We start from the raw sequence: 57,671 nt of genomic DNA, 5'->3' as shown, positions 1-57,671 counted from the left end.
GCAAACCGATTTTTTTATTTGAGCTGTCAAGGTAATAGCACCCTGATTTAATTGTTCTGATTTACTACGAATATCACTAATAACATCAGCTAAACCGACGATAAACCCACTTAGTTCATTTGCTACCTTGCCAAAATCATCATCAATTGCATCGGTTAAAGGGTCTGAAGGTGCTTGTTCAGTACTGACAACTAAAGCTAAGTAGTTTTGCAAATTAACAATACGAGCTGTCACTTGTTTTGAAAAAAAAGCAGCACTCACTGTAACTTGCGTTATAACAAGTATAATTATCATGGCTAATACGTTATATTTACTTAACGACTCGGGTAAAAATAAAATAACTAAAACAAAGAGCAACCCTACTATTGTCATAGGTAAGATAAGCTTTGTACTTAAATTTTTATTCATATATATATCCAGCCATACTTATTATTATGTTTTATTTAATAAGATAAGTTACCTGTTAAAAAGCTGTTTTACTATTACTATTTAACAATGGCATTTAACAATGGCGACTAGGATAAAATTCAACAAAGAGGTTTTATGTCATTATTTGGAATCGTTATAACGGTTATCGCATTAGGTTCAATAATAGGTAGCGTATATTTTATAAAAAAATCTGCTCAAAAATTTAACTTAACCCCAGAACAACTAGAAAAAATTAAGAAACGTAATGAAGAGCTAGACAAAGAAGAAGAAGAAGAGAAAAAGATAAATAGTTAATCTGTATCGACATAGTTAACATTGTAACTATGTCGAAGCTCGGTTTAATATTTCTTTCTCTAACAGTAGTTTTTCCTTACTTCATCGTTAAATTTACTTGCAATAGACTAGCTATTGACGCGAAATTGTCCTTGAATTAAGAAAAATTATCAAGTTAGAGTATAAAATATGGTTATATTATTAATAATTTCAATAAATTAAAAACATCTTAAACCGAGTTCAGGTTAACTAGGCAATTATATTCAGTTAATATTACCCCTCACTATTATTCTACTGGTAATACCATAAATATCTTTTACTCAATTAGTTATTACCATAAAATGCTAGCAACTTACCTTACATCAATATAAAACCACTATATGAGCACAATAAAACATTTATTTGAAAATAATAAACAATGGGCTGACAAAATCACAGCAGACAACCCTACTTTTTTCAAAAGTCTTTCTGAGCAACAATCACCACAATATTTATGGATAGGTTGTTCAGATTCTCGCGTGCCTGCAAATGAATTATTGGGCATGCTACCAGGAGAAGTATTTGTTCATCGTAATATTGCCAACCAAGTTGTTCATTCAGATCTTAATTGCTTATCGGTAATCCAATTTGCTGTAGAAATTTTAAAAGTAAAAGACATTATTGTTTGTGGTCATTATGGTTGTGGTGGTATTCATGCGGCTTATCATGATGAAAGCCATGGTTTAATTGATAATTGGTTACGCCATATACAAGATGTTTATCGCTTTAACCAAGAGAAATTAAATAATGTTAAAAGTGAAGCAGAGCGCATTGATTTACTTTGCGAGCTTAATGTTATTGAACAAGTTGCTAATATTTCAAATACAACCATATTACGTAGTGCTTGGCTTGCTAAACAAAATGTAACTGTACATGGTGTTGTTTATAATTTACGCGATGGTATATTAAAAGACTTAAATGTTTCTGTAAGTGGTAATAAATAAAACCTTTAACAGGATGATTAACTAATCTAAATCATCCTGTTAACAAAAAACTGCAAGGTTTATAACGTGCCTCGCTCCATTTGATTTAACTCAATAGATTTGAATAGGGTTGAAAAATTCCCTTCTCCAAAACCTTGATCATCAACTCGTTGGATCATTTCAATAAAAATAGGTCCAAACAAGTTTTTAGTAAATATTTGAAGTAAATAAGTATTTTCAGCTTGGCTATCAACCAATATTTGATGTGCTTTAATTTTTTCTTTATCTTCTTTAACCCAAGGAACACGATTGAATATTTCATCATAATACTCTGGCACAATATGCAATGTTTCAACGATATTACGATCTAACTTATCTAAAGAGCTTACTAAATCATCAGTGATAAAAGCTAGGTGCTGAACTCCTGGACCATTGTATTCATCCAAATATTCATCAATTTGATTATTATTATTCCCTTTGCCTTCATTAATAGGGATAGAAAATTTTCCACAAGGGGATTGCAGTGCGTAAGAAATAAGGGCACTTTTAATACCTTTAATATCAAAATAACGTACTTCAGTAAATCCAAAAATATCTTTATAAAAATCAGCCCATATATCCATAGTGCCTTGATAAACATTATTTGTTAAATGATCGACAGCTAAAAAGCCTTTTTCCTCTACTAAAACAGGTGAATCATGTGAATCAAAATCGACATCATATATATAACCTTTATTTTTACTATTATTGCGCTCTTCTTTGGCAAAATTATCTATAAAGTATATTAAGCTTTTTCCAATCCCAAAAATAGCCGGGTAAGGTAACTTACCTATTTCATTTTTAGCTGACTTAGCACTTCGCTTAAGTGCTTCTTGAAAAGCAAAGTCAGCATCATCAACACGCCACCCCATAGAACAAATAGCAGGTCCATGATTTTTAGCAAACTCGTTTGAAAAACCTTTTATTTCTTTATTAAGCAAAAAATGAATATCATGTTGATTAAAATAATCAATATCACGACCTTTAAATTTTTTAATCTTTGAAAAACCAAAACCATAGAAAACCTGCTCCATAAAATCAGAATCAGGACTGGCAAATTCAATAAATTCTATACCACATAGTTTTAACGGATTATGATTGATTAACGTTGTGCTATTCATTTTATCATCTCTTCATTTTTGAAATATTTACACCTTATAAGGTAAGGTGCTTATTGTTATAACTTCATTATCTAGAGGATTTAGCCTTTACGGAAGCCTATGATAAATAGCAAAAGCAAAGTGTACGTAAATGAATATTTACGTTAAATTTAATAGAAATAGTACAAATAGAAAGCAAACCTATATAGAGGCTTAATAGAGGATGTATTTAATTATTTACAGACAATAAAAAAGGCGCTTAAAAGCGCCTTTTGCTACGTAATAAATTACTACAAATTAGTTTTGACGTTGTGAACGTTCACTACGACGACGTGGTGCTTGTTGTCTTTCAACTTGTTCTTCTGAAGCTGTAATAGCTAATGGTTGACGACGTACACGTACACCTTTTAATTGTTTAAATAAATCATCTGGGATACCTTTAGGTAACTGTACGAAACTGTGCTTGTCATGCAAGTTTATAGCACCAATATAGCTGCTATCTAATGATATTTCATTCGCAATTGCGCCAACAATATCACCTGGACGAGCACCGTGCTCTTTACCAACTTCTAAGCGGTAAGTCTGCCAATCTACATCATTACGATCTACTTTTGCTTTACGCGGCTTTTCATCACGTGAACCACGTTGACCATTACGATCGCCTCGACTATCTGATCGTGCATCACGACGAGAATCTCTACCACGGTCATTTCTATCACGACCATTGCGATCACCACGACCTTCTGAGCGACTATCTGAACGAGCGTCACGGCGTGGTTTAGGATCTTCTTTCGGTTGGAATGGCTGCTTTAACTGCTTTTGATATATTAACGCTGCCGCTAGATCTGTCATAGACATATCAGATTCACTTGCCATTGCTTCAACAATTTCACGCATACTTGCTAATTCTGTTGACTCAATAATTTTAGCTATTTCATCACGAGCACGTTCAATACGTTTTTTACCTAACTCTTGTATGTTTGGTAACTCATACATATTCACTGTACCGGAAGTTAAACGCTCATAGTGACGTAATGAATACATTTCACGTGGACGAACAAAAGCAATAGACATGCCTTCACGACCCGCACGGCCTGTACGGCCAATACGATGAACATAAGCTTCATGATCACCAGGTAAATCATAGTTAATCACTAAAGAAATACGTGGAATATCTAATCCACGAGCAACAACATCAGTCGCTACCAATATTGACGACTTACCTGATTTCATTTGATCAATACAACGCTCACGTTGCGCTTGGTTAAGATCACCATTAAGGGCTAATGCTGGATAGCCAGCACGCTCTAATTTTTCAGCAACATCAACAGTATCATTACGTGTGCGTACAAAAATTATCATTGCATCGTAATCAACAATTTCAGCAATACGCTCTAAAGCAGTCATTTTAGTGATGCCACCTACTTTCCACGCATATTGTGTAATATTAGCTTTTGCTTTTTTAACCGCTGCAATTTTAATATGCTCAGGATCTTTTAAGAAGCGATTCGCTATTTTACGAATGGCCGGAGGCATAGTTGCAGAGAATAAACACATTTGTGTCGTTTTAGGTAAGTGATCTAAAATCCACTGAATGTCTTCTAAAAAGCCCATGTTTAACATTTCATCGGCTTCATCAAGTACGCATACTTTTAGATCATCTAATTTAAGGCTTTTACGACGTAAATGATCCATTAAACGGCCTGGTGTGCCAACAACAACTTGCGCACCACGCTCTAATTGTTGAAATTGTGGGCCATAAGACTGGCCGCCATATAATGTAGCAACACGTAAACCTTTCATATTTTTACCAAAAGATTCAATAGCTTCTGCTACTTGCATAGCCAATTCGCGTGTTGGTGCTAAAACCATTAATTGTGGTTTTTTAATTGAAGTGTCTACTTTAGCTAATGCAGGTAAACCAAACGCAGCCGTTTTACCAGTACCCGTTTGTGCTTCACCTAAAACATCTTTGCCTGCCAATAAAGGCGGAATAGTTTGTGCTTGAATACCAGTAGCAGAAGTGAAACCAATAGAAAGAACCGCTGTTAATAAGTCTTGCGGTAAACCTAAAGAATCAAAACTAACAGCAACTTTATCTAGTGCTACAGGAGATTGTTCATTATTTTTTTCTGTGTTTTTTTGTTCAGTCATTTTAAATATCATCATTTTAAGGCAGGTGTTTAGAGTATCTCTAAGACACTTATATAAAGACTTCTAATAAAGAAAAATTAGCAAAAAATAAAGAACAAAGAATAGATCACCTTCACACATAACATTGTTATGGAAAGTATACTGAATTGAATAAATTTTAAATTGCTAAGTCTTAACCTGCGTATATCATACGAGGAAACCACCAGGAAGACTTAAAGCGCATAGCGTAGGAACGCTATATTTCTGCTGAAAACGAAATGTTCAGCTGGGCAAGTCTATTGGGCGGAAAACCCCTACTCATATCGATGAGTTTATTAGTTTTATAAAATTCTTTCTTTAAGAATATTACCAATAAGCTAAACACTATTTTATAAATTAAGTGTTATCTATCATTTTGTCGACTTTACTGCGATATAAAAATATATAGTAATCAGTAGAATCAACATCCCTTCATCGAGGATGCGCATTATACACAAAGCATACCAGTTTACAAGTTATATTAATAAATCTATTAATATAACTTGAGATTATCTGATAGTAATCGCCTAATAACTGAAAGATTTATAACCTGATATGCTGTGTAAAGATAGGTAAATGCTCATCTTTTCGATGGCTCACTAATATTAAAGTACTATGTTTTTGTTGGACCAATATTTCTAAAAAGTTAAGTACTCGATGGCGATTAATTTCATCTAAACCTTGTGTCGGCTCATCTAATATTAATAAATAAGGTGATTTCACAAGCGCCCTAGCAATTAAAGCTAATCGCTGTTCACCATAACTTAACTCTTGAAACATAGCATGCTGACATGACAATAACCCCACCATATCCAGCCACTTTCGAGCTATATCAATCTGGTAGTTCTCCGGTTTTTGATATAAACCTACAGAATCAAAAAAACCGGATAAAACTACAGTTAAGAGCTCTCCTTTTACTCGATATTGCCGATGAAACTCTGAACTAACAATGCCCATATGTTCTTTTAGTTGCCAGATACTTTCACCTGAGCCACGTTTAAAGCCTAACACTTCAATATCATTGCTATAACACTGTGTACAATCACCCGTTATAAGCTGCATTAATGTTGATTTTCCGCTACCATTTTTACCTGTTATTAAAGTATGCTGTAAGGGCTTTATCGTAACGTCTAAGTTTTCAAATACATTAACGCCACCATAATGTACTTTACCATTAGTTAATTTAACTATGTATGGGTGTTCATAGTCAGACAATGACTTAATCGATGGTGGCCATTCAAGGTTATCAGGTTTCGGTGTAAGCAACGCATCTAATTGACGTTTTGTTTCTTCATTGTCAAATTCGCCTATAACATCAAGTTGTCCTCGTTCAATAAAAGCAACTTTCTGGCACCAAGTAGGAATGTCTTGACGATTACTTAAAATTAGTAATACATTAATATTTTGTTGTGGTAATAATGCTAATATTGTTGATAAAGCGTCACATGAAGCTTCATCTAAACTGTCAAATGGGTTATCACATACCAGTAAATCAACACCACTAAGTATTGCTTGTAAAATAAGTAACTTTCGCCCTTCCCCAGTACTAAGTTGTCGATAACCACTTTCTAATTTATGTTCTAAACCAAATTGAGCGATTAATGGGTCAGTTAAGTTGTCTTGAGGAAGAAAGTTTTTCGCTTGCGTACCAATATCATTACTATCATTAAAATCGGTCGCATCCATTTTTAATTCATTTTCATATATAACTTGTTGTGCTTCAAAAGAAACAATTCCAACTTTATTCGACTTAGGTAAGTGAAAATGATCGACTGAGTAATCAAATAATTCTCCAGTTAATAATTGATCAAGGTACTCTTTGCCAGAGCCATTTCTTCCCAATACACACCAAGTTTCATTCTCAGTCATTTTCCATTGTTTAATACTGAGGTTGTCATGCTTAAAGTTAGTTATTTCTATCATGGTAATGTTGAAACCTAAAGAGTCGATGGTTGAAATAAAAACTATTATAAATCATTAAAAGTAATGATTTAAGCGTTATCTATTGACTACCTGGTCAACTTTAATCATATTCTTACTGTTTTTTAACATTAATGTAACATTTAAGGTTCAAAATCAGGTTAGTTTTTAAAAATAATGATTACACACTTGGAGATATTAAATGATAACGAATAAGGTAAAAACAAGTCGACTTCTCGGCTCTGGTACAATAAATTTAAGCTTGATAGCCCTCTGCGTTGCATCAAGCTTTGTCACCCACAGTGCGTTAAGTGCTGAAACATTATGGGCAGAAGACTTTAATGACATAGCATTAGACACTAAAGGTGCCATTTTTGATACGCTTAATATGAATGATGTTACGCGCTGGTCAATCGATGTAAGTAATGCAGATTTAGCAGCCGATAGTGACTGGTTTAAAGTCACCAATAGCAAACTTGAGGCTAGAGATGTTGACGGGACCGTAGACTGGTTATCAGAGCCTATTAATATTGAAGGCAAACGTGACATAAATATATCCGTATTGGCTGAAGAAGATGGAACGCTAGAATCAGCAGACTTTTTTGACCTTTCATACTCATTAGATAATGCTCCCTTTGTCAAAATAGAAAATTGGCAAGGCAATGGCGATGATAATCATACATTAATTGACGACTTTACCTCAGCTGAAATTACACAAGTAATTCCTGAAGGCAGTACCCTACAATTAAAAGTATCTATGTCGAATAATTCTGCTGCTGAATACATCAGGTTAGATAATGTATTAGTTACCTCAGGGGTTGATGATGAAGCTAGCAACGATGACAACGATACTACTATCATTACGAACGCCTGCTTTAATTGTCCTGACTTAAGCAAAATAGAAAATGCTGCAGATTTTGATGCTGCTACTTATTATGCGCCAGTTATCAGCGCAATAAATTCAGAACAAAGTGTTGATATTATTAGAACGAACATCAATGAAGTAATTTCAACCAACCACAAACAACTCACTTATTCAGAAGCATGGACAGCGTTGACAGTAACGGATGAAGATCCGTTAAATGCTGATAATGTTATTTTATTTTATCGTGGCATTTCAAAAGCAAAACATTCAAATGGTAGTGGCTCACAATCTACAAACCCTGATAACTGGAATCGCGAACATGTTTGGGCAAAAAGTCATGGCTTCCCAAGCTCTAGTGCACTTGCCTATTCAGATATTCATCATTTAAGACCTACTGATATATCGGTTAACGCATCAAGAGGTAATTTAGATTTTGATAATAGTGACTCTGCTTTAGCTGAATCACCAGAAAACCGTGTTGATGATGATTCTTTTGAACCAAGGGATGCAGTAAAAGGTGATGTAGCTCGTATCGTTTTATATATGGATATGCGTTATGCAGGTTTAGACTCTATCACACCTGATTTACAAGTTAGCGAAACATTAACGACTACTGGTGAACCAAAGTTAGGTAAATTATGCACTCTTTTATCATGGAGTGATGCCGATCCTGTTGATGAATTTGAAATTAACCGAAATAACAAAATTTATGAATTTCAAGGAAATCGTAACCCGTTTATCGACAACCCAGAATGGATTTCAATCATTTATGGTACATCATGCTCAGATGTTGAGCCAGTAGACCCTGTTGACCCTATTGATCCAGTAGACCCAGTTGAGCCAACAGTGCCAACTAATAACCTCTTTTTCTCTGAATACGTAGAAGGCTCTAGCTTTAATAAAGCAGTTGAGATTTATAACCCAACTGATTCAACGATTTCGTTAACAGATTATCAATTCAAACTTTATTCAAATGGTAGTACAACAGCAACAAGTAGCTACACATTAACGGGTGAATTATTAGCAAAAGATGTAGTAGTACTGGGGTCTTCTCAAATCACTGATGATAGTGCTTTAGTACCTTACATTGATCATTTTGTTAGTGCTATTAATTTTAACGGTGACGACTACATCGAACTTGTTCATGGCAATAATATTATCGATACAGTTGGTATTTATGGTGTTAAAGAAAATTGGGGCAAAGATACTACCCTAGTACGCTCATCTTCTATAACATCTGGTGATACGGATCGCACAGATGAATTCGTAACAACGGCACAATGGGATGTACACGCTAAAGATACTTTTACAAATTTAGGCTCTCATTTATCTAATACTGGCCCAACAGATCCTACCGATCCGACAGATCCAACAGATCCAATTGAAGAACCTGTAATAGGAATGTGCGGAGATAACGCAGATCTCATTAGTAGCATTCAAGGAACGAGTAGTGAATCTCCATTTACTGGCCAAATAAAAACTATTGAAGGTACTGTTACTTCGGTATTACAAGACTCTTCAGGTTACTTTGTTCAAGAAGAAGCAAGCGACAACGATAATGATCCTATGACTTCTGAAGCTATTTTTGTTTACTTTAACGGCATTAGTAACTTCCCAACAGTAGGTAATAAAGTAAGAGTTAATGGCAGTGTCACTGAAAGCTATGACCGTACGCAATTAACTGCAACATCTGACTTTATTGATTGTGGCGTAGGTGAGCCTGTATTAACAACTTCAGTATCTTTACCAGTATCAGCCATTAGCTACTGGGAAACAGTAGAAGGCATGCTGGTTACCTTCCCTGAAACGCTAAAAGTAAGTGATACATATTATTTAGGTAGATACGGTCAATTAACTTTGTCTAATGGACGCTTAATTATTCCTACCAACATCTATGATGCAGGAAGTGAGCAAGCTATCAATTTAGCCGACAAGAATAGCCGAAATCGTATCACGTTAGATGATATCAATAATGCTCAAAACCCTGATAATGTACCATTTCCGGCACCTGGATTAACCTATCAAAATACTTTACGTTTAGGTGATTCAGTTTCTGATTTAACCGGTATTATTGATTATAGTTTCAGTGAGTATCGTGTTTTACCTACAATTACACCACAGTTTATTAATAGTAATGCTAGAACATCACAACCTGAAATTGCAAATACTGGTACTTTAAAAGTAGCAAGTTTTAACGTGTTAAATTACTTTAATGGCGACGGTACTGGTGAGGGTTTCCCTACAGAACGAGGTGCTGATACTTTAGAAGAATTTGTTCGTCAAAGTAGCAAAATAGTCTCGGCGTTAGCTGATATTAATGCTGATATTGTAGGTCTAATGGAGATTGAGAATGATGGCTTTGAAAGTAATAGTGCTATTGCTGAGCTTGTACAACAGCTAAATAATCAATTAGGCGAAGGTACATATAACTACGTTCGTATGAATCAAGCTGGTATTGGTGAAGATGCAATTACTGTAGGTTTAATTTATAAACCAGCAACGGTAGCATTAGTTGGTGATGCAATCACTACAGATGATAGCCCATTTGATTTCGGTAACCGTCAACCACTGGTACAAACTTTCAAAGAAATTTCAACTGATGAAGCCTTAACTATTGCGGTAAATCACTTTAAGTCAAAAGGCAGTTGTGGCAGTGCCTCAGGAAATAACCTTGATAACGGTGATGGTCAAGGCTGTTGGAATGAATTAAGAACACAAGCAGGTAGTGCCTTAGTAGACTGGTTAAGTACCAATCCAACGGGTTCAACAGATAATGACTTCCTTATTATCGGTGATTTAAATGCTTACGGTAAAGAAGAACCGATCAACGCGATAACCGCTAAAGGATACCAAAACCTAGTGGCTGAGCATATGGGATCTGCTGGATATTCTTATAGCTTTGGCGGAGAAATTGGCTACCTAGATCATGCTCTAGCAAGTAGCGAATTAGCAAGCCAAGTGGCTGACACTACTGTTTGGCATATCAATGCTGATGAGCCAGCAATTTTCGATTATAACACCGAATATAAATCATCTGAGCAACTATCAACATACTTCGCTGAAGATGCTTACCGCTCTTCAGATCATGATCCTGTTATTATTTCGCTTAATTTAACTAGTCAAGTTGAGTTAGCCGGTGATTTTGATAGCGATAATGACATCGATATCAATGATATCAATCAATTTTTGAGCATGATTAGAAGCGGTGCAGCAAGTAATATCCAGTATGACTTCAATAACGACAATGTTGTTAATAGTCTTGATGTAAGAGCACTTATGTCTTTATGTACACGTTCACGCTGCGCTGCAGAATAACAATTAACTTAATTAAAAAATATACAGGAAATTATCATGAAAAAAACAATACTATTACTAACCATGCTTTTCGTTTCGTTAAGTAGTAAAGCAACCTTACTAACCATCGACTTAAACCAAGATAGCTATCAAGTGGGTGACACATTAACGGCCGACTTTATCTTTACTGATATTGAAGACGATTCTTTAGGCTTTCAAAAGTTACTCTCATCATTTGAATTTTCGTTCGCTTGGAGTAACGATTTAATTGAGTATTCTTCAACCAGTTTTGGCAATTTACTTGATGTTGACCCATCTTTTGCTTCTTTTCAAACCATTGATACAGAAACAAATAGCTTAACGATTAACGAATTAAGTTTCGCTCAATCAATCGACCTTTTTACAGCGCAAGACGGTTTAAGCAGCTTTGTATTAGCTAGCATCAACTTTAATGTATTAAGTAATGGTGAAGGTGAGTTTATTTTATCAAACATATTATTTGGTGATGCTTTTGGCAATAATTTTACCAATATAGCGAATGATATTGACGATAACTATAAGCCTTATGTGATTACAGCAACTAAACCTGTTGACGTGCCAGAGCCAGCATCAATTCTGCTTCTTCTAATGGCGCTAATGTTAATAATGAAGCAAAGAAAAGTTAACTAATTTAGCATTCATCTATATTAGTTAAAGCCCTTATCTTGGTGATAAGGGCTTTTTTTTGATTATTTTTCGTGTATTGAAGTATACGTTATACCAGTTTCATTAATTAGGTGAACAATTTTATACGTAAAAAATTGCCAAATATAAGGCCTTTATTTCAATAACTAGTTGTTCTAATTATTAAATAAATAACGATTTCGTTGGTGATTTTAACAAGTAGAAATGATCACATAGTTAGTAAGATTGGTATTAATAATTTCCAAGTGAAATAAGTTTGAGAGTTAGCCAATAGCGCTAGTCAAAACTAGCGCTTTAAATATTGATTGAAGTCGATATCACTACAACCAAGCACCACTTTTACTCGGTTAGAGGCACCTAACTTCTTAAGAATAGATGAAACATGCGATTTCACCGTTGTTTCTGAAATATGAAGATTGAACGCAATTTGTTTATTCGCTTCACCTTTCGTTAAATGCTTTAACACGATTAATTCTCGGCGAGTGAGTAAAGAGATATTTTCAGGTAAAACTTTATATTCTTTTGCAGTGGCAGTTGTTGTCGTGGTGGTGGTAGCTTCTGAGCGCATAATGTCTGAAGGTAAATAAACATTACCTTGAAAAACACTCTCTATCGCTTCACCAATAACATCTTTTGACGATGATTTAGAAATAAACCCCACGGCGCCATATGATAGGGTTTGCAAAACCTTTTGTTTTTCTTGTTCTGCTGAAACAATAACAACAGGCGTTGTCGGACATTGATTACGTAAATCTAATAAACCATTAAGGCCAGACATACCAGGCATATTTAAATCTAAAAGTATTAAATCTATTTCATCATTATCTTTAACAAAAGCAAGTGTAGAGTCTATATCTTCAGTTTCATAAGTCGTTGACCCAGGAAATTTCATGCCAATAATATTAACAATGGCATCTCTAAATAGCGGATGATCATCTGCAACCAAGATTTTATACATAAAGCAAAATACCGTAAAATGAGTAAGCTACTAGACTCTAGCAGGTTATTATCAACTAGTTAACCCTCCTAAAGTTGTAGAAAACTCATCTTTTAGATATAAAGTAATAATTTAATCGCTATATTCGTTTAAAATATTATCTCTTTGATTTTTAAGGAGCAGAATATTTTTCTACTCCTTAAGCTAGATTACGACATTAAAAAGTCACCACAGCACCAATTGAGAAAGTGTTGTTGTCTTCAGCTATTAAAGAATCTGTGGCATCTGCTTCAGTATTATTATATTCAACTACGGCAGTCAAGCCTGGAAGAATTGTTCGAAAGTAAGCAATACCAGTATTACTGTGTGTCGCATCACCTACAATACCAACAGTTTCAACATTACCACTATTACTGGTTTCTGATTCACCATAAGTTAAGACTATACGGTTATCATTTAGGGTATAAGCGGCCTGAATTAGATAGCCTTCAGTTTCAACTGTGTCTGGTCCAACGATTTGATCTAAACCTGCAACATGACCTAACCCTTCAGCACTATAACCGGAAGCGGTTAGTGATAAACCTGAAATTTTGTAATTAATACCATAACCAATGCCGGTCTGATCATGTTCAACATCATTAATTTCACTTGACTGAGTAACCCCACTAACCCAAGCTTTTAATGAAGAATCATTATTAAAATTAGTACTATACATTAATTCAGCTTCAAAACGAGGTAGATCTTCGGAAGAGTCTGCACCAAGTTTATTAGGGTCCATAATGGCAACCGCTAATTGAAAACCGTTTAAATCAGGCGTTCTATAAGTAATTTGTGATTTAGGCATTGGATAAGTATAACCTGTTGCGATATTACCAAAAGAAACATTGTTACCATCAGCTAAGCCAAAAAAGTCAGATGTTTGACCAAAACCAAGTAAAAGTTCATCGCCAAGAATGTTAGCACGATTATATAAACCAAAATCTTTACCAATTAATACTTCCCCGAAATCGCCGCTAATAGTGGCATAAAACTGACGAACGTCGATTAATGAACCAGTACCCAAATCAGCAGGTGATTCATCACGTACATTGTCTGTATCACTTAGAGAAACCCAAAATGAAGAACGCATAGCGATTTTTACATCATCAAGTTGTTTAGCGATATTAAAACCGATATTACTTGGCAAAAAACCAGTACGAACACGTGATTGTGTGCGATCTGTTTCTACCCCAGTAGCATCAGTTTTATCAATTGAGCTATTAGAGTAAAATACATTAACTAACCCGTCAGTGCTGAAGGTTATCCCGTCATTATTGTATATTTCAACGGCGGCATTTGAGTTAAATGCTGCCATAGCTAATGTCGCAGTGATTAAGCTAGTTTTGAATCGTTTAGTCATTTTCATGCTTCCTTTTTTTATCGTTATTAGAGTTCAATCATCATAAAAATAACTTTAAGCGAATAGAATGAGTCAACTTATCGAAATTAACAGTGCTTTAGTCGTAAGTAAGAGTCTTAGTGCTTTAGTAGGAGTACGGATGAAAAGGTAGGAAGTAATTTAATCAGCCTGCGGTAATATAAATAAATAGCCTAATATTACAGATAATTAACGCTACTTTACTATTTCAATATACTTATGGGTGCTTTTTGACATAACGAATGGCAAGTCGAACAAATAACCAAGTTATCAGTAAAAAAATAGGAACTGAGAAGCCTTTGACAAGTGTTTTATTAACTTCAAAACCTGAAAAAGTCACGGCATTAAGCACATAATCTAACAAGCCCATCAAATAAAAAGCCATTGCAGCAACAGAAACACCTTCAACCATTTGTTGTAAACGAAGCTGTACTTTGCCACGTTGATTAATCGCAGATAATAATTGTTGATTTTGTTGCTCAATTGTTAAATCAACCCGAGTCCTTAACAAGCTACTCGCTCGAGCAATTCGGCGAGTTAGTCCATCTAAACGAACAGATAATGCCTGACAAGTACGAATTCCAGGACTCAAGCGTCGAGTAACAAATTCGTTTATCCGTTCAAAACCTTCAATGTCCGTTTCTTTGAGCTGTTCAAGTCGAGAGCACACTAATTCATAGTAAGCATTCGTCGCACTAAAACGATAACTAATATCCGCTATCAGTTGCTCGGTATTTCCTGCTAAATCTGACAATTTATCTAGCATTTGACTATCATTTTTTTCACCCACACCTGCCATTTCTTGATTTATATCGACTAAATCATTTTCCATTTGAGCTACTTTAGGCGACAAAGAGCGAGCTATAGGTAAACTCAATAACGCCATGACTTGATAGGTTTGTATTTCTAGCATGCGTTGTATAAGCCTACCCGCTTGATAACTATTGAGTAAGTTACTTTGAATGATAATACGGTCAAAACCATCACTATGTACCCTAAAAGAAGCATAAACATTTGCTCGATGGTCAGCAACACTACTCCCCAATATTTGATGTCCTTCAAAAGCGCAGTGTAGTACTTCTTCCGATATTTCATCCTGATGAATGACTAAGTTAACCGCACTCACTAACTCACCAACAATATTATCAAACCACTCTTGTGGCACAAACTCTGTTGCATAACCATCAAATAGGTATTGCCCTACCCCTTTACGAATAAAACTATAACTTGAAAACTCTAAATGACGTTCCCAACGTAATTCAAAACCGCCAAAATCTTGATAATAACAACTTGCATCACGGCTAGGAGGGTTAACATTATAGCGTTGGCATAAAGAATAAATTTGTTGATATTCTTGTTCTTGATCCTTTGCTGTTAAACGTACAGCCATATGTGTTATCGATGATGGCACAGTAACTTGTGGTGATGGCCTATTATGTAACTCTTGTGAGACTTGTTGTCGTAGAGGAGAAACCACAATGCTTGCGCGTGTTGAATTACAATGATTAACCCTTGCTTTTTTCTGTGTCGTATACAAAGTAGATGTCATTTAGTCATTCCTAAAAATCAGTCAATTTTACCCGCTAGTAAAAGGGGAAATTGCCTCGTAAGTTTTGCTTGAAACTCTAATTCAGCAATGCCAGACTCTGTACGAGGTTTAGGAAAATTAATGATAGACTCATGGATAATAGTACAAGGGGAATCGCTTAAGAAAATAATACGATCTGCTAGATAAATAGCTTCTTGTAAATCATGAGTAACAAACACAACCGTAGTCTTTTTTTCTCGACATAAATCAAGTAGTAGCTTTCGTAATCGCCCTGCAGTAGGTGCATCAAGAGAGTTAAATGGCTCATCTAACAACAGTAATTGCGGGTTGATCGCAAAAGCACGTGCAATACTCACCCGTCGCTGCATTCCACCAGACAGTTGGCTAGGAAAGTAATCACCTTTTTGTGCTAAACCAACTTCTGCTAATAACCCTTCAATTTTGTTGAACTGTGTAGGATCTAATACCAATTCAATATTTTCTCTCACGGTCAGCCATGGCATTAACCTTGGTTGTTGAAAGATATATCCAATACGATTAGCCTGTTCATTTTCTAAGTATTCGCTTTTTGAGCAATCACTTGCTAAGTCATTTTTCTTAAAACGATTACCACTTGAATTGCTGCTGTAAGAAATATGCTGGCCCACGCATGATTCAAGACCGCTAATCATATTTAATAACGTAGTTTTTCCACAGCCTGAAGGACCGATAATAGCAAGAAATTCGCCAGAATTGACCTTAAAATCCAACTGCGACAATACCGCAGTTTCGCTATTTTCATAATACTTATCTTTAATAGCAACATTGAGTTCAATCAAAACGTTTTCCTCTGGCGACGATTTTATCAAAGGGCTTAAAGAACAATAGTTCAATGATTAATATAATAATGACAAAGGCGATGGTGTATGCAAGGATTCCGGCAATATCAAAAAACTGAAATAAAGTATTAAGCGCAAAACCAACACCATCGCTTCGCCCTAGCAGTTCAACCACTAATACTATTTTCCAAATTAAAGACAAACCAGAGCGCGCAGAAGCGATGATAAAGGGGTAAAGTTGAGGTAAAAAAACACGAAAGAAAGTTTTACTCGGTGACAATTTATAAATTTTAGCTACGGCTAGTAAATTCTGATCAACGGCTCTCGAACCTTCTCTAATCATCACAACAACTGTTGGTACTTTATTGATAACAACAGCAGTAATAGCAGCCGTTTCTACTAAACCTATCCAAATATAACAAAGCAATATGGTCACTAAGGCTGGAATATTAAGCATAATAATAAGCAACGAATCTGTAAGCTTATTAGCCAACGAATTCATCCCCATCAAGATACCAATTAAGCCACCAAGTACCATAGCAATAATAAAACTCAATAATGCACGCTTTAAGGTAATGAAAAGATTACTTACCATTTCCCCTTCAGTTAAATGGAAATGTAAACTTTTCAGCACTGTCAATAAAGATGGAAAATCTGAGCTAGCAATTACCCAAGCCAAGCTTTGCCAAAGCACGCATAGAGTAAAAACAACACCAAGCTTAGTAAACAGCAATGAAAAGAGCTTCATTGTACCCTCGGAAGATCGGAGGAAAGATTAGCAGTATTGATAGTAGAAAGGTTCATTAAATAGGCCAACTGACTAGGTCGCCAAAAAAGCCCATCACTTAACGATGTCGCTTTTCCCACTAAAGCATGCCCGCCTTCCTCGGCCAATATATTGAAAACTTGTTTACTCGCTTCCATTTCTTTTGTACCAAACTCACCTAATAAACCTGACCGGTAATCTTTTTTTAATGCGGTGAAAACTTCATCATTCTCAGCCTTTAGTAACGGTCGAATTCGATCCCATTCACCATCAGATGAAACGAGTATCTGCTTGGCTTCTCGTGAAGCTAATAAGAATCGAGTAACCGCTTCAGGCTGTTCGTTTGCCCATACTTGATCAAACACCCATCCTAATAAAGGAACGTTAGTTTCAATACCAAATTCGGTCAACATGTCCCTCATCGTCACTAACTGCTTATAACCTGTCGCTTTTAGTCTGGCGCCATAATGCCAAAAATTAATGGCAGCAGCTAAGTCGCCACGGAGTATTAATCTATTTAATAACGGTGGTACCGCAAATGTAGGCTTAGTTTCATTATTTAAATCAAAGCTATATTTTTTCTTACTATACGCTTGTAACAATAACCAACTTTTATCAACGGCACCGCCTGCAATACCTATTTTCTTTCCCTTAAGATCAACTAAAGATGCGATGCTACTATTAGCCGAAATATAAAGTCCACCTGTTGCCATTGATGTTGGAAATATAGTGTACATTCTCTGTTCAAATCGTTGACGATTTACCCAAAGCCAATCACTAAGGATAATATCAACTGCATCACCTTGTAACGCCACTGCAGATGCGTTTTTACTCGCTAGTGACATTACCTTTAAGTTAAATTGATATTTTTTATCTAACTGATGATGCTTGATCACCGCTATTTCCCAGTTGACCGTGCCATATTTTAAAACACCGACTCGTATTTCAGGGGTAGCAAAAGTATGAAAAGGTAAGAAGATGCATAATGTAATACCAATTAACCATTTACTCATATTCAACCCTCTATTTCAAAATTTTTCTTGAGTAGAATTGAATGTTAATAGTTAACGTTCATCCCAAGATGCAATACATATAACTCCCCATTTAAAACGAGATGATTTGAATATAAATACAAGTAGTTCAATTTGAATAGCACTGGAATAAATGACGTTAATATTGTCATACTCTGTATTGAACTGTATTCCATATTTTCGTTAAAAATAAGTATATAAAATATAGCTCTAATTCTATTAGGACTTACTTAACAATACGTTCCTTCTTTAGTATGACAAAGCTCGTCTTTTAGTAAGACAAGCTCATCTTCAGTACAATGGTTTTTGCTCACTAACCTTGAGCCAGTTCCATTTAAAAATAAGAATTACTGCTTTTAAAATTGATAGTTTAGGTTGATACTGGCTGATAGTGGTCTTGATGGTCCAACAAAATATTCGTCGAAATCGGCATCAGGATATATATCTTCTAACACTTCATCTGCTTCACCGTAGGTACCAAAAGTATCAAAATGACGATCAAATACATTATCAACTTTAGCTGATAAACGTAACTGTTCGGTAACTTGGTAATTTAGGTAAATATTGGTGACAGAATAAGAAGGTATTTTCTTATTCTCATTTGCTTCGTCACCACGATAGTATGATGAAGAGGCATATAAAAATTCAGTACCAAGGTTCACAGCATCATTAATTTGCCAATTAGCGTGGAACTTAACTTGGTGCTCTGGTTGACCCGGAATAGTATCGCCTGGATTAACTTGTCGATTAGCGCCTAACGGATTCACCGGACTAAAAGAAACAAAAGGTGACTCAAAAGTTGCCTTTAATAAGTTATAGCTAGCGCCAAAATCGACGTCTTTTACCTGAGTATTAAAAGCAAGTTCAACACCTTGACGTTGAGTTTTATCAAGGTTAATAAAGTAACCTTGATTAGACTTATTTGTCGCTTGTTGAAAAATAATATCTTGATGGCTAATCGTTGAAAAAACCGTTGCTAGTGCAGAAAAGTTATCTTTATTATAACTTAAAGAAGCTTCTACTGTTTTCGCGACAACCTGCTCAAGCGGAGGATCGGCCACAAAGCCATTAGGCAACTTACAAGGATCATTTTCATCTGCACAGCTTAGCTCTGCTGGGCTTGGTGTTCTTGATGATTCGCTATAACTTAATTTAACCATATAATCAGAAGAAAGCTGATAATCAGCTGATATGGCAGGGTTAAATCGATTAAAAGAATGTTCACCATTAAGTGAGCCCTCACCAGTATCTATCTGATCTTGCATACTTATTTGAGCATGATTGTATCGACCGGCCAGGTTAATGGTAAATTTATCGCTGATAGAGATGCCGTTCATAAAGTAAAAGTATTGCTGCTTTGTATCAACTTTCAAATCAACACGTGATTCCATATCAAAAAAGCCAATACCAGTGACAGAACGATCATCCGTTACAGTTTCATTATGAAGTACTGCAAATTGGGTATCACTTCTAAAGTGTATATCGGCTTTATCTATGCCTAAGCCAAAAATAAACTCATTATCAAAAGAATCAAATTTACTTAACTTAACAAATTGTAATGCTGCACCATAACTTTCATTATCAGTAAAACCGGTATTTAGTGTGCCATCCACTGTGTCAGGATCTATATCACTCAACTCACTGAGAAAAACCCCTTCATCATAACCAACAAAGTGGACTAGCTCTAACTCATCTTCTTCCTCTTCTTCACATAAACTATAACTTTCGCCAAATTCACATTCTTCATAGTCACTGTCATCGCCATTAATGCTATTAATTTCATTTTGACGATAATAGGCATTTGCCTGCCATGACATTTCGCTATTAATAACACTGTCAGTTTTAACACTAAACTGTTTATAACGATTATGAGTTTTATCTGGTTGCGTATAAATAGCATCTCTACTTGCCAAGTCAGCAAGTATTTCAGGTATAGCACCATTACCTAGCATTTCATTATCATTACCTGCAAAAGTAAACTCTACGGTGCGTACATCAGTTACATAACTCAATGTTGCAAACAACTGATTTAATTCACTTTCAGAATAATCTCGCCAGCCGTCTTCTTTGTAATGATTAGCCAAAATATAATAGCCCCAATTACCTTTATTACCGCCAGACTGCAGCGTATATTGCTGTTGTCCAAAGCTGCCAAAGCGTACATCAAGTTCGTTTTTTGTATAACTAAAACCATTTTTTGTTTGTAAAGCTAATGCACCACCTAAGGTATTTTGACCAAAGGCAGGATTCGATCCTGAATATAAAGAGACGGTATCAAGTGCAGCAAGGGGAATAAGATCCCAGTTAACAGTATCGCCAAAAGGTTCGTTAAAGCGTACGCCATTTAAATAAACAGAAATTCCCTGAGGTAAGCCAAGTAATGGTGAGGCTGTAAAACCTCGATATTGTACATCAGGCTGGAAAGGGTTATTTTGTACATCATTTATATGTAAACTCATTAGCTGATTTTTCATATGCTCTGCTAATGAAATACTTTGTGATTGAGCAAGTGTTTCTGCATCGATTGTTTGAACACTACCAAAAATACTTTTATTACTGACTGCATTCGATGAAAGTGGTGTTTGTCCATATATACTAATTTTTTCAACACCGGTAATATCATCCCCTAAAACGGGTAAGCAAGTGCAAGTAATAATACAAGCTAATATTCTTTTCATTACAGTTTCCAAATAAATAATAACTTGCTTCAGTTTACCCCCATTTATAAAAATGTAACAATTGATGCCAGTGTTCAAATAACACTCAAACATAAAAATAAAGCCAATAAATACAGATAGATAACAAAAATCAAAATAATAAGTATCATGCTAAAGTATGATTAATTTACTACCCAATGTTTATGGCTATAGATGATACAAAGTTTGCATAAAATAAAAAATAGCGACTATTTACCTAAAACTTAATTAACGATGACTATTTCCTCAGACACTATTGCTATCACAGAGTGATGTTCATACATTATTATTCACACAAAACGATTAGCACGTTATGATATTGCCAAGAGAATCAAAGGAGTAAATGATGGAAAAATTAACCGTCCGTAAGGCTGAGAAAAAAGATACCGCATTAATCTTACATTTTATTCGTGAGCTGGCTATTTATGAAAAAGCCGAGCATGAAGTGTTAGCAACTGAAGATACTATTAAGCAGTCAATTTTTGCTGAAAATAGTCATGTTAATGCATTAATTTGCATGCAGGGAGATCAAGCAATTGGGATGGCAATTTACTTTTACAACTATTCAACATGGTTGGCAAAGTCAGGACTTTATTTAGAAGATCTTTACATATCTTTAGAACACAGAGGTAAAGGTGGCGGAAAACTATTACTTAAAACAATGGCTAAAATTGCTGTCGATAATAATTGTGGTAGATTTGAATGGAGCTGCTTAGATTGGAATAAACCGTCCCGCGATTTTTACCAATCGATTGGAGCACAATCACAAGACGAATGGGTTGGCTATCGCATGTCTGGTCAAACACTTATTGATTTTGCAAAAGAGGATTAACGCTCTTCTACATTTGCTAGTAACACTCCAACTAAATAAGCCTTTCTATAGCCGCTAATTTTCTGACTTAATCATTGAACTACAGTTAATAAGTATTTCAATGATTAACAACATCTGCAATCAAGCGCCGTTTATTTACCACTACGTCCATGTTGTGGTCTAAAGCTCATTAAGGCAAAAAACGATACTGTGATGGTGACAAGTAACACAGTAGTCAACGCCGTAGGTTCAATCTCGCCATAAAGCGCAAACCTTAATAACTCTACACACGCAGTAAAAGGATTAAACTGACATAACCAATATAACCAAAGACTCGCCTCTTTCATCTTCCACAAAGGATATAACGCACTTGATAAAAAGAACATTGGAAAAATAACAAAATTCATCACACCTGCAAAATTTTCCAATTGTTTAATAAGATTGGATAACATAAGCCCGAGCGAGCCTAGAAAGAAAGCGATTAAAAAAATTGCTGGGATTGCCGTAATATAGCCAATTAGTGGGATATCCACATCAACAAATTGAGCGAAAAATAAGAAAATTACAACCTGTAATAATGACAACAAAGCGCTCGCCACTAACTTACTACATAATAAAAATGGTCTTGGTAATGGACTCATCAATAATACTTTCATACTGCCCATTTCACGGTCATATACCATAGAAAGCGAGCTTTGCATGCCATTAAATAAAATAATCATGCAACAAAGCCCTGGAACAATATATTGCTGATAAGTAATATAAGTACCATAAGGCTCCATAATAGAGACGCCTAATGCTGCTCTAAAACCAGCAGCAAAAACCACTAACCACAATAATGGCCTAATTAAGGCACTTAATAAACGAGAACGTTGTTGAAAAAAACGAAAAATATCACGCTTAACAATGCCATTGAAACAATAAAGGTAGGTACGGTTCATTAAGTGATCTCCGTATTAGTCGTTAACATTCTATATAATTGATATATGTCAGCAACATTATGTGTTTCGCATAATTCACGACTTATCCCTTGCACCTTTACTTTTCCTTCATTTAGAATAATAAGTTGATCATCTGCTGATATTTCATCAATTAAATGAGTTGCCCATAACACACAAATTCCCAGTTGTTGACTCAACGTTTTAACGTATTCTGTGATCATTTTTCTACTGTCAATATCTAAGCCGACTGTTGCTTCATCAAGTAATAATACCTTAGGTTTATGGATTAGTGCTCTAGCAATTTCAACACGGCGACGATGACCTCCATTTAATGATCTGACTTTATCATTCAATCGCTGCGTCAATTTCAATTGTGATAATATATCACCAATATTTGTTAACGCTTCGGAGGATGAAATTCCTTGTAAAGCAGCATAATAAACCAAATTTTGCTTAACTGATAAATCTAAATCAACCGTACTTTGTTGAAAAACAACCCCCATAGATTTCATGATTTCAGCTCTATTGTCACGAAAATCATAACCATCAATTTTAATATTGCCTGATGATGGCTGATAAAGACCTGTTAGCATTGAAAACAAGGTACTTTTACCTGCCCCATTTGGGCCAAGCAAAACGTTAAACCCTTTATTAATCGTTAAGTTCAAATCATAAACGGCTGCTTTTTTACCATAATAAAAAGACAGTTCATTGGTTACTATACTCATGGCATTTGACGTATTACAACGCCCCAAGGATAACGCCCCACTTTAATTGATTTGGTTACTTTTAATGCATTAACATCTATCAAAGAAACATCGCCACTGATTCCATTGGTTGTTATTAACTGGCTTTCATCATGATTAAAGGCAAGTTGCCAAACTCTACGCCCAACTAACAGATATTTTTCAATAGACATTGTTTTTCTATCAATAACAGCTACATGATTTGCGGGCCCTAATGCGATAAACGCATACCGGCCATCCTCAGTTAATTCAATACCTACTGGTTGTACACGATCTCGGTGAATGCCCTTAATATGAAAAGTAAATTCTTTAACAATATTTTGTGTCGCCACATCAATAATAACTACCATACCGCCAATTTCAGAGCTCACCCATAGATACTTATTGTCTTTGGTAAAAAGCGCAGATCTTGGTCTGGAGCCAACGAGTGTATTAGCAAAATTTTCATGAGTTTCAGTGTTTATCCAATGTACCATATTGGTTGTTTCTGAGGTGACTACAACAATTTTTCCATTAGGACTTACCGCTAGTCCTTCAGGCTCAACACCTACGTCTATCTGCGTAGTAACACTAGCATCTTCAATATTGATAACTGTTAATAAAGCATCATCTTCATTCGCCGTATAAATAATCTTACCGTTGGGATGTAATACGACCGTTTCTGGATCTTCTCCTGAGGGCAACTCACCAATAATTTGTTCCGTATTTAAATCAACTATTTGGATACGATCGGAATCACTCGCACAAACATAAGCCAGCGATTGATCCTTATTTAAGATAATGCCGCGTGGTCGTTGACCAATATCTATTGTTCTGATGACTTTATTTTGACCCAGATCGATTACCGAAATATTGTCATCTTTCTCATTGGTAACATACGCATACTCGTTGGCATAACTAACGTTAACATTAAATAAAAGAGCTAGACTTAATAATTTTAATAGTAATATGTGTTTCATAATTTATTGTAAACCTTATTTACATTGAGATTCTTGAATATCAAATCCAAGCGTATCAAGTTCAGTTATAGGGTGAAGCATACCTGGTTGTGGCGACTGCGATACCAAGGCATGAGGATGTACTAACGCTAATGGCATTCTTAATTGTTTATTCCATGCTCTAAAGCTCAGTTTCCGTCCCTTATATGCTGCCAATTCAAAGGCATCAGACGTAATATAATCAAGAATATGAGCACTAACATTAGTATTCAGTTCATGTACTGATTGAGCAACACTACGTACAGCAAGGTAACCGGCAAAATCGGTTTCATTCATTTTCCTATTAGCTAATGTCATAAAACGCCCTTGTAATTGTGCCGCTCCCCATTGCTCTATTACAGCATGCCAGGCTAACGCTTCTAGACCTGCCGAGCCAATAACAGGTCGAGGTAAATAAGTATTAAAGGGAATAAACTCTGAAAAATCTTTTTCTTTATCTGCTACGTAAACAGCATCATAATCTTTAATTGTTTGAGTAAATAAAGGAATTTCCTGCTGTGCAGTACGTCTCATATCCGTATTAAAATCCCATACCTTTTCATCAACAACTTTAATACCAAAGCGTTTAGCTGAACGTTTAAAAGATTTTGCCAGTTGAATATCTTCAACTTGACTACCTCGTACCAATAACACATTACTCATACGACGATAAAGTAACCATTGTGCCAGCGCATCAGATTTCATTGCATCGCTAGGTATAGTATGAAATACCGACGCTAAACACTGAGTACTACGAATTTCATCGGCCGGCTCTCCCACATTAAATAACAAAACAGGCTTATCTTTGGCCCACTGATCTATTGGTATTAAATGGATTAACGGAACATCAAGAATAAAAATTCTACGTCCTAGATCATATTCACCTTCGATATAGGCTAATAGTTCTGTTGACTTCTTCGTGACGAAATGTGTTATTTCAAAATGTTGCTGTAAAAACTTACCTGTTGTATTGGAATCATTAATAGCAAGTTTCGCGCCCGAGTATCCTGTATTCTCAGGTATTGGGAAAATATTTGATAACGTTGGTGAGTGCTTTTGTAATAACTGAACATAACTAATATCAACCGTTATAGGCTTTGATAAAGCAGTAAAACAAATAGCCCACGTACTGATAGCAATCCCTTTTAGTAGAAACTTTTTTAACTTTGTCCTTGTCGCAAAAAACATGTTTACCTCAGCTGTATAAAGACGTACAAAAGAAATTAATGACACTAGGTCAAATAAATGTATGTACATAAGCATATAGAAAAACTTACTAAAGTAAAAAACAATCAACTACCACATAAAATGCCTTAATACTTTGATATAAAACAAGATAATATTAAAATGTGGCTTTTTACACCCGTAAAATCATACTAAGTGATGAGAACTAACCGCGCTAAAGTACAATTCTTCCACTACATCAACACAGTTAAGCTTATATCATTAAAAACATATACATAATTAATTTTGTAGAAATTGGAGTACTGAGTGATGATAAAGTTTAATTTAGGTTTAAGCCAAAAATGTTTAATTACATTGATATCTGTTTGTTCATTTAGCATAGCTGCTCACGGCCCTGTAACACCACAAGCAATAAATACTTCTACTTTACCTACCTTAGGTGAAGAATGGTTTGACACGAATCCCTACCGAGAAAAAGAAGGTGATGTGCTCACAGAAATTTTACGCGTAGGTGCTTCTGCTTATAACCAAAATTGTGCTCGTTGTCATGGTTTGGGTGGTGTTTCAGGTGGTATAGCTCCTGATATACGCAAACTGCCAGCGGATTTTGATGGTGATGAATGGTACATTTATCGAGTACAAAATGGTGCGGTAAGAAATGGTGCTGTTTATATGCCGAAAATGACCGAGCATTTAAACCAAGAAGCACTTTGGGCAATTCGTACTTGGTTAGAGTCTGTCAGTGAAAAATAATATTTTAAATGCGCTAATTTTGTGGCTAAGTTGTTGCGGCATTCTTTGCTCAACAGCTCTTGCCCGATCTTACGATGATATTATTGAAAGCAAAGAGATCACTGTTGCTGTTTATCGAGATTATGCACCTTTTTCATACCAAGAAGACGGTAAAGAGAAAGGTATTGATGTCGAAGTCGCCAAACATATCGCCAAAGAATTAGGCGTAGAACTGCATATCAGATGGGTAACAGCAGATGAAGATGTAGAAGGTGATTTACGCAATAATATTTGGAAAGGACATTATCTTAACCGCACTATTGCAGATTTAATGCTCAGAATCCCTTATGATCAAGCATACTCTAACCTTAGAGACGATATTGGCGAACCTGTACATGAACAAGTACATATGTTTGCCCCTTACCATACAGAATCGTGGAAAATCATTTTCAATAAAAACAAAATTGAAGATGTGAGTACCATGGCCGTTTTTCAATACCATAACATTGGTGTTGAAGTCGATTCCATTCCTCAATTTTATCTATTATCCGTCTTCAATGGCCGAATGCGCGACAAAACTAAACAATTTCCTTCTCTACCGTTAGCGATATCGGCCATGCAAACACATAAAGTTGATGCGGTTATGGGGCTACGTAGTCAAATCAGTCACTATCAACAGCAACTTGATCCAAAAACCTATGTGTTAGCAAATAATGGTTTTCCAATGATAGGCAAACAACAATGGGATATTGGAATGGCAATAAAAAGTGATTATCGCCAACTAGGCTATGCTATTGGCGATATTGTTCAGGCGATGGTAACTCAAGGAACAATGAAAGACATTTTCACTCAATATAATGCTATCTACCAAGTGCCTGATTATTACGCCGAAGTAGAATAAGACTAGTCGACATATACAATAGTCAACTTCATCCCTTTAATCATACTAAATGATGAAAAAAACGCTACTGCCGAGTCATATATAAGTAAATAGAGACATTTTAATATCGTTATAGCCTGCTTCAACGTTTATTCATATCTATGATTGATATACAAGCTTATTAATGACAGCAGGTAAGTAAACATAGTACATGATCTTTAACCAAAAATTTACAACCCGAGAGGAAATAACAATGATAACAACATGTAAAACCAAGGTATTGTCATTATCCATGGCGATATCTTTATCACTAACAGGTATAGCAAATGCTTATGTAACCGATAAAGATATTGCACAAGACCAAATGACCACTGAAAGTATTGTGTCTTATGGAATGGGTCTAAGAGGACAACGTTACAGCCCTCTTGATAAAATAAATATCGACACAGTGAAAGAAATACGTCCAGTATGGGCATTTTCATTAGGTGGCGAAAAACAACGCGGTCAAGAATCTCAACCGATGATTAAAGACGGCGTTATGTATATTACTGGCTCATACTCAAGAGCATACGCTATTGACGTAAATACAGGTGACGAAATTTGGCAATATGATGCTCGTTTACCTGACGGTATTATGCCTTGTTGTGATGTTATTAACCGTGGTGTTGCGCTATATGGCGACCTAGTTATTTTTGGTACCCTTGACGCCAAACTTGTTGCTCTTAATAAAGATACAGGTAAAGTCGTTTGGAAAAAAACGGTAGAAGATTATAAAGCCGGTTATTCAATTACTGCTGCTCCAATTGTTGTTAAAGGTAAAATCATCACAGGTGTTGCTGGTGGTGAATTTGGCGTAGTAGGTAAAGTAAGAGCTTATGATGCTAAAAATGGCCGACTAGTTTGGGAACGTCCTACAGTTGAAGGCCATATGGGTTACATCTGGAAAGATGGTAAAAAAATGGAGAATGGTATTTCTGGTGGCAAACCAGGACAAACATGGCCAGGTGATCTTTGGAAGTCAGGTGGTGCTGCTCCTTGGTTAGGTGGCACGTACGATGCTGACACAGATCTACTTTTCTTTGGCACAGGTAACCCAGCGCCATGGAACTCACATTTACGTCCAGGCGATAACCTTTTCTCATCATCGCGTTTAGCACTAGATCCTGATACCGGAAAAATTGTTTGGCATTTCCAAACAACACCACATGACGGTTGGGATTTCGATGGTGTTAATGAACTGATTCCATTCGACTATAAAGAAAATGGTAAAACAGTTAAGGCTGCGGCAACAGCTGACAGAAACGGCTTTTTCTATGTATTAAACCGTGAGAATGGCGATTTTATTCGTGGCTTCCCATTTGTTGATAAAATCACTTGGGCTAAAGGACTAACCGATAAAGGACGTCCAATTTACGATGATACCAATAGACCAAGCGATCCAAGCAAATCAAAAGATGGTAATAAAGGTAGCACTGTTATTGCAGCCCCTGCTTTCTTAGGTGGTAAAAACTGGATGCCGATGGCTTACAGTCAAGATACTGAACTATTCTATGTGCCTTCAAATGAATGGGAAATGGATATCTGGAACGAACCTACTGCCTATAAAAAAGGGGCAGCTTACTTAGGTGCTGGTTTTACTATTAAACCAATTAATAAAGATTATATTGGTGTATTAAAAGCAATTGACCCTAAAACAGGTAATGTTGTTTGGCGTTACAATAACTACTCACCATTATGGGGTGGTGTACTTGCTACCGCAGGTAACCTAGTATTTACCGGTAATCCTGAAGGTTATTTATTGGCACTTGATGCTAAAACAGGTGAAGTAAAATACAAGTTTAATACCGGCTCAGGTATTGTTGGTACGCCGGTGACTTGGGATATGAATGGCGAACAATACATTTCTGTTTTATCTGGCTGGGGTGGCGCTGTACCACTATGGGGCGGTGATGTTGCCGAGCGTGTGAAACACTTTAATCAAGGTGGCAGTGTGTGGACATTTAAACTGCCTAAATAACCTTAACAACCGTTTAAAAAAGGCTTTTGAATTTATTCAAAAGCCTTTTTTTTAATTAATACGTTGCAACGAATTAATTAAAAAAAAGATATAAAAGCCAGCATAAAAGAGCCTATTCCTTCTAAAGTATGATGTTTTCAATGCAAAGGGATAATAGTTTTACTTGCCTTATCAACCTTATTATAGATATACCAAAACACTTTGGTAACAATCAAAGTATACATAAACAAGATCAAGGAAAAGAGTCTTACTCTGACTGATCTAATTACGAGGTGATATATGATCTATGCAAACCCAGGCAGTGAAGGTTCTGTCGTTTCTTTTAAACCTAAATATGAAAACTTTATCGGCGGTGATTGGGTTGCTCCTGTTAAGGGTAATTACTTTACCAATACAACCCCTATTACAGGCGAAGAGATTTGTAAAATACCACGTTCAAGTGCGGAAGATATTGAATTAGCACTCGATGCTGCTCATGCAGCAAAAGTAGCATGGGGGAAAACATCAGTACAAGAACGTTCAAATATTTTATTGCAAATTGCCGATAGAATTGAAGAAAATTTAGAAACTATTGCTGTTGCCGATTCATGGGATAATGGTAAGCCGGTACGTGAAACTCTTGCAGCTGACATTCCGTTAAGTGTTGATCACTTCCGTTACTATGCTGGTTGTATTCGTGCTCAAGAAGGCACACTTTCTCAAATAGATGACGACACTGTTGCTTATCACTTCCACGAGCCTATTGGTGTTGTTGGTCAAATTATTCCTTGGAATTTCCCTATTTTAATGGCGGCATGGAAACTTGCACCTGCCCTTGCTGCTGGTAACTGTATAATACTAAAACCAGCAGAACAAACGCCTGTTAGTATTTTAATATTAATTGAGCTTATCGCAGACTTACTTCCTCCTGGCGTATTAAATATTGTAAACGGCTATGGTAAAGAAGCTGGTGAAGCCTTAGCAACAAGTACACGTATTGGTAAAATTGCCTTTACTGGTTCAACACCTGTCGGTCAACATATATTAAAATGTGCTGCTGAAAACTTAATTCCATCAACTGTTGAGTTAGGTGGTAAATCACCAAACATCTTCTTTAATGACATTACTCAATTTGAAGATGATTTCCTTGAGAAATGTGCTGAAGGCTTTGTATTAGGTTTCTTCAACCAAGGTGAAATTTGTACTTGTCCTTCTCGTGCATTAATCCAAGAAGATATTTTTGATGAATTCATTGAAAAAGTTATCGCTAAAGCGAATAAAATTATTCGTGGTAATCCACTAGATACTGAAACTATGGTTGGTGCTCAAGCATCTGAAGAACAGTTCGATAAAATCATGAGCTATTTAACTATTGGTAAAGATGAAGGTGCTAAAGTACTGACAGGCGGCGATAAAGAAAGCTTAGTAAATGAACTAGGCAACGGTTATTACATTCAGCCAACAATCATGAAAGGTAATAACTCAATGCGTATTTTCCAAGAAGAAATTTTTGGGCCTGTTATTGCCGTGACCACTTTTAAAGATGAAGCTGAAGCGCTTGCTATCGCTAACGACAGTGCATTTGGTTTAGGTGCTGGTGTTTGGACACGTGATGCCAACGTTGCTCATCGTATGGGCCGTGGTATTCAATCTGGACGTGTATGGACTAACTGTTACCATTTATACCCTGCTCATGCTGCCTTCGGTGGTTACAAAAAATCAGGTATTGGTCGCGAAACTCATAAAATGATGCTTGATCATTATCAGCAAACTAAAAACTTATTAGTGAGCTACAGCACAAGTCCTTTAGGCTTCTTCTAAGCTTAATAGTGTTGACTGAATGAGTGCCAACTATGGAGTAATGCTGCTCATTCAGCCAACAAAAAATTAAACAATTTATATAGCCTTTACTTAGCATATGACTAAATATGAAGTAAAGGCTATAACAATTTCTTTGGGTGTTAACATGCATTCTAAAAAAGTAAACCCGTTAATATTGTGGGTAACCCTGACCCTTTTTTTTATGTTATCATCCTCTTTTACCGCTTTAGCTTTCAATAACCAAACAAATCCAAATGCGACATCCATTGAGGATGATATTGCCCATATTTTTCCTAGCGCAACTCGCATTGGCCCTATCGATAAAGAAATTCCTGTTACACCAGTTTATCAACTGAATGAACTCTTAGGTTATGTTTTCGAATCTGATGATTTTGTCAATTTCATTGGCTTTTCTGGCCAAACAATTAATGTACTAATTGGTATTGATACCGACGGTGTATTTACCGGATTAAAAATATTAAAGCACAATGAACCGATCTTTTTACATGGCTTAGGTGAAGAGCCAATGTTTGATTTTATTAAGCAATTTAAAGGACATTCAGTAAAAGAGCGCTTCATCGTGAATGCACGAAATAAAGACTCGCTTGGTGCAACATATATTGATGGAGTCACGAAGGCGACGATATCAGTATTAGTTATTAATGACACCATTACCGCCTCCGCTATTCAGGTCGCTCGAGAGCGGCTCTCTGGTTTTGTTGCTCCATCACGAACCAGTATTAATCCTGACTACTATAAAGTGCTCACTTTCGCTGAACTTTTAAATGAAAACCTTATTAAACATTGGCGAGTTACACGTGATCAAGCACTGGCAATTGTTGATAAATCATCCTCAAGCTTAATAAATAAAATTAACCAAGTAAGCGAAGGAGAAAATGACTTTATCGATTTATACTTTGCTTTTGTCCATGTGCCTATTATTGGTAAAAATTTATTAGGTGAACAAGAATATCAACGCTTAATTGAAAGCTTAAAGCCTGATGAACACGCATTAATGGTATTTGGTCGTGGTAAATATGCTTTTGTTAGTGATGAGTTTATCCCCCAAACCGTACCTAGTCGTTTAACAGGACAACAAGCGACACTGCCGGTTGATCTTCGTGATATCGACTTTTATAGCTATTATGAGCCGTCATTTATACAAGCAGTTCCAGACTTTACTGATATAAAAGTCTTTCGTATAAAAGCTCAGTCTGGTTTCGAATTAAATAAAAGTTTATCGTTATCCCTAACATTGAATTACAACCAGTCTTTTTTATCTAAAAATCAGTATAGCTTTACAATTGATAATACCTTACCTGACTATTTATTTATTCATAAAGATGTAGAAGTTAATCCAGACAAAAAACAACCTTTATGGTTAAAAATCTGGATAGAGCGTAAGCTTGAAATACTAATATTAAGTGCTTACCTCTTCTTTTTGTCTTGGTTGTTTATTAAACAAGAAACCATTGCTAAAAATGTTAAAAAGACACATAAATTACGTTTTGCATCATTAACTTTTGTCCTGTTTTTTATCGGATTTTACTCGCAAGGTCAATTATCAGTAGTCAACATTTACACACTACTATTATCGATATGGCAAGGGTTTAATATTGATGTTTTTCTACTTGATCCCATTATTTTTATTCTTTGGATTTTTGTTTTTATCAGTTTATTCTTATTTGGCAGAGGCTTGTTTTGTGGATGGTTATGCCCCTTTGGTGCCTTGCAAGAATTTGTCGCATTAATCGCCAACAAGTTAAAGATAAAACAAATTAAAATAAAACCACATCATCATAGTAGAGCGCAAAAAATAAAATATGCCGTGTTGATATTATTAGTTGGTAGCTCTTTTTATTCGCTTAGTATTGCCGAAAAGCTTGCCGAAGTTGAACCATTTAAAACAAGTATTACATTAAATTTTGTACGTTACTGGCCATTTGTTCTCTATGTTGTTTTATTATTAGCACTGAGCTTGAAGATTCATAAGTTTTATTGTCGCTATTTATGTCCGTTAGGCGCTGGCCTTGCTATCATTGGTCGCTATCCTATTTTTAAGTGGTTAAGACGACGCAAAGAATGTGGCACACCATGCCAACTTTGTCGTAACAAGAAATGTGGAATAGATGCGATAAACCAAGACGGTTCAATTGATTACGGGGAGTGTATTCAATGTTTGGAATGTTTAGTTACTATTGAGAGCCCACAACAGTGTGTTGTTAATAAATATTCAAATAAACCAAAGAGAAAAAAGAATGCAACAACGTCTACACCGATAACGGTTAACTATATTGAACTATAACGAGTCAATAATATGGTAGGCGTATAATAACAATAAAATTAATAGGTAACCTTATGCAGCCAATAAAAACAATAACCGCAGTCAGTACAGCTACCGATCCATTAATTGCTAGCCAAGAGCTCTACCAGCAGCTTAATAAAGAAAATATCTGTTTTATATTATTTTATTGCTCATCAACTTATGCGCTGTACACACTAGCACAAACAATGGAAAGTACTTTCAAGGACATCGAAATTGTTGGCTGCACAACTGCAGGAGAAGTAAGCCAGCAAGGTTACAAGCAGCACTCTATTGTTGCGATTGGATTTTCTAGCCAATACTTTGCCATCAGTTCAGCCTTAATTGAATCAATGGAAACATTCGACACCATCAGCGCACAATCAACCATCAACGAACTGATAGAACAGTGCCAAGCTAAAAAATTAACCGACATTAAAAACAATAGTTTTTTACTTACATTGCTCGATGGACTTTCTTCCAACGAAGAGCAATTTTTAGTAACACTAAACTCTGCTTGTAGAGGCATCCCTCACTTTGGCGGCTCTGCCGGTGATGATATTAGTTTAGCGAAAACACATGTCTATTATCAAGGAAGTTTTTATCAAAATTCAGCCATTGTCATCATGGTAAATACTATCTTATCTTTTGAAGTCTTTAACTGTAATCATATTGCCCGTCCGATAGAAAAATTAGTCGTGACAGCCGCAAATGCAGACAGTAGAACTGTGTATGAACTAAATGCTGAGCCGGCAGCGCTTGAATATGCAAAATTATTAAACATGAATTTGAAAGACTTAAGTCCTGAAGTATTTTCACTGAACCCGTTGGCAGTTAAAGTTGGCGGGCACTACTATATTCGTTCAATTCAAAAAGTTAATGAGGCTGACTTAAGTTTGACCTTTTACTGCGCTGTCGATGTTGGTATTGTGCTCACGGCAGTTGAAATGGGCGATATATTTGCTCCAGTAGTACATAAATTAGACGAAATATCATTGCGTTACGGTAAACCAGAGTTGGTTTTAGCCTGTGATTGCTTTTTAAGACGCCTAGAGATAGAGCAAAAAGGCCTCGAAAATAAAGTACGAGAATTAAATAATAAGTACAGTATTGCGGGATTTAATACCTATGGCGAGCATATTAATGGTACACATTTAAATCAAACATTTACCGGTGTTTACATTGCCGGAGGTATTAATGAGTAATCAAGCTTTAGAAGAAGAACTTGCTCAATTAAGACAGCAAAATAGTAAATTAAAAAAAATTAACGATGCCTTGATGCAACGTGTTGAAGATAGTGGTGAAAATCAATATGCACCTTATACAGCATTTGAACACTCCGTACATCTAGCTGAACAAGTGCGAGAAAAGACTCACACTCTAAACGAAACTTTAGCAAAACTTGAACGAAGTAATCATGCTTTAAAACTAGCTAACGCACAAGCTAACCTGTTCAAACAGCGCTTTGTTGATGCGATAGAAAGCATTACAGAAGCCTTTGTATTACTCGACAGTAAAGGTCGAATTATCTTACAAAACAGTAATTTTGCTAATTTTTGGAAAAACTCAGGGTTGCCGATTAAGAAAGGTGCCAACCTAAAAGACTTAAAAGAATTAGCTAAAACACGTGGCCTTATTCGACGTGCATCACCTGGTGATGCGTTTGCTAGCCCAGTATACCAACTCGCAGATGAACGATGGTTTCAATTAAACGAACACCGAACCAGTGAAGGTGGTTGGGTTATGCTCTATACCGACATTACGGCGGTAAAAACCGCAGAAAGTGCTCGTTATGAACGAGGGATGGCACAAAAATCATTATTATTACAAAACTTAATTGATAATCTCTCGCAAGGTGTGGTGTTAATTAGTAACCAAAATAAGATTGAAGTATGGAATAGACGCTTTTCACAGCTTAGTTCATTATCTTCTAACCTTTTACAGTTGATCCCTAGTACTGATAATATGCAAAAATTAACAGAACTCGATTTAGCTCCCAAGTTTAACACCAATAATGAATATTACACTCAAACCCTTACTGATGGCACAGTACTAGAAATAAGGGATCATCGTCTAAATAACGGTAAAATAATTAAAACTTATAGTGATATTACCGCACGACATCGCTATGCTGAATCATTAATAAAAAGTGAGAGTTGGCTACGACTGATCACAGATAACGTTCCTGCAATGATTGCTTATGTGGGTAAAGATTTAAAGTATCAATTTACTAATCAAGTTTATGTTGACTGGTACGGCTGGCCTCAAGGGGCCCTAAATGGCTTAGAATTAGAGCAGAATCGTGTTCAGTCAGAGTTCATTAAGTTAAAGCCTTATGTCGATCGAGCTTTAAATGGTGAGAGTGTAATTTTTGAGATTAAAGAAAAAAACAAAAATAATGAATTAAGCTACTTATTAAAATCCTACGTGCCTAACCGTGATGCAAAAGGTGATGTTCAAGGTTTTTTTGTACTTATTCGTGATGTTACTGAACGTCGTAAAAATGCTCTCGCTTTACAAAAAGCCCATGATGAACTCGAGATTAGAGTACAAGAGCGAACATTTCAATTACAAAGCTTAAACAATAAATTGCAGACAGAAGTAGAAGACCGTCGTCAAGCACAAATCAACCTACAAAAAGCAAAAAGTGAAGCTGAGTTTGCCAACAGTTCAAAAACTAAGTTCCTTGCGGCGGTAAGTCATGATTTATTGCAACCGTTAAATGCTGCACAACTATTCACTAGCTCATTAATGGACTCACCTTTAGAAGGTAACACCCAAAAATTACTACGCTCAGTTTCCAATTCACTCGATGATTTAGAGAATCTAATTTGCACCTTGGTCGATATTTCAAAACTTGATGCTGGTGTTGTAAAAGCGGATAAAAGCTCATTCAAATTGTCCGAATTACTCGACAATTTAGTCAGTGAATATCGACATGTCAGCGGGCAATTTCAAGTAGAACTACGTCATGTTCGTAGTGATGTTATTGTGCACAGTGATAGTGTTTTACTCGTGCGTATATTACGTAATTTTCTATCAAATGCTTTTCGATATACAGACAATGGTAAAGTTTTACTTGGCTGTAGACGTAAGGGTAATCATATTTTCATTGAAGTTTGGGATAATGGTACTGGGATAGCTAAAGATCAGATTCAAGAAATATTTAAAGAATTTAAAAGGTTAAATTCGTCACACACCGCCTTTCGGAACGGCTTGGGTTTAGGCTTAGCGATTGTAGATAAAATATCTAAAGTACTCGAACATCCAATTATGGTAAATTCAACATTAGGTAAAGGATCCGTATTTTCAGTAAAAGTACCACTGGGTAAAATCAGTAATGTCTCACAAGCAAGTGATCAGTATAATTATAACCTCGATACCACACTACTAACCAATAGTAAAATTTGGCTTATTGATAACGACGCTAGCATTTGCGCGGGCATGTCACAATTGTTAGAACGTTGGGGCTGTGTTGTGATAACAGCTTCGAGTCTACAACATTTGGAACAAAAAGTAAGCGTTACCACTGACAAAGCAGATATCTTGATTGTTGACTATCACCTTGATGATGATGTGAACGGACTATCATTAGCAAAAGAAATTAACGCATCACGTAGCGAGCCTCTTCCTATAATGATGATTACAGCAAATTACAGTAAAGAACTAAAAGATGAAGTAAAAGAAAGTGGTATTTTATTGTTAAATAAACCAGTGAAGCCAATGAAGTTAAAAACATCCATGCTTTATTTATTAAAATAACCTTTGTTCAGATTAACATGATAACGTGTTCAACATACTAGCCTGATGATAAACAAACTTTAATGACACATAAAAAATAACGCCTTAATAGTGCTTTTATTATAAAGCACTATTAAGGCGTTATTTATCGTTCATATTTTACTTTTAAGCTGTATACTCCGCTTAGTTTAATATTAATGACAATAAATTAATTAATATTGTGACTTTTACGTTTATTGTTCGTTATACCCCTAGAAAGTAAATTTTTTATTCCTCTTACTTTTTCAGTTTACATTAAAGTTCACACTAAATTTTATCAAATCAGATAGATAACAAGGAAAGAAATGAAAAAAATGAGTTTACGAACGCGTCAGTTTATTAATGATAATATAAAAATTAATGCTGCAGCCTCTTCTTATCCACAACGAATTGTAGCTCCTGGCGCTGTTAACAACATAATTAAAGCAACTGAGCCTACTTTAAATAGCCAATCACCAACCTTAAATCACTCCAGACGCCTGAAGATTGATAAGTAAAAATTGTCTCTGTGTTGTTTGCCAAAACCTTATAAATTGTTAAATTCAAATTAGTTCAAATATAGGTTTTGGCTATACCTTTATTATGGTAATAAAGGTATTTTTGACGTATATGAAAAACTCAGAGATATGCTATTACCTTAACTTCCCTTTCAAAAATTCGATAATCCTTTTATGTCGCATTTTTATAGCAGATAACTTTAAATTACAGATATCTGCTATTTCTTGAAACTCTAATTCAGTACGATAACGCAATAACATTATATTACGATCTTCAAATGATAAGTTTTTCATTAAGGCCGATAGTACCGCAGGTAAATCTTCATAATCATTATTCTCTACGACTAAATTCTCCAGGTACTCATCATCGTTGATCATGGTATCCCAACGGCGGTCTCTTATTTTATTAATACATTCATTGTGTGCAATTTTAAATAACCATGCTTTAAAAGACCCAACCCACTTAAAGCTTTTCAAGTGAGTTAGAGCCTTAATAATTGTTTCTTGCACAACATCTTCTGCATCAGACAGGTTGTTCAGCAGTTTCGCACAATATCCTTTTAAAACAGGCAAATATGGTGTGATTAATTGCTGAAACAGACGCGTATCGTAAGGCAGACTTTCTTGCACTAAAGCAACAAGCTGGCGTTCGGTAAGGGTACTCAAAAGTTAAAAAACCTAATTATTGTTTAGTAACTTTATTCGCTAATAAAAAGGTATTAGGCACTGTTGTTATCGATTCATTTTCACCCATAACTTTACTTGCGACACTACCAATAGAAGCTAACGTTCCTTTGATATCTTTTACTTCAATGTTATCGCCTACTTGATACATTTCTCGTAAATAAACTCCGGCTACAATTTCTTGTGCCATTGACTTGGTTCCTATTCCTAAAGAAATAGCGGCAGCCAAACCAACACTAGCAATAACAACGGTCATAATGTTGTTAAGCAGAGATACATCAATATCAAGTTGAGTGATTGATAACGAAATAGTGATAACAATAATAATACCACGACATACTTCAGCAACAGAGCGGCCATAATCAACACCTGTATTCTTAGCTGCTATTTTTACACCATTGAAAACGATCTGCGCAACAAAAAAGCCACAAGATAATACGGCGAGTGAAGCAAGTAACTTAGGTAAGAATAAAACTAATGTATCGATTAAACCTGAAAGTACTGTTAAACCAACAATATCTAATGCCGCTAATAAAAATATTAACAAGAAAAATATTGAAATAAGACTAGAAACAATTTGGCTACCAGTAACCGTTACTTCCATTTTTTTCAATAAAGCATCTAAACCAAGTTTATCTAAAAAGGTATTAAAGCCAATTTTGATTAATGTTTTATTTAAAAAACGTTTAATCATTGAAGAAATCATCCAACCAACCAGTAAAAAAACAATGGCAACAATTAGGTCTGGTATAAAGGTGACAACTTTATGCCAAATAACCATAAAACCGGTATATGCTTTATCTGTAATGTTTTCAGTATCCATCATTTGTTCTCATCATTTATCGTGTTAGTGTTTATCGTCTTTGGATTTGCTGCTACTTTCTTAAATATTGGCTTTAGTATTTTCATAAATATGCTAACAAAAACTATCCAAATAGAAGCCATACCCAATGTAATCAGGTCTTTAGAGCCTTGCTGGTTATTCATAGTTACTGTGGCGCGCTTAAATAGCTCATCATCTGAAGTATTAAAGGCAAATTCACTATCACGCTTAAGCTCTAATGCTATATTCTTTTCTATATTTTTCATCTTTTCCTCTAGCAATAATTTTTATCGCTTTACCTTATAACGATTGAGTCGCTCAAAAGTCACATTTAAATTTATATATGTTTAATTTTTATCCTTGTATACCTATCTATTACTGATTAAACCAGTGCATTCTACTTTATTTAAGTAATTTTTTATTACCTAAACATAAATAAAATTTTGTGACTTTCTAAAGTTCTATCCGTTATAGCTCGGTATGTCGGTTTTATTAAACGATAACTACTAACACGCCTTTTAACACTTTCGACTAAGATGACTCATGAATAACATTAATATCAACACCCAAAATCAACAGGGAAATGTTTCGATTAAGACTATTTCTAAAGATAATTATGAAGAGAATGGAGGCTTACTAGCGCCGGAACAGTGGGAAAAAAGAAACAGTAATATACTCCCCCCTTATTGGTCTGATGATTATGCTTTTGCTCTGCACAAGGGATACCAGCAATATTTATTAAAAAACAAAGAATATATTGAACAGTCTTCTTATGAGCTGTTACTTAATGATACTGAAACACAACAAGAAACATCATTTACTAGAATATTTGTTACTTTTCAAAAAAAAATGGATCGAGGTAATTTACAGCTGGTATTAAAAACACATCAGACAGATGAAATTACGTTATGTGACATAATAGATCTTGAAGAACAACTTACTAATTCAAAGCGTATTATTAATCAACAAGTTGATTTTGCTCGTGCCTTACATGCAAAAATACCTGACTTTTGTATTGCGCATGGTCAGCAGCTTTTATTGCGTATTACAGGAGGATTTCTCCTTAAAGACAACATCCTTGTTTGTTCTAAATCACTATAAACGCCACTTTTAAACTAACTCTACCTTTACTTAATTAGATGCTTAATATGTTGTTAAGCTGAATATCTACCCTACTTTTATCACTTGTTTCCCCGTAAAACCGCCATTAATTTGTGTATGTAATGCGTAAGAAACATCTTTTGCAGAAAAATTCACTAAGGTGACTTCAGGTGTATGAACACTATTTTTTGCCACAGCATCAAGTAATTCATTACTCATAAACCCCATTTTTTGCTGAGCACATAAACTATTGCTTAACCATGCCCCTGCTAAAGAAATAATACCAATATTTGGTGCTTTCCTGAACATAAGTGCAGGCTCTAAAAATGGTAAGGGTTTCAAACAAGCAATACGACCACAAAAGCGCATAAGTTCGATGTTACGAGCGGTAAATTCCCCACCAAGTGAATCAAGCACAGCATCAAAACCTTCGGGTCCTATCTCTGAACTTATTTTCTGATGTAGCTTGTCATCCTGTGAATCAAAAACAAAATCAGCCCCTAATTGCTTTACTAATTTATGATTACGTTTAGCTGCTGTTGTAAAGACATCAGCCCCTAAGCTTTTAGCAAATTGAATCGCAAATTGCCCTACACTGCTAGCACCTGCATCAATAAATATTACTTCACCTTGTGTAACTTGTAACTTTTTCATGGCGATTAAAGCCGCCATTCCTGAGCATGGTAATGTTGCGGCATCACTACCGCTAATATTATTGGGAACAACTGACACAGCGAAATTAGGTACGGTAGCATAATCACTTAATATACCTTGTTTTTCTATATTGGCGTGCCACATAACACGGTCGCCAACATTAGGAAATAAGCCTTTCTTGGCTTCTACAACAGTGCCTACAGCGTCAAACCCTATAGTATGAGGGTATTGCCAATCACAAAAACCAGTTTTAACTAATTCTGCATCAATAGGATTCAAACCTACATATTCCACTTTAACTAACAGCTCTTGTTCACCGCGTATTGGAAGTGGAATTTGAACCTCAGATAAAGTTAATTCATCATTAGGTTTATCAAGTACAATTGCTCGCATCGATTTAGGTAGGTCAATTATGTTTATTTCGTTGCTATTTAACATGAAACACTCAAATATTATAAGGTTTTTAAACCATAACTCCATCGACCATTAAACGCTTGGTAAGCCTTTACTTTCGCTAATGATGAAGTGATCTTGGCATTAACTGCATTATCTTCTGCTATTAAAACATCTTGCCGCGCATCTAACAACGCTAAGTATGGAATTTGTCCTTCTTGATACATCGCATTAGCTTGCAAAAATGCTTTATTGGCAAAGCTATAACGCTGATCGGCATACCCTTTTTGTGCAATACTTTTTGATAGTAAACGTAATGAAAGTTCACTGTCATTAAGTGCGCCCAATACTACTTTTTGGTATTCATTATAGGCGGCTTTACTCAAGTATTGTTGTGCATCACGTTGCGCTAATAATGCAGGATAGCTTAATAATGACCATTCGATTTGTGGTAAAATTTGCCATTGTTGCTGTGTATTACTTAACGTATTAGTACCAAGACTTACAATACCCACAAAGGCGTCTAAACTAACATCAGGTAACAATGCTTTACTTGCTGCAACACTTAGCGAATTAGTTTGGCTAAACTCATATAACGCTCTACTAATATCAGGACGTAAGGCAATAGCCTTATTAGGTTCAGCTAAAGCCACAGTAAAAAGTGTATCTAAAATAGTTTGCTCGTCTTCTAGTATAATATCACCACTAAAACGCCCTGTTAGCATAGCTAAAGTTGATAAATCTCGATATTGCGCATAGCTTACATCAGGTAATAACGCCTGTTGTTGACTAAGTTGCGCATGTGTACGATTTAAATCAAGCTCACTTGCAATCCCTTCTTGCACGCGCGCTTCAAGTACATCAATACTTTGCTCTAGAGCAGTAATCTGTAAATTAAGAATTTTTTCCTTCTGTTTATTACCTTGATAGCTGATATAACCGGTGACTACGGCAGATACTACTTCAATTCGTAATGCTCTTAACTGTTCAGCTTGACTCATAGCTGACGCATTAGCCGCGTCAACCAATGCAGTGATTCGACCGAATAAATCAAGTTGCCAATTTAACCCTAAATTAGCTGATGATTGACGAGTAACATCATCAGCTAAACCTGTACGTTGAGCACCAAGATTCACGCCACCTTGTGGAAGGTACTCAGCTTTTTGCGCACCTAATTTTGCCAGTGCACTTTTCATTTGTAATTGACTGGTCTTCAAATCGTAATTACTGGCTAACGCATCGTTAACCAGTTTATTAAGCTGAGCTGAATGCAATTGTTGCCACCAGTTTATTTCATCTTCACTGGCTAAATGCGCTGCAACATTTGTTTCTGCAACAAAAGCTTCCATTGATTGCCGATAGTTTTGTTCATCCACTTTACTAGCACAACCAGACAACACAGGGGTAATTAAAATAACACTAACAGTTAACTTATGGGCTAATTTGCACCTAAGCTCATTTGTTAAGTTAATCATGACTCCCCCTTTCCTGTTCTTTGTTTAGGTGCCGTCAGTAAAATATAAAATACCGGAGTAAATAATAAACCAAATACCGTTACTCCTATCATGCCTGAAAATACAGCATTCCCCATCGCATGTCTCATTTCAGCGCCAGCGCCTGTCGCTAACACTAATGGCACAACACCGGCGGTAAATGCAATGGAAGTCATTAATATTGGACGTAAACGTAATCGGCACGATTCAATAATTGCGTCGAAGTGAGATAAGCCTTGTTCATGCTGATCTTTAGCAAATTCCACCATCAAAATCGCATTTTTAGAGGCTAGCGCGACCAGTACAATTAATGCAATTTGAGTAAATATATTATTGTCTGAACCTACTAACCAAACACCTAACAACGCTGAAAATATAGTCATAGGTACAATTAATATAATCGCTAATGGTAAACGTAAACTCTCATATTGCGCAGCTAATACCATGAAAACGAGCAGTACCACTAAAGGGAATACATATACCATAGTATTACCAGCCAATATTTGTTGGTACGTTACCTCGGTCCATTCATACGTAATGTCTTTTGGTAGTACTTCTGCTAAAACTTTCTCTATCGCTGCTTGCGCTTGATCTGAACTATAACCAGGTGCAGGGCTACCATTTAATTCAGCACTTGGATAACCATTGTAGTGCATAACACGATCAGGTCCGGTGGTTGGCGTAACCGTTAATATTGAACCTAATGGCACCATATTACCTTGGCGATTACGTACTTTTAAGTTAAGGATTTGCTCAGGTACTTGACGAAATTCAGCTTCAGCTTGTGCTTTCACTTGATAAGTACGACCAAACATATTGAAATCATTAATATAAACAGAGCCTAAGTATATTTGCAATGCATCAAAGACTTCATCTAACGGTATTCCTTGAATTAACGCTTGTTCACGGTCAATTTCAATATCCATTTGTGGAACTTGAACTCGAAAGCTCGAAAACAGCCCCATTAAGGCAGGGTCTTGTCTTGCTTTGTTAATCACACTTTGTAAACTGTTAAATAATACTTCAAAACCTTTGTTGCCACGGTCTTCAATTTGTAATTTAAAGCCGCCCGTTGTTCCTAAACCACGAATTGGTGGTGGTGGGAATACCGCAACAAACGCTTTATCTATTGCCATAAATTTTTGATTTAACTGTGCAGCAATCGCCATAGCCGATTGACTAGGGTCTGTACGCATATCAAAAGACTCTAATGGCATAAATACAATGGCACTATTGGGACTATTGGTAAAACCATTTATTGATAAACCAGGGAAAGCAGCCGTATTAGCAACACCTGACACTTGTAGTGCAATCGCTTCCATTTCTTTTACAACAGCTTCTGTACGGTCAAGACTTGCGGCATCAGGTAACTGTGCAATGCCCACTAAATACTGTTTATCTTGTGCAGGAATAAAACCACCCGGCACTGTATTGAATAACTGCACAGTGCCACCAACTAGAATAATATAACCGGCAATCGCAATAACGCTCATACGCATTAATTTTTTAACTATCTTTTGATATCGTTTACTCGCACGATCAAAAAGGCGATTAAAAGGAGCAAATAACCAAGCACCAAACAGTTTATTTAATATTCGCGTTAACCTGTCTGGTTTGCTGTCATGTGACTTTAACAATATAGCGGCTAATGCTGGCGATAAGGTTAATGAATTAAAGGCGGAAATGATCGTTGATATAGTAATAGTTAACGCAAATTGTTTATAAAACTGACCTGATACTCCACTAATAAAGGCTGTGGGAATGAATACAGCACTAAGCACTAAAGCAATGGCAATAATAGGCCCTGTTACTTCGGTCATTGCAACTTTTGTCGCTTCCAACGGAGATAAACCTGTTTCAATATTACGTTCAACGTTTTCAACAACGACAATGGCATCATCCACCACAATCCCTATGGCGAGTACTAAACCGAATAAAGATAAGGTATTGATAGAAACACCAAGCCAATGCATCACAGCAAAAGTACCTATTAATGAAACAGGTACTGCAATTAATGGAATAATTGACGCACGCCATGTTTGTAAAAAGAGTATCACTACAATCACAACAAGCACTATCGCTTCAATTAACGTTGTAATAACCGCATCGATAGAGTCACGTACAAAAATAGTTGGATCATAAACAATATCGTATTCAACCCCCGCAGGGAAACCTTGAGATAAGCGCGCCATGGTTTCACGTACTTGATCTGACAATTCAATGGCATTAGAGCCTGGACGTTGGAATACTGGGATAGCAAGTGCAGGTTGACTATCTAACATAGCGCGCAAAGAATAAGAGTCTTGTCCTAATTCAACATGTGCTACATCTTGTAAGCGTGTAACTTGACCTTCATCGCCTACCTTAATGATCACTTGTTCAAATTCTTCAACGTTATCAAGCCGCCCTTTAACATTCAATAATATTTGAAATTGGCTATCATTAGCAGAAGGTTGAGAGCCTAAGCTACCCGCTGCAACTTGCTGGTTTTGTGAGCGTAACGCACTGATAACGTCTGATGCAGTTATTTGACGCGAAGCTAAAGCATCAGGATTAAGCCATACGCGCATTGAAAATTGACCACCACCAAATAATCTAACATCACCAACACCCGCTAAACGGGCAATTTGGTCTTTAATATAAAGATCTGCATAGTTAGACAAATAGGCCGTGTCGTGAGTTTTCTCTGGTGAGAATAGATGCACAACCATGGTTAAATCAGGTGTCGATTTTTCAGCAACAACACCTAGTCGTTGAACTTCTTCTGGCAAACGAGATAATGCACTATTAACACTATTTTGTACTTGTACTTGAGCTCTATCAAGATCAGTACCCAGTGCAAAGGTTACGGTTAAACTCATTCGGCCATCACTTGTCGCTTGAGATGACATGTACAACATGTTCTCAATACCATTTATTTCTTGCTCAAGTGGCGTTGCAACAGTTTGCGCAATAACTGACGGATTAGCACCAGGGTAACTTGCTGTAACAACAACCGTTGGTGGCACTACTCCAGGATATTCACTAACAGGTAATTGAAAAAGCGAAATACTGCCGGCAATTAGAATTAACATCGACAAGACCGCTGCGAAAATAGGTCTTTGTATAAAAAAGTGGGAAAATTTCATTGTTAATTCTTACTCTTGTGACGTTAGCTGTGCCGTTAAATTGGCATCAGCAATAGGTAATAAAGTAAAAGTAACACCTGTACTATCAAGTATTATAGTGTTTGGGGAGATAGGCATACCAGGACCAACTCGGGCAGGACCATTCACGGCAATAACATCGGTTGCAACTAAACCAGCGTTAATCGCTCTATAGCTACCGTAGAGTTCACCGACTTGAATTGCCTTATATTCTAGAATATTGTTTTCGCCTACCGTTAAAACAAAACGGTTTTTTAAATCAGTACCAATAGCGCGATCAGGCACAATAATTTTATCACTTATACCATTAGCCGCTAATTTAATGCGAGCAAATGAACCGGCTCTAAGTTGACTTTGATTTTCATTAAATACAGCTCTTACACGTAACGTGCCTGTTGCTGAGTCAATCTGATTATCAATAAAATCAATGTAACCTTTAAAGGCAAAATCATCCTGTCCAACTTTTTGCATGACAACTTGCTGCTTATCATTAGCGGTAACATCAGAAAATGATCTATTCCATGTACGCTCATCTACGTCAAAATAAGCATACATTGCTTTATCTGACACAATACTGGTAAGCACACTTTGTCCTGCAATAACGTTATTACCTTTAGTAATACTGGCACGAGAGATTATTCCATCAATTGGTGAACGAATAGAAGTAAACTCTAATTCAAGTTTTGCAGCGATTAACTGTGCCTGTAAAGCATCAAGTTGTGCTTGGCGTTGACGTAAAGTTGAAGTACGTGATTCAGCTTGCTCTGTTGATATAGCTTTACGTTCAGTTAAACGTATAGCGCGTTTTTCTTCGCTTTTTGCTTGTTCTAATGCCGCTTCAGCACTATCTTTTTGCGCTTCTAGGCTAGCAACGATAGCTAAGAAAGGACGATCATCTAATTGAAAAAGTAGATCACCCTCTTTTACTTTTTCACCTTCATTAAAGGCGATATGCTCTATAACACCAGACACACGTGGCTTTAAAGCAACTTGTTCAGGTGCTTCTAAGCGTGTGGTATAGGTGTGCCAATTTTGTACAGGTTTAACAATAACATTTGCAACATCAATCGATTGTAATGGCGCCTGTTGTTTTTGTGCGTTCGGCTCTGGTGAGCAACCGGCTAGTGTTATGATAGCAATAGTAATAACTATTGAGATTAGATGTTTGTTCATGTTAACTCCTATGGTGATGTGGCCGCAATTTTATGTAATTTGTTTAGTGACAAAAAGAATAGTTTTTACATTTGATTAGTGCCAAAATGGCAACAATAGAGTTAAATCGTGATAATCAATGGGGATAACTAATGGACACAACGAGTCGATTATTAATGTTACTTGAGGTGGTAGAGCAAGGTTCTTTTATCAGAGCAGCCGAAATACGCAATATAGATCGTTCTGTTATCTCTAAACAAATTAACCGTTTAGAAGATGAGTTAGGCGTAAGACTACTTAATAGAACCACACGTTCATTCTCATTAACCGCTGCTGGCTCTGAAATGATAAAAAAAGCAACAGAATTACGAACGCTATTGGGTGACACCGTACGTATTGCAGAGAACTTTCATTTAGAGCCACAAGGGTTACTGAGAATTACCTCAAGTACTTTATTCGGTAAACGTTACTTACAACCAGTGATTAATGATTTTCAAAAACGTTTTCCACAAGTAGAAGTTGAATTGAATTTAAGTGATCGCTTAATGGATATTGTCTCAGAAGGGTTTGATTTAGCTTTTCGTGTCGGCGAGCCCAAAGATTCGTCACTAATTGCCCGACAAATTGCTCGAAATCGTTTATTGATACTGGCAACACCCGAGTTTATTAAAAATTATGGTATGCCTAGTACCATGGAGGATTTAGCTAGATTACCAGCAGCGACCTATGCTGGCGCATCTTTTAGAATTGACAGTGTACATTATTATGATGAACACGATCAGCTACAAGAGCAGAAACTTAAAAGTGTGTATAAAGCAAATGATCCTGAAGTGTTACTGATGAAAACACTTTCAGGTACTACTTTTATTATTGCGCCAGCGTTTATACTCGCTAACGAAATAATGGAGGGTAAATTAGTTCCTTTATTGACCAATATAAAACTAATACAGTTCGGGGCAATTTATGCCTATTATCCCCACCGAGATCTTCCTGTTAGAACAAGGTTATTTTTTGATGCGGTACGCGAATATATAGGCAAAGAAATACCAGTTTGGGAACAGGCGATTCCAAATTTTGAAGATATGTATTAAAAATAACAAAATATTATTTTAATGCCTTAGCTCGCTCATCGATATAGATGTAACCCATTGGAATTATTTAGGATACTTCAATGGCTCTAACATAAAAATCTGCGTCAGAGATAGAGATAGAGATAATGTTCAATAACAACAAGCTTTCTAGCCATTCATATAAACATTACCCTATCAGAAGATCGTTCATCTCATTAAATTCACCGTCCATATAATAACCGTAAATATCAAGAGAATTATAGCACTTTACTTTAAAAATCTACTTTAACTTTATTTGCAGTATTCACTGCTATTTCAATTGCTGTTTCAATCGACTCTGCACGTTTTAAAATAACACCTAAGCGACGTCTTCCATCAATTTCAGGTTTACCAAATAAACGAACTTGTGTTTGAGGCTGAGCTAATGCATCTTCAAGGCCTGAAAAACGAATATCTTTTGAGGTACCTTCACGCAAGATAACCGCTGAAGCACTTGGACCATATTGCTCTATTTGATGAATAGGTAAACCTAAAATCGCACGAGCATGCAAAGCAAATTCAGATAAATCTTGTGAAATAAGAGTGACTAATCCAGTATCATGTGGGCGTGGTGATACTTCACTAAAAATAACATCATCACCTTTAATAAAAAGCTCAACACCAAATAAACCGCGACCACCTAGAGCTTCAACTACACTCTTAGCCATTTGTTGTGCTTTTTCAATAGCCACAGCAGACATAAGTGCTGGCTGCCATGACTCTCGATAATCACCGTCTTCTTGTCGATGACCAATCGGAGCACAATAATGTATGCCATCTTTAGCATTAATCGTTAATAGCGTTATTTCATAATCAAAATCAACAAAACCCTCGATGATAACTTTTCCTTTACCTGCACGACCGCCTTCTTGTGCATATTTCCAAGCAGTTTCAATATCATCATTTGAACGAATCAGTGATTGGCCTTTACCCGACGAACTCATAATAGGCTTAACAACACACGGTATTCCTATTTTTTCAATACCGGCAGTAAACTCTTCATACGTAGCAGCAAATATATATGCTGAAGTAGCTAACCCTAACGTTTCAGCAGCTAAACATCGAATACCTTCTCTATTCATTGTTAATTGTGTTGCTCTAGCACTTGGCACAACATTGAACCCTTCTTGCTCAAGTTCAGCTAACGTGTCTGTAGCAATCGCTTCAATCTCAGGAACAATAAAATGAGGACGTTCTTTCTCTACTAAAGCACGCAATTCTGTACCATCAAGCATGTTAATAACATAACTTCTATGAGCTACCTGCATACCAGGTGCATTGGCATAGCGGTCAACACCAATAACTTCAACACCCAAGCGTTGTAATTCAATAACAACTTCTTTACCTAATTCTCCGCAACCTAACATCATTACTTTTGTAGCTGATGCTGAACAAGCTGTACCTAACATTAATACCTCAAATATTTATAGTAAGTTAATTAAAAAGATCATAACTGAAGTTGTGTATTCACCCTAGTAAAAATCTCTCATTTAATACTAAAGATAATAACAGCATCATATAAAGTAATTTGAAACTATACATCCTCCTACGGAGTATGTTTACATTGAATTATCAATAAATAGTTAATTTATGATCTGAAACCAATTAAATCCATTAAAGCTTAAGTGGTTTATTTTAATGATTAATAACGGTTTATTTAGACGGTGAAATTATTAAAGTAATGTTGTTATATAACCTACATCGTTAATAATGAGAATAATAGCCTATTTCTTCACGCTAATGTTTTCAAGTAATTTAATAATTGTATGATTTTTATTTAATTGAGCTAAATCAATAAGGTAGCTTTTTTCAATATCGAGCATAGGTTCGTGTGATAGCAATTCCCTTACTAATTGATCTTCACCATTGACTATAGCGGTTTTTAAGGCCGCAAAATTGGCTATCCCTGGTTTATTTCTATCGGTATTATCAGATCCCATAAGTCGTACTCCATTAAATAATTCAAGAATGAAATTCAAGCATAGTCTTATGGCTACAAATTACCAGTGCTATACCTGATAAATATAGGTGATTATTAATTATTTATAAACCAATTATAATCGGCTCTCGAATTAAGCTTCTGTGATAGATACAAGCCTAATTCTTTAAGCTGGGTATTATTTTGGTAATTTGGAATTAACGCCTTTAGTTTATCTAAAGCATCCTGACTTTGCCCTGCTCCATCTAATGCAAGCACATATGTATAAGCATACTCAGGGTTACTTGGCATAAGCTGCATAGATTTTTTAAACAAAGGTAACCCTTTATCTAAGCGTTTTTGGCGAACAAAGTGTAACCCATAAGAATAATGCAAAGCAGCTGACTTAGGATTGAGTTTAATACCTTTTGACAGTACCGATGCTACCTGAAATGACTTCTGCTGAGAGCGATATATATCAGCTAAATTAATATAACCCGTTTCAAAATAAGGCTCTATTTTAATTGCCTTTTTGAAGGCCTCTTCAGCTGCTGTTTTTCTATTCATCTCAAGAGCTAATATGCCTTTATTCGCCATACCTTCACCACGCCAACTATTAACATCATTAAAAATAATTAATTCTTTAAATGCTTTATCAAAAAGAGTTTGATTGAGAAAAAGTACATCGCCTGATAATAAACTACGTGCAGTAGCAATTCTTACCGATTTATATTTATCTTCAAGTAAAGGGCTGAGTTGATTAACTCTGTCCTGTGATGGCAATAAAGTTGCTACACTTGCGGCACTCAATCTTATTAATGCTTCATCATGAGATAAGTACGGAGCCAACTCAGCTACACTAATTGTAGTTGTGGTGTAACTTAGTAATTGAATAGCAGTAGCTCGACTCATAATATCAAGTTGTTCATCTGCCATAATAGATAAATGCTGTTGTAATGAAATACCTTGACCGCTATTTAATAACATCAATAAGTGCTTACTTGAAAGAATAGCTTTAGGCTTACCATGCCATTTTTCTAAAGTAGCACTTGCCCATTCATTAGACTTCTCTTCATGGCATTGTACACAAGCATTTGGCGTATCGAAGGTTTCAGATAAATATGGACGAGGTATTTTGAAGCTATGATCACGTCTATCATCTACACCCATATAAGTGTTTTCAGGCATATGACAATTTACACATTGAGCACCTGTAGAGTTTTCATTATGTTGATGATGTTTTTTAACGTTATAAACTTCAGCGCCATGACATTGTAAACATAAGCCATTGCCTTCAACTTTTAGTTTCATCGTATGTTTATCATGGCAATCTAAACAGTTAACACCCTCTTTATACATTTTGCTTTGCAAGAAAGAACCATAAACATAAACTTCTTCTTTAATTTGGCCATCAGCATAATAGTTAGGGCTAGCGGTAAAATTAGGTGTAAATTGATCTAAAAAAGGTGTATTTGCTTTAAAGCCGTCGGTTAATGGGGCTCTAAGTGAATGACATGCAAAACAGTTATCCATAAAATCGTTATTACGTTCACCACCTTCCCAATGAGCTGTTTTATCGCCGATGCTTCGTAACCATCGACCTGTAGGATGATTGATAGATGTAACGCTAGCACGTACTTCCGCTTGCTTTGGTGTTTTCATATGGTCTGTCATATCCCCATGACAAGATAAACAACCTACATTGATATTATCAAATTCAGTTTTAAAGGTATTATCTTGACCATTATAGTTTCTAACCAGTCCATCAGAATGACAATCTGCGCACATGCCGTTCCAATTTTGTAATGGCTGTCGCCAATGTAGTCTGTCTTCTGGACGTATTTCTTCATGACTATAGTTGTGATACCAACGCTGTCCACCTTCTTCTTTACTTCTAGCATCCCAAGCAAATGGAAGTACTTGCAATCTCCCTGGCTCAGTTTCAACTAAATATTGCTGCAATGGTGTATAGCCAAAAGTATATTTTATTGGATAAGTATCCACGTTATCATCATAAGAAACAGTAACTTGATAGCTATTGTCTTTAATGAAGAAGTGAGCTTTCTGACCATAATGTTCAACATTTACACCTGAAAAGTCAGCGATTACTGTCGTGCTATCTGCAATCGACATGGCTTTAGCATGATCTGAATGTGTCCATTCTTGTTCAGACTGAGCATGACAGGAAGTACAGGTTTGATTTGATATAGGTGCTTTCTTTTGAAAATCATGTCCACTTATTACTGCTGACTGTGCGGAAGCAATAAACAGAGAAAACACAAATAAAATAGTTACTACATTTTTAATATTCAAAATTTATATTTACCTTAAAAAGCTTACTTATTTATTAAATTAACTTCGTAATAATTTTTTTATTATACGGCTTAATGTTCGGAAAAAACGTGCTCTAACTCTTACTTATTCAGTTGCCAATGTTGGGCTAACACATTAGCAAACCATGAAAAACTATTTGATGTTGGCATTAAGTCACGTTTATCAAATAACTCATCATCTTTTAAATTCAGTACAGGCATCATGTTTTAACTTAAGTCAGATAATGCTTCTACTTTTCTTTCAGTTTTCATACGTCGTTTATTATTTATCACAAGATACAAGGAAGGTAATACTAATAAACACACTAACGTAGTAAACAAAATACCAAAACCAAGTGATATCGCCATAGGAACAACAAACTGAGCTTGGCGTGAAGTTTCGAATACCATAGGTGCCAAGCCAAAAAAAGTAGTGAGTGTTGTTAATAATATTGGACGAACTCTTCTGCGACATGCTTCATTTATAGCATCTAATGCGGAACAACCTTGCTCAAATTTTTTGTTCGCGTATTCAACCAATATCAAACTATCGTTTACCACAATCCCCGCAAGTGCAAGCATGCCCATTAAGCTCACAACACTTAAGCCAAAGTCAAGAGCCATATGTCCTAATATTGCACCGACTGCGCCAAAAGGAATAATAGCCATAATAATTAAAGGCTGCGAATAGCTTCTAAAAGCAATGGCAAGTAGGATGTAAATACCAGATAGCGCGAACCAAGTTCCTAACTCTAATCTAGATACACTTTTAGCGATTTCTTCTTGGTCACCAGCAAAGACGACTTTAATACCTGGATATCGGCCTTCAAGCTCAGGAGTTAAGTAATTTAGTACTGTTTGAGTTACAGCTGGAATATTCTCTTCCGGGAGTATTTCAGCACCTATTTTTTCAATACGCTGACCTTTACGCCTTAAAATAAAAGATGGAGCTAACATTTTATCAATTACAGCCACACTGCCTAATGGCGCATAGCCACCACCTTTTGTACGAATAAGGATAGATTCTATTTTATTAACATCCGCCCTTTCAGATTCAGGCAAACGCACTAAAGTTGATACTTCGTTACGTAAACGATGTTGTCTTTGTGCTCTCGCTCCATATAACGCAGATCGCATTTGATCTGATAAATCAGTTGCATCTAACCCTAGCGCTCTTCCGTTTTCATTTAGAGTAAGTTTCCATTGCGGCTTTCCTTCTTCCATCGAGTTAACCGTTGCAACCACATATTCGTTATTATTTAAAAACTTCACCGTATCTTGAGCCGCTAGCGCGAGAATATTACTGTCGCTGTGCCTGAGCTCAATAGTTAAAGATGCTGTAGCAAGAGCACTTGATCCTCGTCTTGCTCCACTAAATCTTAATTTACCAAACTTAGCTAAATCTTTAGCATGCTCTCGCCAAAACTCTTTTACTTCTTTAGTTGAATATTCTCGCTCTTCACTTTCCACAAGCAGTAAAGCAACTTCAATACTGTTGTCACGAATAATACTGCGCATGCTGACAACACTTTCTTCAATGTTGTAATCAACAACCATAGCTTTAGCGCTAACTTCTAATGTGTTGAGAAGCGCCATGGCTTGTTTTTCTGTGGTTGTTTCAGATATTTCATAATTAGCTTTAACCCATCTCCCATCTAAATTGGGGTATAAACTAAAGCCCATTTTTCCGCTAAAGGCGTAAGCTATAACAATGAAAAATATAAAACACGCTATAGCTAAAACTAAACTCGGCCAACGTAAACATTGGCTGAGAGCTGGCAGATAAATGTTCTCAATAAAATGCTCAAGTTTGCTATGGCATTTAGCTTGTAACCTTTTGAAATGACGTTCAAGTTTATTTGGTTTTTTATCATTAATATGAGCAAGATGAGAAGGCAGAATAAACAAGGCTTCTACCCATGAAACCACAAAACAAAGTATGACAACGATAGGAATAGCACCAAAAAGTAATTTCATACTTCCAGGCAATAATAACAAAGGTAAAAAAGCGACAATATTGGTTAATATTGCATAGGTTAATGGCTTAGCGACTTCATTAGCACCTTTTATGGCAGCTTCTTGAAATGACATTCCTTCTTCCAAATGAGAGAAAATATTCTCGCCTGCAATGATAGCGTCATCCACTACAATACCTAGAGCAATGATAAAGCCAAACATTGACACCATATTTATAGATACATCAAACATAGGTAAAAACAACATTGCACCTAAAAAGGCACTTGGAATACCTGCCACCACCCAAAAAGCCAACTTAAATTGTAAAAACAAGCTCATAATAATTAAGATAAGAAACAAGCCAAGAAATGCATTGTTTAGCAATAAACTTAGTCTTTTTTGATAATTCTTAGCATCATCATCTACAATCGCAATACCTGCATTTGGTGGTAGCATTGACTGTATTTCAGGCCACATATCTTCAATAGCATTTGCTATCTGTGTAGGTGTTTGATCGCCCATTCGATAAATATTCAATTGTGCTGACAGCTGACCATTGTAAGTAACTAAGTCGCGAATATCGGAAAAACCTTCTGTAACTTTAGCGATATCACCCAAGCGTAATTGGTCGCCTGATTGATCAGAAATTAACGGCACATTAGCAAGATCGGCAGCCCAAAATTCTCTTTGGTCAACTGAAACAATAATGTCGCCACTATCCGCTTTAATTTTACCTGCCGATTTCTCTACAACATTTTTCTTAAGAGAAGTAGCGATTTGACTGAGTGTTAAGTTATAAGCTTGTAAGTCTGTTTGAGCGACTTCTACATGAATTTCTTCTTGGGGTATACCTCTTAACTTTACTTGTGAAATATAGGGCGATTGCAATATTCGATCACGTACTTGTTCAGTTAAACGCTTCAAGGTTGAGCGGTCTAAATCAGCATGAACAATAAGCTCCATTACATCAGCTATTCGTGTATCAAGCTTAACGGTGGGTGTTTCCATACCAGAAGGAAAAGAAGATATTCTATTTACCGCTTGTTGAGCATCTTGATAAATTTTTTGTGGAAAAGAACCAGCCTCTAATTCAGCTTTAACCCTTAACCAACCAGATCCAATATAAGTATCAACTTTACTAATGCCATCGAGACTATAAAGAGCAGCTTCTACAGGTACGGCAATACCTGCTTCTATTTCGCTAGGCGATGCGCCTGGGTAAACTACTCTCACTGTTAATGTATCTGTGGTGATTTCTGGCATATATTCTTTACGGATCATAAAGGACATAACCAAACCACCAAAAATCAACGCAAGCATTAATAAATGAGGAGCAACACCATGGTGGATCATCCAAGAAATAGGATTAAATGAGCTTGAGATGTTAGCAGTATAGCCTTGTTGATTATTACTCATAAGCGACTCTTTCTGTTTTTTCTGCTTTTACATTTTCAATTGGACTTGTTGATTTGTCTTCATTTATCTCTTTGTTTATGCGAGCAACACTAGTTTCAGTTGTAGATAATAAATTTTCTCGAATATTTACAACTAAACCCACACTGGCAATACCTGGTTTTTCGGCTAATGCCATATCGCCAGATTCAACCTTGGAATGTACATAAATAAGATCGCGCTCTTTAAATAAAATAGTCACCGCTCTTTTTTGTAATCGGCTATCTTTATCAATGACCCAAATAGTGTTGTCAGGCTGTAACCAAGAATGTTGAATAGTCCAAACGTTATCAATGGGTTTACCTTGTAACTGCACATTCAAAAAGTCATTAATAAATACTTGCGGTTGATCACTTGTTTCCGACTGAGGTTGTTTGATAGCGAGTAATACTTTGACTTGTCTATCTAAACTGTCTAACTCTGGCAATATAGAAATAAAGTGTGCTTGACGTTCTTTACCTTCTCCCCATAAACGAGGTTGAGAAATTCGAGCTAATGCTTCTTTATTAAGCAAAGAAAGAAATTTATGTGGAATTTTAACTTCAAGCCAGTAAACCTCGGTATTAATAACAGAAAATAATGAAGTATTAGTTGAAACTCGACTACCCGTGCCGACTTCTTTACTAATAATTTTGCCATCAAAAGGCATAGTAACTTGTGAACGTTGTAAGTTGATTTGAGCTTTTTCTACATTATTTTCTGCAACAGAAATATTAGCTTGAGCAACAGTAAGTTGAGGCTCTCGTAAGACTAACGCTTCATCAATATTTAAAGCTCCGTTATTGTTAAGTAGTAATAACTCTTCTTTTGCTAACACTTGGTCCACTTGTACTAATGACAAATTAGCTTTTGCTTGTTCAAGCTTGGCCTCTTCAGACTTTAACGCTAATTCAAAGTCTGTTGTATCAATTTTTACTAACCACTCTCCTTCTTTTAATACACCACCGGGGAAAGCATCAGGATTAATTGACATAACATTACCAGCAACGCGAGAATACACATCTACAGATTCTGCAGGGATCACAAAACCAGATGCGTTCCAAGAAGGTATTACTGAAGTTTGAACTAATTTACTAGCTTGTACTGTACGAATAACTTTCTGTTTGTTTTTATTGAATTTATTAGGTCTTTCGTTGCCTGAATATAAAATATAATATCCTAGAAAACCGCCAATAAGCACCAATAAAAAAGGAAGTAATTTGTTTTTAACTAACAATAATTTCATTAGGATTCTTGTCCTTTACTATTCTCGTTATAAAATTTATGAGTATTGTGTTCATGAGCGTTAAGTTCAGTTTTTAATGAAAAGTCTCCATGACTTAATTCTCGGTAAAGTAACACTCTGTTGGTAACTAACCTTCTGTTTGCATCAATAAGTTGTCGCTCTAATGACAATATAGTTTCTTGAGCTCTAAGCAGATTTATATAGTTAGTTTTGCCATTTAAATATTGAATTGTTGTTAACTTTTCAGTGCGCTCAGCTAAATCTAATTGTAAGGTTAAATTTTTCACTACTTCTGAAAGCTGATTTTCGTTGGCTAACACCTGATTAACACTTGCAATCGCCTCAAGCCACACTTGCTGATAATCTAAAATAAGCGCTTTTAACTCAAGTTCACGTTGCTCAACCACTAATTTAGTTGTACCCGAATCAAAAATGGGCAAAGTAAGGGCTGCAATTAAATTACCTTCCCAATCATCAAATAAACTTTCTACAGAACTTTTCGACGTTGAATAATTAGCACGTAAAGTAATTCGAGGGTATCGACCTGCAATGGCTATAGCTAAATTTTCATTGGCTGACTTTATTCTTGCAAAAGCAAGTTCAATATCAGGTCTGCTTTTAAGTAATTTTGCA

The 57,671-nt window shown here is 36.0% G+C and carries 44 protein-coding genes (2 of these 44 cut by a window edge); 15 read left to right on the top strand and 29 right to left on the bottom strand.

Annotated elements, in window-relative coordinates; all coding sequences use genetic code 11:
• A protein-coding gene (locus Q4503_RS07890) for a methyl-accepting chemotaxis protein (protein WP_303601917.1) crosses the window boundary here: on the bottom strand, positions 1–408 show its 5' end (the start). It extends 759 nt beyond the left edge of the window; 408 of the gene's 1,167 nt are visible here — the first part of the coding sequence; its start codon is at positions 406–408; its stop codon lies off the left edge, out of view.
• A gap of 135 nt (positions 409–543) precedes the next feature.
• Here Q4503_RS07890 and Q4503_RS07885 point away from each other — a divergent pair, with 135 nt between their 5' ends.
• Together Q4503_RS07885 and can are read left to right on the top strand one after the other, a co-directional pair.
• On the top strand, positions 544–723 hold the full coding sequence (locus Q4503_RS07885) for a DUF2897 family protein (protein WP_303601916.1): 180 nt from the start codon (positions 544–546) through the stop codon (positions 721–723).
• 359 nt (positions 724–1,082) lie between these two features.
• The gene (gene can / locus Q4503_RS07880; RefSeq protein ID WP_215972604.1) at positions 1,083–1,685 is read left to right on the top strand and encodes a carbonate dehydratase; all 603 of its coding nucleotides are present in this window, start codon (positions 1,083–1,085) and stop codon (positions 1,683–1,685) included.
• A gap of 59 nt (positions 1,686–1,744) precedes the next feature.
• On the opposite strand, the gene hppD is transcribed toward can, so the two are convergent.
• The 3 genes from hppD to Q4503_RS07865 form a co-directional block, all read right to left on the bottom strand.
• Complete coding sequence (gene hppD, locus Q4503_RS07875) at positions 1,745–2,824, bottom strand: 4-hydroxyphenylpyruvate dioxygenase (protein ID WP_303601915.1); 1,080 nt, start codon at positions 2,822–2,824, stop codon at positions 1,745–1,747.
• A 276-nt stretch (positions 2,825–3,100) separates the two neighbouring features.
• Positions 3,101–4,957: a DEAD/DEAH box helicase gene (locus tag Q4503_RS07870; RefSeq protein ID WP_303601914.1), complete on the bottom strand. Its 1,857-nt coding sequence runs from the start codon at positions 4,955–4,957 to the stop codon at positions 3,101–3,103.
• A 561-nt stretch (positions 4,958–5,518) separates the two neighbouring features.
• Positions 5,519–6,898 carry an ATP-binding cassette domain-containing protein gene (locus Q4503_RS07865; RefSeq protein WP_303601913.1) on the bottom strand — a complete coding sequence of 460 codons (1,380 nt, stop codon included), beginning with the start codon at positions 6,896–6,898 and terminating at the stop codon, positions 5,519–5,521.
• A gap of 199 nt (positions 6,899–7,097) precedes the next feature.
• Here Q4503_RS07865 and Q4503_RS07860 point away from each other — a divergent pair, with 199 nt between their 5' ends.
• Both Q4503_RS07860 and Q4503_RS07855 read left to right on the top strand, forming a co-directional pair.
• A complete protein-coding gene (locus Q4503_RS07860; RefSeq protein WP_303601912.1) occupies positions 7,098–11,075 on the top strand; it encodes an ExeM/NucH family extracellular endonuclease in 3,978 nt (1,325 codons plus the stop codon).
• Between the two features lie 36 nt (positions 11,076–11,111).
• Positions 11,112–11,723: a PEP-CTERM sorting domain-containing protein gene (locus Q4503_RS07855; RefSeq protein ID WP_303601911.1), complete on the top strand. Its 612-nt coding sequence runs from the start codon at positions 11,112–11,114 to the stop codon at positions 11,721–11,723.
• Positions 11,724–12,024: 301 nt separating this feature from the next.
• On the opposite strand, the gene Q4503_RS07850 is transcribed toward Q4503_RS07855, so the two are convergent.
• The 7 genes from Q4503_RS07850 to Q4503_RS07820 form a co-directional block, all read right to left on the bottom strand.
• Entirely contained in the window at positions 12,025–12,696 is a 672-nt protein-coding gene (locus tag Q4503_RS07850; protein ID WP_215972610.1) for a response regulator transcription factor, read from the bottom strand.
• Between the two features lie 196 nt (positions 12,697–12,892).
• Positions 12,893–14,074: a porin gene (locus tag Q4503_RS07845; RefSeq protein ID WP_215972611.1), complete on the bottom strand. Its 1,182-nt coding sequence runs from the start codon at positions 14,072–14,074 to the stop codon at positions 12,893–12,895.
• A gap of 235 nt (positions 14,075–14,309) precedes the next feature.
• On the bottom strand, positions 14,310–15,641 hold the full coding sequence (locus Q4503_RS07840; protein WP_303601910.1) for a DUF3422 family protein: 1,332 nt from the start codon (positions 15,639–15,641) through the stop codon (positions 14,310–14,312).
• Positions 15,642–15,658: 17 nt separating this feature from the next.
• Complete coding sequence (locus tag Q4503_RS07835) at positions 15,659–16,459, bottom strand: ABC transporter ATP-binding protein (RefSeq protein ID WP_215972613.1); 801 nt, start codon at positions 16,457–16,459, stop codon at positions 15,659–15,661.
• Positions 16,452–17,207, bottom strand: coding sequence for an ABC transporter permease (locus Q4503_RS07830; protein WP_215972614.1), 756 nt, complete (start codon positions 17,205–17,207; stop codon positions 16,452–16,454). Before Q4503_RS07830 ends, Q4503_RS07835 begins: the two co-directional genes overlap by 8 nt.
• Positions 17,204–18,238, bottom strand: a complete 1,035-nt coding sequence (locus Q4503_RS07825; protein WP_303601909.1) for an ABC transporter substrate-binding protein — start codon at positions 18,236–18,238, stop codon at positions 17,204–17,206. Before Q4503_RS07825 ends, Q4503_RS07830 begins: the two co-directional genes overlap by 4 nt.
• Before the next feature lie 374 nt (positions 18,239–18,612).
• The gene (locus Q4503_RS07820; RefSeq protein ID WP_303601908.1) at positions 18,613–20,934 is read right to left on the bottom strand and encodes a TonB-dependent receptor; all 2,322 of its coding nucleotides are present in this window, start codon (positions 20,932–20,934) and stop codon (positions 18,613–18,615) included.
• Between the two features lie 361 nt (positions 20,935–21,295).
• Between Q4503_RS07820 and Q4503_RS07815 the strand changes: the two genes are divergently transcribed.
• Positions 21,296–21,784, top strand: coding sequence for a GNAT family N-acetyltransferase (locus Q4503_RS07815; protein ID WP_215972617.1), 489 nt, complete (start codon positions 21,296–21,298; stop codon positions 21,782–21,784).
• A gap of 131 nt (positions 21,785–21,915) precedes the next feature.
• Here Q4503_RS07815 and Q4503_RS07810 read toward each other — a convergent pair whose 3' ends face one another.
• The 4 genes from Q4503_RS07810 to Q4503_RS07795 are packed head-to-tail and all read right to left on the bottom strand — an operon-like array spanning position 21,916 to position 25,690.
• Complete coding sequence (locus Q4503_RS07810) at positions 21,916–22,704, bottom strand: ABC transporter permease (RefSeq protein ID WP_215972618.1); 789 nt, start codon at positions 22,702–22,704, stop codon at positions 21,916–21,918.
• Positions 22,704–23,432 carry an ABC transporter ATP-binding protein gene (locus tag Q4503_RS07805; protein WP_303601907.1) on the bottom strand — a complete coding sequence of 243 codons (729 nt, stop codon included), beginning with the start codon at positions 23,430–23,432 and terminating at the stop codon, positions 22,704–22,706. Before Q4503_RS07805 ends, Q4503_RS07810 begins: the two co-directional genes overlap by 1 nt.
• The gene (locus Q4503_RS07800) at positions 23,429–24,409 is read right to left on the bottom strand and encodes a YVTN family beta-propeller repeat protein (RefSeq protein ID WP_303601906.1); all 981 of its coding nucleotides are present in this window, start codon (positions 24,407–24,409) and stop codon (positions 23,429–23,431) included. The genes Q4503_RS07805 and Q4503_RS07800 overlap by 4 nt, the downstream gene beginning before the upstream one ends.
• A gap of 15 nt (positions 24,410–24,424) precedes the next feature.
• Positions 24,425–25,690, bottom strand: a complete 1,266-nt coding sequence (locus Q4503_RS07795; protein WP_252727435.1) for an ABC transporter substrate-binding protein — start codon at positions 25,688–25,690, stop codon at positions 24,425–24,427.
• Positions 25,691–25,921: 231 nt separating this feature from the next.
• Here Q4503_RS07795 and pedF point away from each other — a divergent pair, with 231 nt between their 5' ends.
• From pedF to Q4503_RS07755, 8 genes are all read left to right on the top strand, one after another.
• Positions 25,922–26,365 carry a cytochrome c-550 PedF gene (pedF, locus tag Q4503_RS07790; protein WP_215972632.1) on the top strand — a complete coding sequence of 148 codons (444 nt, stop codon included), beginning with the start codon at positions 25,922–25,924 and terminating at the stop codon, positions 26,363–26,365.
• A gap of 1 nt (position 26,366) precedes the next feature.
• Positions 26,367–27,245, top strand: a complete 879-nt coding sequence (locus Q4503_RS07785) for an ABC transporter substrate-binding protein (protein ID WP_303495476.1) — start codon at positions 26,367–26,369, stop codon at positions 27,243–27,245.
• Between the two features lie 271 nt (positions 27,246–27,516).
• Entirely contained in the window at positions 27,517–29,241 is a 1,725-nt protein-coding gene (locus Q4503_RS07780) for a PQQ-dependent methanol/ethanol family dehydrogenase (RefSeq protein ID WP_289847529.1), read from the top strand.
• Between the two features lie 279 nt (positions 29,242–29,520).
• Positions 29,521–31,041 carry an aldehyde dehydrogenase family protein gene (locus Q4503_RS07775; protein WP_303601905.1) on the top strand — a complete coding sequence of 507 codons (1,521 nt, stop codon included), beginning with the start codon at positions 29,521–29,523 and terminating at the stop codon, positions 31,039–31,041.
• A 145-nt stretch (positions 31,042–31,186) separates the two neighbouring features.
• Positions 31,187–33,346: a 4Fe-4S binding protein gene (locus tag Q4503_RS07770; RefSeq protein ID WP_303601904.1), complete on the top strand. Its 2,160-nt coding sequence runs from the start codon at positions 31,187–31,189 to the stop codon at positions 33,344–33,346.
• Between the two features lie 53 nt (positions 33,347–33,399).
• On the top strand, positions 33,400–34,548 hold the full coding sequence (nosP, locus tag Q4503_RS07765) for a nitric oxide-sensing protein NosP (protein WP_215972625.1): 1,149 nt from the start codon (positions 33,400–33,402) through the stop codon (positions 34,546–34,548).
• Entirely contained in the window at positions 34,541–37,105 is a 2,565-nt protein-coding gene (locus Q4503_RS07760) for a PAS domain-containing hybrid sensor histidine kinase/response regulator (protein ID WP_215972626.1), read from the top strand. Before nosP ends, Q4503_RS07760 begins: the two co-directional genes overlap by 8 nt.
• Before the next feature lie 323 nt (positions 37,106–37,428).
• Positions 37,429–37,620 (top strand): hypothetical protein, encoded by a 192-nt coding sequence (locus tag Q4503_RS07755; RefSeq protein WP_215972338.1) that lies wholly within the window; start codon positions 37,429–37,431, stop codon positions 37,618–37,620.
• Between the two features lie 135 nt (positions 37,621–37,755).
• Here the strand turns inward: Q4503_RS07755 and sigX are convergent, their stop codons facing one another.
• The 3 genes from sigX to Q4503_RS07740 are packed head-to-tail and all read right to left on the bottom strand — an operon-like array spanning position 37,756 to position 39,393.
• Complete coding sequence (gene sigX, locus Q4503_RS07750; protein ID WP_303601903.1) at positions 37,756–38,286, bottom strand: RNA polymerase sigma factor SigX; 531 nt, start codon at positions 38,284–38,286, stop codon at positions 37,756–37,758.
• Between the two features lie 16 nt (positions 38,287–38,302).
• Positions 38,303–39,130: a mechanosensitive ion channel domain-containing protein gene (locus Q4503_RS07745; RefSeq protein ID WP_252727414.1), complete on the bottom strand. Its 828-nt coding sequence runs from the start codon at positions 39,128–39,130 to the stop codon at positions 38,303–38,305.
• Positions 39,127–39,393, bottom strand: coding sequence for a hypothetical protein (locus Q4503_RS07740; RefSeq protein WP_215972340.1), 267 nt, complete (start codon positions 39,391–39,393; stop codon positions 39,127–39,129). The genes Q4503_RS07745 and Q4503_RS07740 overlap by 4 nt, the downstream gene beginning before the upstream one ends.
• Positions 39,394–39,670: 277 nt before the next feature.
• Between Q4503_RS07740 and Q4503_RS07735 the strand changes: the two genes are divergently transcribed.
• Entirely contained in the window at positions 39,671–40,228 is a 558-nt protein-coding gene (locus Q4503_RS07735; RefSeq protein ID WP_215972341.1) for a hypothetical protein, read from the top strand.
• 66 nt (positions 40,229–40,294) lie between these two features.
• Here Q4503_RS07735 and Q4503_RS07730 read toward each other — a convergent pair whose 3' ends face one another.
• From Q4503_RS07730 to Q4503_RS07715, 4 genes are read right to left on the bottom strand one after another with little or no spacing between them, the layout of a single operon-like run.
• A complete protein-coding gene (locus tag Q4503_RS07730) occupies positions 40,295–41,320 on the bottom strand; it encodes a zinc-binding dehydrogenase (RefSeq protein WP_303601902.1) in 1,026 nt (341 codons plus the stop codon).
• A gap of 14 nt (positions 41,321–41,334) precedes the next feature.
• Positions 41,335–42,750, bottom strand: coding sequence for a TolC family protein (locus tag Q4503_RS07725; RefSeq protein WP_303601901.1), 1,416 nt, complete (start codon positions 42,748–42,750; stop codon positions 41,335–41,337).
• Entirely contained in the window at positions 42,747–45,896 is a 3,150-nt protein-coding gene (locus tag Q4503_RS07720; RefSeq protein WP_303601900.1) for an efflux RND transporter permease subunit, read from the bottom strand. Before Q4503_RS07720 ends, Q4503_RS07725 begins: the two co-directional genes overlap by 4 nt.
• A gap of 9 nt (positions 45,897–45,905) precedes the next feature.
• Positions 45,906–47,087, bottom strand: a complete 1,182-nt coding sequence (locus tag Q4503_RS07715) for an efflux RND transporter periplasmic adaptor subunit (protein ID WP_303601899.1) — start codon at positions 47,085–47,087, stop codon at positions 45,906–45,908.
• 131 nt (positions 47,088–47,218) lie between these two features.
• On the opposite strand from Q4503_RS07715, the gene Q4503_RS07710 reads away from it, so the two are divergent.
• Entirely contained in the window at positions 47,219–48,157 is a 939-nt protein-coding gene (locus Q4503_RS07710; RefSeq protein ID WP_303601898.1) for a LysR family transcriptional regulator, read from the top strand.
• Positions 48,158–48,408: 251 nt separating this feature from the next.
• Here the strand turns inward: Q4503_RS07710 and purT are convergent, their stop codons facing one another.
• The 7 genes from purT to Q4503_RS07675 form a co-directional block, all read right to left on the bottom strand.
• On the bottom strand, positions 48,409–49,584 hold the full coding sequence (gene purT / locus Q4503_RS07705; protein WP_215972347.1) for a formate-dependent phosphoribosylglycinamide formyltransferase: 1,176 nt from the start codon (positions 49,582–49,584) through the stop codon (positions 48,409–48,411).
• 315 nt (positions 49,585–49,899) lie between these two features.
• Entirely contained in the window at positions 49,900–50,115 is a 216-nt protein-coding gene (locus Q4503_RS07700) for a hypothetical protein (RefSeq protein ID WP_215972348.1), read from the bottom strand.
• A 95-nt stretch (positions 50,116–50,210) separates the two neighbouring features.
• Positions 50,211–52,406: a cytochrome c3 family protein gene (locus tag Q4503_RS07695; protein ID WP_303601897.1), complete on the bottom strand. Its 2,196-nt coding sequence runs from the start codon at positions 52,404–52,406 to the stop codon at positions 50,211–50,213.
• 101 nt (positions 52,407–52,507) lie between these two features.
• The gene (locus Q4503_RS07690; RefSeq protein ID WP_303601896.1) at positions 52,508–52,630 is read right to left on the bottom strand and encodes a hypothetical protein; all 123 of its coding nucleotides are present in this window, start codon (positions 52,628–52,630) and stop codon (positions 52,508–52,510) included.
• A 3-nt stretch (positions 52,631–52,633) separates the two neighbouring features.
• A complete protein-coding gene (locus Q4503_RS07685) occupies positions 52,634–55,777 on the bottom strand; it encodes an efflux RND transporter permease subunit (protein WP_303601895.1) in 3,144 nt (1,047 codons plus the stop codon).
• A complete protein-coding gene (locus Q4503_RS07680) occupies positions 55,770–57,038 on the bottom strand; it encodes an efflux RND transporter periplasmic adaptor subunit (RefSeq protein WP_303601894.1) in 1,269 nt (422 codons plus the stop codon). The genes Q4503_RS07685 and Q4503_RS07680 overlap by 8 nt, the downstream gene beginning before the upstream one ends.
• Positions 57,038–57,671, bottom strand: partial view of a TolC family protein gene (locus Q4503_RS07675; protein ID WP_303601893.1) — the final stretch only. The gene runs 782 nt beyond the window's last position; only the last 634 of its 1,416 coding nucleotides appear in the window; its start codon lies beyond the right edge, outside the window — the gene reads right to left on this strand; the stop codon is at positions 57,038–57,040. Before Q4503_RS07675 ends, Q4503_RS07680 begins: the two co-directional genes overlap by 1 nt.

The organism is Colwellia sp. 6_MG-2023 (assembly GCF_030547765.1).
Lineage (GTDB): Bacteria > Pseudomonadota > Gammaproteobacteria > Enterobacterales > Alteromonadaceae > Colwellia.
Note: the sequence above shows the minus strand (reverse complement) of the source record. Positions and strands in the feature narration are given on the sequence as shown.

Excerpts from the sequence above, each read along its gene's own strand:
- Q4503_RS07725 (WP_303601901.1), bottom strand. The coding sequence starts at position 42,750 with ATGATTAACTTAACAAATGAGCTTAGGTGCAAATTAGCCCATAAGTTA.
- Q4503_RS07735 (WP_215972341.1), top strand. The coding sequence starts at position 39,671 with ATGAATAACATTAATATCAACACCCAAAATCAACAGGGAAATGTTTCG.
- Q4503_RS07685 (WP_303601895.1), bottom strand. The coding sequence starts at position 55,777 with ATGAGTAATAATCAACAAGGCTATACTGCTAACATCTCAAGCTCATTT.
- Q4503_RS07730 (WP_303601902.1), bottom strand. The coding sequence starts at position 41,320 with ATGTTAAATAGCAACGAAATAAACATAATTGACCTACCTAAATCGATG.
- pedF (WP_215972632.1), top strand. The coding sequence starts at position 25,922 with ATGATAAAGTTTAATTTAGGTTTAAGCCAAAAATGTTTAATTACATTG.
- Q4503_RS07885 (WP_303601916.1), top strand. The coding sequence starts at position 544 with ATGTCATTATTTGGAATCGTTATAACGGTTATCGCATTAGGTTCAATA.
- Q4503_RS07680 (WP_303601894.1), bottom strand. The coding sequence starts at position 57,038 with ATGAAATTATTGTTAGTTAAAAACAAATTACTTCCTTTTTTATTGGTG.
- Q4503_RS07780 (WP_289847529.1), top strand. The coding sequence starts at position 27,517 with ATGGCGATATCTTTATCACTAACAGGTATAGCAAATGCTTATGTAACC.
- Q4503_RS07720 (WP_303601900.1), bottom strand. The coding sequence starts at position 45,896 with ATGAAATTTTCCCACTTTTTTATACAAAGACCTATTTTCGCAGCGGTC.
- Q4503_RS07760 (WP_215972626.1), top strand. The coding sequence starts at position 34,541 with ATGAGTAATCAAGCTTTAGAAGAAGAACTTGCTCAATTAAGACAGCAA.
- Q4503_RS07860 (WP_303601912.1), top strand. The coding sequence starts at position 7,098 with ATGATAACGAATAAGGTAAAAACAAGTCGACTTCTCGGCTCTGGTACA.
- Q4503_RS07830 (WP_215972614.1), bottom strand. The coding sequence starts at position 17,207 with ATGAAGCTCTTTTCATTGCTGTTTACTAAGCTTGGTGTTGTTTTTACT.
- Q4503_RS07845 (WP_215972611.1), bottom strand. The coding sequence starts at position 14,074 with ATGACTAAACGATTCAAAACTAGCTTAATCACTGCGACATTAGCTATG.
- Q4503_RS07745 (WP_252727414.1), bottom strand. The coding sequence starts at position 39,130 with ATGATGGATACTGAAAACATTACAGATAAAGCATATACCGGTTTTATG.
- Q4503_RS07700 (WP_215972348.1), bottom strand. The coding sequence starts at position 50,115 with ATGGGATCTGATAATACCGATAGAAATAAACCAGGGATAGCCAATTTT.
- hppD (WP_303601915.1), bottom strand. The coding sequence starts at position 2,824 with ATGAATAGCACAACGTTAATCAATCATAATCCGTTAAAACTATGTGGT.
- Q4503_RS07800 (WP_303601906.1), bottom strand. The coding sequence starts at position 24,409 with ATGAAACACATATTACTATTAAAATTATTAAGTCTAGCTCTTTTATTT.
- Q4503_RS07865 (WP_303601913.1), bottom strand. The coding sequence starts at position 6,898 with ATGATAGAAATAACTAACTTTAAGCATGACAACCTCAGTATTAAACAA.
- Q4503_RS07690 (WP_303601896.1), bottom strand. The coding sequence starts at position 52,630 with ATGATGCCTGTACTGAATTTAAAAGATGATGAGTTATTTGATAAACGT.
- Q4503_RS07850 (WP_215972610.1), bottom strand. The coding sequence starts at position 12,696 with ATGTATAAAATCTTGGTTGCAGATGATCATCCGCTATTTAGAGATGCC.
- Q4503_RS07715 (WP_303601899.1), bottom strand. The coding sequence starts at position 47,087 with ATGAACAAACATCTAATCTCAATAGTTATTACTATTGCTATCATAACA.
- Q4503_RS07810 (WP_215972618.1), bottom strand. The coding sequence starts at position 22,704 with ATGAACCGTACCTACCTTTATTGTTTCAATGGCATTGTTAAGCGTGAT.
- Q4503_RS07770 (WP_303601904.1), top strand. The coding sequence starts at position 31,187 with ATGCATTCTAAAAAAGTAAACCCGTTAATATTGTGGGTAACCCTGACC.
- Q4503_RS07775 (WP_303601905.1), top strand. The coding sequence starts at position 29,521 with ATGATCTATGCAAACCCAGGCAGTGAAGGTTCTGTCGTTTCTTTTAAA.
- purT (WP_215972347.1), bottom strand. The coding sequence starts at position 49,584 with ATGTTAGGTACAGCTTGTTCAGCATCAGCTACAAAAGTAATGATGTTA.
- nosP (WP_215972625.1), top strand. The coding sequence starts at position 33,400 with ATGCAGCCAATAAAAACAATAACCGCAGTCAGTACAGCTACCGATCCA.
- Q4503_RS07710 (WP_303601898.1), top strand. The coding sequence starts at position 47,219 with ATGGACACAACGAGTCGATTATTAATGTTACTTGAGGTGGTAGAGCAA.
- Q4503_RS07795 (WP_252727435.1), bottom strand. The coding sequence starts at position 25,690 with ATGCTTATGTACATACATTTATTTGACCTAGTGTCATTAATTTCTTTT.
- Q4503_RS07815 (WP_215972617.1), top strand. The coding sequence starts at position 21,296 with ATGATGGAAAAATTAACCGTCCGTAAGGCTGAGAAAAAAGATACCGCA.
- Q4503_RS07855 (WP_303601911.1), top strand. The coding sequence starts at position 11,112 with ATGAAAAAAACAATACTATTACTAACCATGCTTTTCGTTTCGTTAAGT.
- Q4503_RS07820 (WP_303601908.1), bottom strand. The coding sequence starts at position 20,934 with ATGAAAAGAATATTAGCTTGTATTATTACTTGCACTTGCTTACCCGTT.
- Q4503_RS07870 (WP_303601914.1), bottom strand. The coding sequence starts at position 4,957 with ATGACTGAACAAAAAAACACAGAAAAAAATAATGAACAATCTCCTGTA.
- Q4503_RS07840 (WP_303601910.1), bottom strand. The coding sequence starts at position 15,641 with ATGACATCTACTTTGTATACGACACAGAAAAAAGCAAGGGTTAATCAT.
- Q4503_RS07740 (WP_215972340.1), bottom strand. The coding sequence starts at position 39,393 with ATGAAAAATATAGAAAAGAATATAGCATTAGAGCTTAAGCGTGATAGT.
- Q4503_RS07825 (WP_303601909.1), bottom strand. The coding sequence starts at position 18,238 with ATGAGTAAATGGTTAATTGGTATTACATTATGCATCTTCTTACCTTTT.
- Q4503_RS07755 (WP_215972338.1), top strand. The coding sequence starts at position 37,429 with ATGAAAAAAATGAGTTTACGAACGCGTCAGTTTATTAATGATAATATA.
- Q4503_RS07805 (WP_303601907.1), bottom strand. The coding sequence starts at position 23,432 with ATGAGTATAGTAACCAATGAACTGTCTTTTTATTATGGTAAAAAAGCA.
- can (WP_215972604.1), top strand. The coding sequence starts at position 1,083 with ATGAGCACAATAAAACATTTATTTGAAAATAATAAACAATGGGCTGAC.